This window comes from Pseudogracilibacillus sp. SE30717A, from assembly GCF_037071985.1.
Classification (GTDB): domain Bacteria; phylum Bacillota; class Bacilli; order Bacillales; family Amphibacillaceae; genus Pseudogracilibacillus.
This window is the reverse complement of record NZ_JAXHDF010000002.1, coordinates 403,700-461,370: the sequence shown is the minus strand read 5'-3', so window position 1 is coordinate 461,370 and position 57,671 is coordinate 403,700. Positions and strand designations below refer to the sequence as shown.

Sequence of the window (57,671 nt, the reverse complement as noted above, 5' to 3'; positions counted from 1 at the left end):
TATACAAATCCCGTAAACCCTAACGGAGATCGTGATTTTACTGGATATTTAAATAAAGAAATATTACAACAAAATCTTACAAAAGATACAGTTTGCTATGTATGCGGTCCAGTGCCATTTTTGAAAAACATTATCCCTATGCTTAGCGAACTTGGAATTGCCGAAAACAATATTCGCTTCGAATTTTTCGGACCAGCGATTGAACTAGAAGCAGAACCGGCTGTATAAAGAGAAACAAGGAGAATAAGAGAGAGTTTAATAGAGCGCGAAGTAGTAGAAAACTAAACTGTTAGGTGGAATGTAGGACATTCTGGCTGAAGGTTTAGTTTTTTTGTTTAAAGACTTTGATTTTTCTAGTGGGGTAGATGCTCCACCGCAAAAAAATGAGTGGGTCAATTTAATATGTAGAACAAAAATTTGTATATGGAACATCCAATCTCTATATTTGTTATGGTAAATTTGGTATATTTATGTAGTAACTTATTTTACCAATAAGTCAAAAGGAATAGAGAATTAAATTAATTTAATGATCAAATATAACTATAAAAATACCAATCTAGAATAAATATACAGTAAATTTGCATTAAAGGGGTAGTACGATGTCTTACTTTTATCAGTTTCTCGAGCCTGTTTCAAAAGAATTGGCGAGAACATTACAAGAATTAGAAGGCGCTATATATACGAGTCCTCGTTCTATGTTAACTTATAGTCGAACTTTAATTGAAGCGTTAATGGAAAAAGTCATGGTGCATGAACATATGGATAATGAACCGTACTTGACAATTAAAGAACGCATTGAAGATCTAGATCAAGCAGGATTACTCACAGAGGAAGTTAGAAATGCACTGCATGACGTTAGAAAATTTGGCAATATCGCTGCACACGATGTTCGTCAATTTCGATTCTCTGAATCATTGATTACGTGGGAAAATTTATATGTGATTGTAAAATGGTTTGTTGAAGTTTATGGGTCCTATCAGATAGAAGTTCCAGAGTATGTTGATCCTAAAATGAAAGTGGAGCATTCTTATGACTTGGAAGAAATGAATTTTAGATTTAAGAAAATTGAAGACTTGTTAAAAGAATCGATAGCGAAAGAACAGCCGAAAGAAGTGAATCAGGCACTCTCCGAAATTGCTGTTACTAATGTAGATAATAATGTTCCGGTTGAGGAAGAGATATCCCCAACATTACAGATCGATGGGGAGCCTGGACTAACGCCTGTACGTAATATTACATACAAAGAAGAAACACTCGATATCCCTTACTTTTTAAGAGATGCCTTTTTATTGCCGCAACGATTTGAAGAATCTGAACGCTTTTTGCTTCGATTGAATAAAGAACAGCAAGCAAGATTGATAAGTGAGTTGACAACTACAATTGATCATCTGCATGAGCGAATTACGCGATATAACGACTCACATTTGGAAACTTTTTTTCCGAATTAAAACTGTTTATTGATGAAGAGATCAGACGAAAAAAATTAATGCAAACACGACCTGGAGAGTTATTCTCATTCTATAATGGCGACGAAATTTTCGTGACAGAAGAATTCGGTAAAGAAGCAATCACGAAAGAAAAGTTTACTGGTGCCCCAGTATTGATCGATCAACTAAATGAAGGTGGGATTCGAACTGTTCGTGATTTACCGAAGGAATTAGTTATTATCGGAAAATATAAAGGTGTTGGAAAAGGAAGAGTCGATAACTTCTTTAAGCAATTAAAAGAGTTACAACAGAAGAAAATAAAAGAAGCAGTATAAAAAATATGCTTTAAAAGAGATATAACTTGAACTAATAGGAGTGCGTATGTTGAACTTGCAACACCAAGAGAGAAAGTGGAGGTTTTTATCAATACATAATATAGAAGAATAAATTTTAATAAAACATTAGAGCGTTTTTTGCAATGGGTGTAAATCGAGACCGAAGAATTGAGCCAACATTAAAGGCTCTTGAAGAATTCAGGGTACATTTTAAATTCAAGGCAGTAGTTGGGAGAGCTTCAAGGTATCGTCCAGCATAATTTTGTTTTGAGGATTAGAAGGTAGAGTTAAAGAAGGAAGAACCGTATCACAAGTGATGGTAAACAATAAAATGGAATTTACAGTACACAATGATCATTTAAAGCGTTTGGTACTAAGGCGTGATCTAAAAAAGAATTAATGGGTAAATGATTCTGTGAACTTGTTAGCATTTATAATATTATACATATAAGAATACCAAGATCTGATAACTATTTAGGAGGGGTCAAATAAAAATATCACCATTAGATTCTTGCATGGCATGTAGAAGGTCATTGATTCAAGCCCGATATGCTCCATCATAGTAAAACACCTACACATCAACATTTGTAGGTGTTTTTTGTTTGTCAAAATAAAGCGTAAATATTAGTTTTTTATCCGTTTGACATAAATTTGGCACAAAAATTCATTACAACCGGGGATATTGACGTTAAAAAATAGCTACTAACATAAGCGAAAAATTTTTTTTCATAACTAACTCCTCCAGTAATTTTTTTAAAACCTCTCTATAGATTAGTTCTGTATTTATTAGGCATTTTCCTTATAAAATGTTAAAATTTAGTAAATATAATTTTCACAGAGAAGTTCCTTTAGGATATAAAGAATATGAAAAGATATTTTCGAAAGGTGGAATTGTGAATCTAGATAGTTTGGCAAGGGATAGAGCTCAGTTAATATATCAAAAAAAATTAGTATATTCAGTTCTAGATGTACTGACAGAAGAAAGAGACGATACAGTCACAAAAGGAGAATTGTCTGCTCGTGACATATATATCATATTAAAAGTGAACCAAAATTTTAGTCAATCTCCTACGTTAAATCAAATTGAAGGGGCATTAGAATTTTTATCTTCATCATTCATAAGAGTAATTAAAAAAACAAAAAATGGCTATTCTGCAACAGGATCAGTTACTGAAATAAACAATATTTTAAACTTCTTGTCTAGATAAAGTAGAAAACACCGAAAATTTTCTTTTTGCTATTGTTTAGGAAGTTCGATCTTGCTTTAAGTTGGAAGAATTAGAGTAAATGATGCTTGTTTACAGGATTTTGCAAATATTACATAAATATAATTGAGTTTAGTGATAAAATAACAAATTGATTGTAATTATTAGTTATGACCATTTCGATTTAATATTTTGGGGGGGAGAAGAAAATGAGGTTTATTGTTAATAAATTATTATTAATTGGATTGTTAGGGTTAGTGCTAGGTGCTTGTTCTACAGCAACCGATACGGAAGAAAGCTCAGAGAATACAACAGAAGAGACCGTAGTAGAAACTATAGAAGCAATTGAAGAAACTGAAGAAAAAAGTATTGTAGCCGATGAAATTACAACAACTTTCTATCCAGAAGTAACTAGATTAAGACATCTTACCGAAGAAGACCTTGAGTGGTACGATATAATTATGACAAGATTAAATGCTATAGATGATTTCTCAGGTGATCGGGAGACTGTATACGAGATAGCTGAAGAATACGGAGAAGATCCTGAAGAGCTGTGGTTTAATTGGTTAGAGATTGTTGACGCAAAATGGTACGGTGATTATGGGAATTATGCTATTTTGTCAGAGGATTATCATAAATTATTTACTGAAATTATTGAAAAAAACATCGTAGGGGAAAAAATAGAACAATCTAGCAGTGGATATAATTCAGACGAGGAAAATTTAACTACCTCTGTACATCACAAGCTACACGTAGATGGAGAATCTCACGAAGTTGCTTACATAATTGAACACAGAGATGATTTTAAAATTGCTGAAATAATTGAGTTTAGAGTTAACGGGGAAAATATAGATTTATAGATGTATTATGTTTAGTTACGTTCCTTGTAACTATTTTGATGCTGTCAAAACCTCATTTAGACATCGTGCGGAGAACCGTATCATAAATAGAGGGAAAATGGATAGGTTACACTTAATTAATAAAGATTTTATACTGGATCTAATTGCAATGAAATAGGAAAATGAGGGCTGGTGAAACATCTTACTTAATTGATAGCACCCACCAAATGGTTGGCAAAAGAACTAGTAAACTTAAACAGTTAGGATTGATTGACAACACAAAGAAGTATCAGAGTAAAACATTGACCAAGATTACTAAGATAGCGATGACCCTAAACTTTAATAGATAAATTTAATAGATCTTTAGCCCATTCTAAACTTAACAATCATTAGTTTATCTTTACTTGTATAATACATTTAAATCTCAGTCTGCCGGGACCTTGTTTGTGATAATAGCTTAAAACTACTCATGTTATTAATTTGATAAAGGAATAGGTGGAAAAGATTAATTTATAATTAAAAGCATTTCTATCCTACTCATTTCAGGTAATCTTTCTAGAAAATCAGTAAGTTAACTATATTCTTTAAAACTAAATAAAATCAATTCCTGAACTGGTATGTAAGTGTAAGTAACAACTCATCCATTTAGTAAAGTATTGGATCTTGCAAATACGATTAAATTTAATCAAGTGATAAGATTTTTAAAAGAAATAGACGAAATTAATCCGCGACAGATTTCACAAAAAAAGCTTTCGCCAAAATACTTGTTTTTAATAGATGCTTATAAAGATCATCAAGATGTTATTAATAAGGCAATTGTAGAGCTAATAGAAATAAATGGAGCCCTGGAGCATCGATACAGAGATGCAATTGTCTCATCTTATGAAGGTGGCTTACGAAAGGATTTATTTTGGTGCTATGTCCTTTTCCCTTGGTTTGATGAATATATGTATCGCGAGCATATCTATATAAGAGTATTGATGAAGTGAATATTGGAGGTCTCCCTTTTTTACCTAATGCCACATCACTAGTAGAAAGGGTGGTAGAAAGACTTATCGATAAAAGCCCGCAAGAGATCCACGAAGAAGGAATTTTACCAAGAGGAACGATAGAAAAATGGAAGTCGGACTTGGAAGAAAAGGTAATTGTGGGACTTGTTGGTATAGATAAAATGTATGAAGAATGTATTCAAAAAAGTGCTATTCAATTTCGGCGCGGTGTTGAAAACAGGTTGGCAAGAAGCAAAATATGTAGCATTATATTTGAAAAAAGATGTTGGCTCTGCAAATGGAGTAACTATTTATGGGGAGATTAAAGAAATAAGCGTTTTAGAGGAGCGCGTTTTAATTTTTGTGAAACACTGGGTCAATCTACCTTCCGTAATAAAACCCGTAAACTATGGAATTGCAAACTATGCGATGACTACATATGAGTTATTAATAGAAGCTAAAGAACTTCCAGAGTTGTTTATGAAATCAGTTGACGAGACGGTTCTTTGGAGAATGCTTAGAAGGATATCCGATAAAATTAAAGTTAATTTGAACTCAGAAAACTTGGATGAATCCTCAAAAATTAATGAATATAAAATTAGAGAAATTACGATTCGCACAGATCGGGATAGGAATAAACTTATAATTTCAAAAGGCCAGTATACAAAGACTTTATCTATGAACATCTTAGAGAAAAGTCCATTGGCAGTGTTTAAAGCTTTGTTAGAAGTAATCAATTTATAATACCTAGGGTCTAAAAGTAATTTGACAGTATATTTATTTCATTTTATACTATAATTAGAAATAGGTACTCAAGCAGCGCGAACTGCTCAAGTACCAGCAACTACAGTCCGCATAAAGAGCGGCTGACCAATGTATTAATTACTAAAGAAGTAATCGCTTACCATTGATCGGAGGGGCGGTTACTTCTTTTTTTCTAAGAAAATGACGACGCTAACAATTAATGTAAGTAAAGCTACAATGGATAAACCAAATTGAGCTACTAAGCTTAATGCTTCGAAAGTCGTCATTTTACCACCTCCCTTCTGTAAGAAAGATGGCCAACCGCCCACTATACATTTGTAGTTGTTGCTACTATTCTAGCATAGTATCTGAATAGGTAGCAATAAAAATAAGAACGCATATTCGTATATTATATACCACCCTTAGAAATCTAAAGGTGGGTTTTTTTAGTTTGATATTGGTTCAGCAATTTTTAAATTGAAAGGTTTTATTTAAAGAGCGTTTCTTGTAATGATAACAGCTTCAGTTACGGATGAGAAAAATACTAATAACATTAAAAATATCAAATTAATTAGCATATATTCCATCAAGATAATACCCGTATAAATAGAAATATACATAGAATTTTAATTCTATGCTTTTTCAATGTTATAAATTACTACATTTTTGAGCGATCACGTCCGTTTGCTGAATACGCTATTAACATACTTCTAAAATTGATTTAACAAAATCAGTTTTTTCATCTGCATATTTATGCTTATCATGCTTGTTTGCTTTTGTTAACTTTATTTTGAGATCTTGATATTCAATTCTTGCATTATCATTATCTCTTAAGTAATCTCTAAATTTCAGCTGCTCAATTAGATACTTACTTCCACTTTGAAACATATGAATTTGATGAGTCCTTGGTTCTCCTTTATTATAGTAGTGTCTATCCGGGAGAATGTTTGTACCTTTATAGGAGTAGCCTAAACTCTTCAATGGTGATACACAATATTTTCCTTCCCTAAAATCGTTGATTTCAATGGCTATATCGATAATAGGCTTTGCACTTAAATTTTTTACCGCCGTACTTCCAATGTGATGAATATCAATAATATAATTAACGATTTCCTTCTCAATTTTACTTTTTTCTAATAAGAACGCTATTTCCCAATCTTTTGTCCAAGGTATTAAAAAGACCTCTCCCTTTGGTAATCCCAACATATACCAAACCTCCAAGCAGTTTATTGATGGAACTATCTTAAACAGAAGTCGCCAGCATTTTTATTCCAAATGGACCGTTTACTTAAAAACTTACTAGGTTATTTTTAACATATAAATTTCGGTACCTTCGAAGTATAAGAATTTTAATGATTTCACCACTAGTACCGAGCTCCTTAGTTTAAAAAGGAATGCTTTTTATTTTCGGTTTAATAAAATTTCAATAAAAAAGCATTGAATTAGGCTAACTATTTATTGTAAAACGATAAATAATATATTAAAATAAAATTGGAAATAAATAAGTGAGGTGTTATTGATGAAACTAGGATCAACTTTATTTTTAAAGATAGCTGTTGTTTTAATTGGAGTTCCGATTCTTGCTTTGTGCATATTTGGATTGCCACGGATAGCGATTGAGGCTTTTGAACAAACAGGAAGAGGTTCAGAGTTTACATATGTGGTATTGGGCATTTTAATTTTAATGTATGTATCGGCGATACCGTTTTATTTCGCATTATATCAAGCATTAAAACTATTAAGTTATATTGACAAGAACGAGGCTTTCTCTCAAATTTCTGTAAAAGCTTTAAAGAATATAAGAACCTGTGCCATTTTAATTAGTTTTTTTTATATGTTGGCTCTGCCACTCATCTATATCGTAGCGGAGTGGGATGACGCACCAGGTCTTATAGTAATCGGGTTAATTATTACTTTTGCTTCCATGGTGATCGCGGTCTTTGCTGCTGTTCTCAAAAAACTTTTACAAGAAGCGATTGATATTAAATCCGAAAATGATTTAACGGTCTGAGGTGAATGACATGGCAATTATAATCAATATTGATGTGATGTTGGCTAAAAGGAAAATGAGTGTGACGGAACTTTCGGATAGGGTTGGGATCACGATGGCGAATATTTCTATATTGAAAAATGGAAAAGCAAAAGCGATTCGTTTATCAACCTTAGAGGCGATTTGTGAGGCGTTAGATTGTCAGCCAGGAGATATTTTAGAATATAAAAGCGATGACGATATCCAAGAATCATAAAATAGGGAGGGGATACTCATGGATGTAACTGTTCGAAATGATTCCGAGAAAAAAACTTTGAAGGAACAAATGATTACAGCTCTAAAAGGACTTTTTCATTTTGGGTGGGAGCAGGCCCTATCCTGTTTGTTTCCTGTCGTTATTTTTGCTTCATTGGCCATTACACAAGTTATGGCGCTTCCTTTTTTGCCACGGTATGACTGGCTGCTCATCATTTTTCTTTTGATGCAGGTCTGGATGGTGCGTTCGGGACTTGAAACACGGGATGAACTAAAGGTGATTACATTGTTCCACCTTATTGGTCTTGGGCTTGAACTTTTCAAGGTACATATTGGATCATGGTCCTACCCAGGAGAAGGGTATTCCAAAATTTTTGGAGTGCCATTGTATAGCGGTTTTATGTATGCAAGTGTAGCAAGTTATCTTTGTCAGGCGTGGAGAAGGCTTAAAATTAAGCTGGTTAATTGGCCGCCTCTTTTGGCAGTTGTACCTCTTGCAGCAGCGATCTACTTGAATTTTTTCACTCATCATTACTGGGTAGACGTCCGCTTTTGGTTATCCGTTCTTGTAATTATCGTCTTTTGGAAATCGTGGGTATCTTACGAGGTGGATGGAATTCGCTACCGTATGCCACTTGCACTTTCTTTTGTTCTGATTGGATTTTTTATTTGGATAGCTGAAAATATCGCAACGTTCTTTGGAGCTTGGGAGTATCCAAATCAAACCGTTGCATGGAGTCTTGTTCATCTGGGGAAGGTGAGCTCATGGGTATTATTAGTAATCGTTAGTTTTCTTATTGTAGCAACGTTAAAGCAGATTAAGGCAAAGAAAATAGGGGCATGAGCATCATTTCAGGAGGCTAATTGTTAAGGCTTGGACAATGAATCTGTTCCACCATTTCAAAACATTTTAGAGAGGATGAACACGATCAATGAAAATTCCTTTTTTAAATCATCTACAAACGAGTGAACCCTTACCTTATCTGGAAGGTCATACACCAGAACATATCGCAATCATTATGGATGGAAACGGACGCTGGGCGAGGAATCGGGGCATGCCCAGAGTTGCTGGACATAAAGAAGGAGTATCAGTCGTATTTAAAATTGTCAAGGCGGCAGTTAAATCTGGGGTGAAGGTTCTTACACTTTATACGTTCTCCACGGAAAATTGGAAACGTCCGAAGTCTGAAATAAATTATATTTTAAGACTTCCTAAAGAGTTTTTACATGTTTATCTGCCAGACCTTATATCCAATAATGTACGTATTAAAGTAATTGGCGACATGAATGAGCTTCCGGCCTCAACACATGAGACGCTACAGTATGCAATGGATCGTACCCGTGACAATGACGGTCTTCAACTGAATATTGCACTCAACTATGGAAGCAGAAGCGAGATTTTAAATGCAATGAAAGCAATGGTAAAAGATATAAACAACACGAAATTATCACTGGAAGAATTGGATGCACTGGACGAACGGCAACTTTCAAAATATTTGTATACGGCTGATACCCGAGACCCCGACCTGCTTATTCGTACCGGCGGGGAAAAACGTCTAAGTAATTTTTTACTTTGGCAGCTTGCCTACACAGAGTTCTGGTTTACGGATGTTTTGTGGCCAGATTTCTCCGAGAATGATTTTTTAGATGCGCTAGAAGAGTATCGGCAACGCAAAAGAAGGTACGGTGGACTATAAGGCAGTTTTTCTGACCACATTCAATGGACTAAATTTCAGGAAACATGTCATTGTAAACGTCATTTCATGCTTTTAAAAATACCGCAATTTTTTCTAACCTTTTCGTTCTTTTTAAAAATTGTGGTGAAATAAATCGGTTTAAGAAATTTGTCAACTTCACATTTGCTCCGTAATAATAGGCTTGAACAATTAATTTAGAACAATAGTTTTTCTCTATCGACTCAATATTATGATTTAAAACAGTATACTCTTTTACAAGGTGTAGATGATCTGTAGCCCATTTCGCAGCTTCATTTGCACCGGTTTTTGAGCGAAGTAATGTTATTTGATCCCCTGGATGATGCCGATGCCAAAATTGTTCGGCAGTTAACGTATGACCGGAGGGTTTTCCCGGTATCGCTTCTTTCATGGTGTAATCAGAGCCGACAATGACAGTATGACCGACATAATAAGTGGATCTTCCAATCGTAGAATATAAAATATCTCCTGGAAGCATCTCAATATTGCTATAAGGATATGTTTTTCTTTTATTTAAAGACATTGATGATACTCCTTCTAAACGCTGTATAACTTGAGTATAACGATAAAATACAAGTATATAAAGTGAAACTTCTCTAAAAAAGTCCATTTTGATCCATCTAGGACTCTTTAATTTTTTCATTTGAATTTTTCCCAATTCAAATAAAACTTATAATTCTTCACAATGTCTATTGACCAGATCGGTCATTAGAGTTATACTATGGGTGACCAATGTGGTCAATCTCGATTTAACAGAAAGGAGATTTTCACCATTTATTCTAAGTTTCTTAACTTACAAACAGAAAAACAACAAGAAATTATTAATGCAGCAATAATGGAATTTGTCCAAAGTGGTTTTGATAGAGCGTCAACAAATGAAATTGTAAAAAGAGCGAACATCTCTAAAGGTTCATTGTTTAATTATTTTAATAGCAAGAAAGAACTTTATGTCTATTTAATCGAGTACAGTACGCAAATTATTGAAGGAATTGTGGAACAAATTGATTTGAACGAAACCGATATATTTAAAAGAATCGAAAATATTGGATTGAAAAAATTGCATATTCAACAAAGATTCCCGCAAGTTTTTGATTTCCTGCTCGCCGCCACAGAAGAGGAATCAGTTGAAGTAAAGGAAATTATTAAGCAAAAGGTTGATCCTATCTATGAAAAGAGTACGAAAAAAATGTACGATCAGATCGATTACTCTAAGTTCCGTGAAGGGCTTGATGTCGAGAAAGCGATTGAGATCTTGAATTGGACGATGTTCGGATTCGGGGAAAAAGGTCTAAAAGAAATAAATACGTTTGAAAATATAAGCGAATTTGGGGAGCAGTATCTAAGAGAATGGGAGAGTTATTCTAAAATTCTAAAGGACAGTTTTTACAAATAAGTAGTGTGTTTTAAAAAAAGTGTGTCGATGTTTATTCATCGATTTTTACTTAAATAAGAGATGTCTAAATCTTTAAAATAAGGGGTGTCTATGGTATGACACAAGTTGTAAAAGTGCAAGGTTTACAGAAAAGATTTGGCAAGTTTCTAGCATTAAGTGACGTAACATTCACGGTAGAGGCTGGAGAAGTTGTTGGATTTATTGGTCCTAATGGTGCTGGTAAATCTACAACCATCCGTACGTTGTTAGGAATTATCAAACGTGATGCTGGCAGTGCCGAAATTTTTGGGAAGGATGTTTGGAAAGACAGCATTGAAATTCATAAACGCATTTCTTATGTACCCGGGGATGTCACTTTGTGGGGAAATCTTACAGGCGGAGAAATTATTGATTTGTTCATTAAGTTGCATGGGGCTGGTGACAAGGAAAAACGCGATTATTTAATTAAACGCTTTGAACTTGATCCAAAGAAAAAAGCGAAAGGCTATTCAAAGGGGAATCGCCAAAAGGTTGGTTTAATTGCAGCATTATCTGTTGATTCGGATTTATATATTTTTGATGAACCAACTTCTGGTCTTGACCCTTTGATGGAACATATTTTTCAAGAAGAAGTGGAAAAAATCAAAGAATCAGGCAAATCCATTCTATTGTCCTCTCATATTTTAAGTGAAGTGGAACGGTTAGCGGATAAAGTAGTTATTATCCGCCAAGGTGAAATCGTGGAGACTGGTACCCTTGATGAATTACGGCATCTGACTCGTTCTACGGTAACCTTAGAAACAGAAGGCGATGTTGCTAAGATGGCGACTGAAAATGGGGTACATGATTTTACACAAAAAGATAATCAGGCGACATTCTCTGCTGATAACCAACAGATGAATGATATTTTATTACAAGCAACCAAATTAGGGGTCAAAAAATTTGAGGCTGTCCCGCCAACACTTGATGATTTATTCATGCGTCATTATGAAGGCTAACTCCCGAAAGGAGGATGATTTGCGATGAAGGAAAAATTTGCTCGATGGGATACATTGTTTATCCAGTATGTAAAACGTGATTGGAAAAAAATAATTATTTGGGTGCTAGGACTTGGCTTGTTTTCGGCTGGTTTTGTTCCGGCATTTAAAGAAATAGCAAAAGGGCAAGGTTTGCTTGGAATGTTTGAAACCTTACAAAATCCCGCAATGATATCGATGGTTGGCCCTACGCCAATCGAAACAGCAACTGATTATACGTTGGGAGCAATGTATGCGCATGAGATGTTACTGTTTTGTAGTTTGTTTGCGATGATCTTAGCTGTTTTACACGTGATAGGTCATACTCGTAAAGAAGAAGAGCTTGGTCTTACTGAGCTTGTCCGCTCCTTTCAAATCGGACGACAAGCAAATTCTCTTGCTTCAATAATCGAAATCGTTTTTATAAATGTATGGTTAGCACTTTTGATTGGGGTAGTAATGATAAGCTTTGGCGCTGAAACGATTTCTGCAGAGGGTGCGTTTTTATTCGGGGCATCCGTCGGAATGGCTGGTCTGATTGGTGCCGCAATAGCTCTCGTTATGGCGCAAATTATGCCAACTTCTTCTGGCGCAACGGCTTCAGCTCTTGGAATAATAGGACTGCTTTATATTGTGCGAGCGGGAACAGATGTAGCTAATGTGAACTTTTCTATGATCAATCCATTAGGATGGACCTATTTAACCTATCCTTTTACGGAAAATAATTGGCTTCCGCTTATTTTTGCTTTAATTTTCAGTAGCATCTTGGTGATAATTGCTTTTGCCCTAGAAGGGGCCCGTGATATGGGGGCTGGTTATTTGCCTACAAGAGAAGGTCGCGAAAGCGCAAAGAAATCTTTATTGTCTGTCCGTGGGTTATTTATTAAAATGAACAAAGGCACGATCATTAGTTGGATGGTAGCGTTTGTTGTCATGGGTGCTGCTTACGGTTCGATTTATGGTGATATGCAGACCTTCCTGGAAAGTAATGAAATGATGAAGCAAATGTTTTCTCACTCAGGTTTTTCCATCGAAGAATCCTTTACAGGCACGATTATGATGGTCATGATTGGCTTAGTTTCGATTTTACCAATTGCTATTGTAAATAAGCTGTTTTCTGAAGAAAATCGCTCACATTTAAGTCAGCTTTTTGCTACAAAAGTGACCCGCAGTAAGCTTTACTGGACCAGCATTGGTATAGCAATTACCGTAAGTCTAATTGGAATTTTCTTCGCAGCTGGTAGTCTTGGTGGAACGGCTGTCGCGGCGATGGGAGATCGTTCAACGATGAATGTAACAGATTTTCTTATTGCTGGTTACAATTTTTTACCAACCGTCTTATTCTTGACAGGTCTTGCAGCTTTAGCCCTCGGTTGGGCACCGAAACTGGGTAAAGTAGTTTATGTGTATCTTGCTTACTCTTTTTTACTAAATTATTTTGGTGGTATATTAGACTTACCTGAATGGTTCTTTAAAACAGCGATTCAAAGCTGGATTCCACAAATGCCTATGGAGGATTTCGATGCTTCCATTTTTATTATCCTAACAAGTATTAGTATTATGTTGATAGTAATTGGTTATCTTGGTTATCGTAGACGGGATATGATGGAAGGGGCTTAAAAGAGATTTTACCAGTGAAGTGAAATGAAACTATTATGAAAAAAGCCGTATTTTTCAATAGAAGAATACGGCTTTAAATATAAGGCTGAGTATATCTCGTTAAAGGGAAATTTAATAGTGGTAATTGAGTTACTAGTAAACTTCTTTACCATTGACTATTATTTATTATAATGATAGATATAATTATAGAGTAAACAGTAAATAGATTAGAAGGAGAGAGTTAATTGCCAACTTTAGAAGAGGTCGAAATACAAGCAGCGCCATTCAATTTACCAGAAGGAATGATAAACTATTTGCCATCCGTGTTAGAAGACGGAGAAGTTATAGAGCAAGTAGCTATGGGTTATTACAAAGAAAGTGGATTTAGTCATATATCGGGTCACTTAATGGTAACTGACCGTAGATTCATCTACTCGCTTTATGTTAAACCAGGAACAAGTTACACGGATTACTTCTATTTTTCGGAGCTAAAGTCAATTACAGTTCGTACATCAAAAAATTTAGCGGATTACAGAGATGTAATTCTTATAGATGTTGCTGATCAGAAATTTGTCATTGAAAGGATTTTAACTATCGGCAATCACGATTTCTTTACACATATTGAACCTTTGCTAGATAGTTCGAATTGAGACAATATAGAATTTTAAGGTGAAGATGTATGATACACTTTTTTAAAAATTTACAAAACGGAATTTAAAAAAGGACATAAAGTACAATTGTAAACGTTAAAGAAGTATGGTCATTTCTTTATAGAAATTTGATTTTTAGACTTATTACACCTTTTATAATCCCTTAGCGATACCCAAATGCATATGAGGGGTTATTTTTTATGTTTAGATATCGAAAAAAACTACAAAGTATATACACAAAAGCTAAATAATAATGTCGTCTAATCAGGGTAAAAATTTGGCGCAAGATACTATCACTCAGAAGTTGAACATTCTGGGTGATTCTTTTTAGTTTCTTTCCATTAAAATACGTATGGCAATTTGGAATAGAATATTGCTGCGGATTAGACTGCAAAGTTAATAAGTATGTTAGAATAGAATAAGAATTAGGAATAATCTAGAAACAAATATGAAGAGAGGGGATTGAAAATGGATGTAAGATTTCCAATAGGGAAATTACAAGTTCCTGAGAAGGTGACGTTGGAAGATGTTAAAGGGTGGCTAGAAGAAATAGAAACGTATACGGCTCGATTAAGAGAAACTGTTGACACATTAACGGATGAGGAATTAAACCGTACATACCGTGAGGGCAGTTGGACAGTTCGACAGCTTGTACATCACATTGCCGATTCTCAATTAAATATGTATCAACGTTTGAAATTAGCTTTAACAGATGAGAATCCAACTGTACCAAATTTTGATCAAGATAAGTGGGCAACTCAACCGGATACAAATCTTCCTGTAGATAGTTCGATTAAGATGTTAGAAGGTATCAATGAACGTGTCGTGTCTTTGGGTAAAAGTTTAACTGACGAGCAATTAGAAAGAATCTTTACCCATCAAAAAAATGGGGAAATTACCGTTGCGACAAAAGTTGCAAAATTAGCTTGGCACGAAGAGCATCACTTAGCACATATAAAGATCGCATTATCAAAGGCATCTTAAATATTAAACAATAATATCATTTTGTGAATCAATGAAAGTACTATCATTGCCCGTTTTCTTCAAAAAAATAGGAGATAACGGGTTTATTTATGATATATTAGTTTTAATCCTAACAGTTATTTTTACATTTTTGGTTTTCACTCCTTTGGATTATATGAAGAATTTATAACTGTTAGTTCTATGGCCTACATCCTTATTTTCTTGCTTCTATTAAAGTCTTTGTTCTAAAGAACAGGTCAAGAATCGAGTTTAGAAAAATGCGCATAAGCAAAATGTACAAATAGAAATTTTACCTAATAAGCTGATGAGCGATTTTTTAAAATAGATTTGTGTAATAAATGGACCTAGATTATTACCTTGCTTGATGGGAGAGAGATCATTTGATAATAAGAGAAATAGAGATTTCAGATGCAGAAAAACTTTCATATTTAATTCAGCAGGTGGAAGCAAGTTCTGAATATATGCTCTGGGAATCTGGAGAAAAAGAAATTAATAGTATGCAGCAAAATAAAAGGATAGACCGTATAAAGAATAGTGAGAATTCCACTATACTTGTAGCTGAAAACGATAGGAATGAGTTAGTTGGATACCTTTTTGCTATCGGTGGAAATGCTAAAAGAAACAAGCACTCAGCCTATGTTGTAGTCGGGATTTCCGAAAAATATCGGGGACAAGGAATTGGATCAAAACTATTTAATGAGTTAGATCAGTGGGCTACTAACCATGGAATCCATCGCTTGGAATTGACTGTCGTTACAAGAAATGAAGCTGGTTTGACCTTATATAAAAAAATGGGCTTCGAAATTGAGGGGACGAAAAGGCATTCTTTATTCATCAGCAATGAATTTGTAGATGAATACTATATGTCAAAATTAATAAGTCCTGTACTCTAATAATGGAACTAAACAATTAGTTGTGATTTCGACTGGCTTGAACGGAAAACCTTTCATCAACTTGTTTCTGATGAAAGGTTTTTATAATTGTATGATCTAGAGGATTTGGCATACCAAGTTATTTCCGTTAAAGATGAATTAACTTCAGAACAATTTTCAGGACTTTATTTATATACTAACCTTTACAAAAAAATGCATACCGAAAATTTGTACGCTATATTTATTATTAGTAATTTGGTAAATTATTAATTAGCTACATTTGTAGACATTATATATTTTTTCTAACGAAAAAACTTAGGAAGAAGGCTAATTGGTTAATGCATTTAAACTTGATGAAATTGTTCGAATGCTATGTTAGAGACTACATACATTTAATCTTACAAATTCAACAAGTAAATAAAAGATATAATTCTACTAAATGGATGTAAAAAGTTTAAATAAAAATTGAATTTTAGAGGTGTACAGCAAATGAATCGTGAAGCGATCAAAAAACAAGTCCTTAAAGATAATTATTTAGATATTGCCTTAACAAGATATATAGAGTTTAAGAAAACTGATACGTATGATGAAAATTATAAATTTGAAATGTTAAAGCGGACGAGAGAACTTTTCCAAGCAAATAGTCCAATAACGGAAGAAAATGTAGTGTTTATGGCGAAAGAGCTGCAAAAACTTAATCCGAATGAAGGGACGTTTGTTTATTGGGCAGCTGTGGATGATTTTGTAACATATGTAGAAGCAAAACCAGCCGAAGCAGCGCAGTTATGGAATCAACTTTATGATGAGTCGATTCCTTTAAGGGACAGAATCAATCAGTTTAGAGAAGTGAGTCAAACATTTAATGAAAAGGCAAGATTTAATGCACCATTTTTTGGATTCTTATTTGCTGCCTATGATTATGAAACGTATCCTTTATATAAGGGATCACTTTATCAACAAGTGAAAAAAGCATATACCATTGATATTAAACTGGCTTCTGTCAGTGAGAATTATGATACATATATGACCATATGTGAAGTGATACTTGACCACTTAAAGGTGGAAAACCCGGATATTACGATGTTGGATGTACAAGACTTTTTATTTTGTAGTAGTGAATATGACAAAATAAAAGTGGAAAGTGCTGTGGAATATTTATATGATTTATCAGTTAAACTGCGGAATTATAAAAAGAATGCAGCGGAATTTCTGGAAGAAATTAAACGTCTAGATAAAGATATTTTACGAGAAAGACGAGCGTTTTATCGAAATAAGATCAAGATCAATCTAATAAGATTTGAACTGTTGGACAAGGTATTAACAGAAGGGAATATTACCATTACTGATTTAGAACAAATAAAAAATGAAGTGAAAGCTGCGTACGATAAGGACATATTAAAGTCTTGGAATAATTTCACAATTTTATTCCAAATCTATTATGCTTTTAAACGAAAAAAGGTGCAAGTAGAGTTAGAAACGGTTCATCAGGCGATTCGTGATATACCGGAATTTCAAGGGATCGATTTTTATGAGGGTAGAGTATTAAAATGGGTTTGATTGGAATCAACAATTTGGAACGGATCATTGTTGGTTAGCAGTTTATGAAACTAAGTATGAGACTCATCAGAAAGCAATCCAATATTATGTAGGTATTAATGAAGGACTTATTTCTTACGGTACGTATTATGGCGCTGAACATATAAATAGTGGTAAAGCGGATCGAGAAACAGTAGCGGATATCGCGGATTTTTCCTATGATCATTTTTATGATAAATTTGTCGAACTGGCTAAGAAAGTACAACCTGAGCAAAATGATGAGGAAGGGCTTTATACAGAAGATATTTATGATGTGGAGACATGGCTTAAGTTATTAAAAAACAACGATTTATTTTATCCAAAAGACTTACAATATATTCATAAAATGTACGAACTCGGCGGAGGAGCTTCTTGTAAACAAATGGGTGATGCATTAGGAGTTAGTCCACATGCGGTAAATTTAACACTTACACATTTAGCCAGACGGATTCAGAAAGAAATGAACGCAGATTTTCCAAAGAATAAGGAAGGAAAAGATTCTTACTGGCGGGTTTTATTCAATGGAGAATATATGCAAAGTGGCCATTTTAAATGGATATTGAAGCCTAACTTATTTGAAGCTGTCTCGAAGTTACATGATGAACAAGAAGTGAAGGTAGATCCATATTCAAAAGGATTTTCTTAAAGAAGTGTTTATGGATGAACAGATGTTTGATACGATTGCAGATTTACTCGATTATAAGCGCAATATTATTTTGCAGGGGCCACCAGGGGTAGGGAAAACCTTTTTATCCAAGCGTATCGCTTATGCGCTAATGGGTGAAAAAGATGATACGCGTCTTGAAATTGTGCAATTTCACCAAAACTACGCATACGAAGATTTTGTGATGGGATATCGTCCAAATGAACAAGGACAGTTTCAACTGGAATATGGTGTATTTTATGATTTTTGTGAACGAGCTATTATGAATCCTGAACAAAATTATTATTTTATTATTGATGAGATCAATCGTGGAAACTTATCAAAAGTTTTTGGTGAGCTGTTTATGTTAATTGAAAAAGAGAAACGTGATGAGTATGTAACGATGGGGTATTCAAAGGAGAAGTTTACTGTACCGGAAAATGTATTTTTAATTGGAACGATGAATACAGCGGACAGGTCACTTGCTCAGTTGGATGTTGCACTCCGAAGAAGGTTTCATTTGTAACATTAGACCCGCAATTTAATACAAAATGGCAGAATTATTTGCAGCAAAAAGGAATTTCAGAGGAAATGATAGAAAGAATTTTACAAGCAGTACACAAAATCAATACAGATATTAGAGATGACTATCAATTGGGTAGAGGGTATGAAATTGGCCATTCCTTTTTTACGTCGATACCGAAACAGTTGGGTGAGCAGAAGTGGTTTGAAAATGTGGTTGCTTTTGAAATTAAACCGTTACTAGAAGAGTATTATTTTGATCGTCCTGAAAAAGTTACCGAATTAATTGAGGGTATGTAAGATGTCTAATAGCTTTAAGGTTCCAATTCGTAATGTCTTTTATTTACTTAGTTATGCAAATGATTTGCCGGAGATGGTTAAAAGTCTAAATCAAGTGGAAGATGACTTACTGACGTTTGATTTTTTGGTGGAACAATTTAATCGGGAAGTTCAATCTATTTTGCATAAAGGATTAGTGAGAAATTATGTTTCAAGTATTCAAGAGACGAGCAATTTAAGTGGACGATTGTTACTAAGTGAGTCGATGCCTTATATCATGAGAAGAAAGCCAATAGTTGTCTGTGAGAAAAATGAGTATTCTGAAGATGTTTTACTTAATCAAATAATGAAAGCGACGTTAGAAAGGATTCAATGGAACAATAAAGTAAATGAGAAAAATAAGCGGACGAGCTTTCACTTACGGGAAGAACTCTACCCAGTTTCGGAGTGTGTATTAACGAAAGAAATATTTTTGCGAATGAAGTTCCATCGTCACAATATGTACTATAAGCGAATGATTCATATCGCGTATTTACTATTTGAGTTGGATTTGTTATCCCATCAAAGTGGAGAGTGGAGTTTATTTAACGCTGAAATTGACGATCAGGCACTTAATACAATTTTTGAGAAGTTTTTATTCAATTTTTATCGTCTTGAACAACGAGAGTATTGGATTCAGAGTGAGCGTTTGGGATGGAATTTAAAAGGTAACAGAGCGTATCTTCCGGGAATGTTGACAGATGTTTCCTTGACTTATCGAGTTGAAGCGAAAAAAATAGTTATCGATGCAAAATATTATAAACATATGTTTCAAGTTTATCGGGATAAAACATCGTTTCACAGTGCAAATATGTATCAACTCTTTACGTATTTACAACATCAACCTATGAAATTTGAGTGTGTGAGAGGAATATTAATTTATCCGTATAATGGGGTTGAAGTAAATGAGATTTATCATTGGGACGAACGGATGACAATGGAAGTAATGACTATTGATCTTGGAGCGAAATGGGTTACGATTAAAGAAACTTTATTGCAGTTATTGTAGGCCGTTTTTGAATAATTAACAGAGATAGAAAAAACACATTTTAATTCACCTTTTCATTAGGGGGGCAGGGGTGTGACCGACTACTAGTCTTGGAGTAAATTAGGCACAAATATCTTTCATCGTAGCAAGTTGGTAAATAGACCGAAAGCCATTTAATTTGAGTGGACAAAGTTTGGCTTATAAACCGCTTATAAAATTAAAAGTAATTTCATAAGCGGTTATTTTTCATACTCATAGTGAGTATCACACCTTATTCCATTCCATTAAAGTAAAAATTCTATCATTTTTTACGGGATTGGTTGCTGTTGTGTTATACAGTGAATGTTTCCTCCGCCAAAGGAGATTTCTCTGGTGTTGATGGTTACAATCTGCCGTTCCGGATACATTTCTTTGAAAATTTCAATTGCCTTTTCATCCTGTGGATCGCTATATATTGGTAAGATTACAGCTCCGTTGCATAGATAGCAGTTAATATAAGAAGGTGAAAATTTTACTTCACTTGAACGATCGTAACTGTAATCCGTTACATCAATTTCACGGCTTTCTGATTCTGTTAGACTAATTTCCTCTGGCATTGGGACTTTATAAATTTTTAACTTCCTTCCTTTGGCATCTGTTTCCTTCTCTAGTTGATGATAAATATTCTGAAGTACCTCGTATTGCGGATGATTAGGGTCATCTGTCCATCCGATTGCTATTTCACCTGGCCTGACATAAAATGCGACAATATCCACATGACCATCTGTTTCATCGTTATTAAGACCTTCTTCAAGCCAAATGATTTTTTGGACATTTAAATAGTCTTTTAATTTATTTTCAATTTCTGATTTTGATAGATGAGGATTTCTGTTTGGATTTAATAGACATTGTTTCGTCGTTAATAGTGTGCCTTCACCATCTGTATGGATAGCTCCACCCTCCAATATAAAATCCGTCGCGTCATATCGGTCGATTTGTTCGATTTCTAACGCTTTTCTTGCGACAAGTAAATCCTGATCCCATGGGAAATATAATCCTTCGTCTAATCCGCCCCAAGCATTGAAACCCCAGTCAATACCACGAACCTCGCCATTATCATTTTTTACAAATGTAGGTCCAATATCACGCATCCAGGCATCATTTGAAGAGATTTCAACAACTCGAACATTATCATTTAAAAGTGCTCGTGCATGTTCAAATTGATCGGTGCTAACCCCTATTGTAACTGGTTCAAATTCAGCAATTGTGTTCGCCACAGCGGCATATACCTGTTGTGCAGGTTTTGCACCAGCTCTCCATGTATCTGTTCTAGTTGGCCATAACATCCAGGTGCCTTTATGGGGTTCGAATTCGCCTGGCATTCTATACCCATCTTTTTTAGGTGTACTTTTAATTGTTTTAACCATGTATATCCTCCTTTGTATCTCTGTTTAATAACTATGCAAGTTTTATGCCATGAAAAAGTCTATGAATTTTCTGAATGTTAATGTTGTAAACATGATATATTTAAGATAGAAATCAAGCACAGATATTTTCGTGAAATATCTGTGGGGATAAAAGTGATTCGAATATGAATCAGACTTCTTAACTGTTTATCACAGGTCGTATTTTTTCAATCTCCGTACATACGAGGATTGTGTTAAACCCAAGGATTGGGCTGCTTTTCTCGTTGATCCGTGTTCCTTTTTTGCCTTTTCAATCAATTGTTTCTCAATACTATCCAAATACTCAGTGAGACTTCTCCCGTTTAGTGTGTACCCCATTTCCTCTGGTTCGTGCAGTATCTGATCTGTTATATCATGGATATCAATCGTTTCTGTTTTTGCTGTTACAATAAGTCGTTCGATCATATTTTCTAGTTCTCGAACATTCCCTGGCCAATTGTATTGTTGTAAATAATGAACGACTTCTTTTGTGTAGGAAGCATTTTTATTATACTTATCTTTAAATATTTCAAAATAATGATTTGCTAGTGGAAGGATGTCTTCCTTTCTTTCTCTTAAAGATGGAATTTTAACAGAAACAACATTTAATCTGTAATATAAATCTTCCCGAAACTTCCTGTCTTTTACCATTTCTGGTAGATCTCGATTTGTAGCAGTGATGATCCGTATATCCACCGTTTTTAGTACCGTTGTACCAATAGGGATAAATGATTTATTTTGAACTAATTGCAGTATTTTAGGTTGGAGAGATAATGGTAGTTCACCAATTTCATCAAGGAAAAGTGTACCACCGTCAGCTTTTTCAGCCAACCCTATTTTTCCACTAGCACTTGCCCCAGTAAAAGCACCTTGTTTATATCCGAAAAGCTCTGATTCCAATAAAGCCTCTGGGATAGCGCCACAATTCACTTGGACAAAGGGTTTGTCACTCCGGTTGCTTTTTTTGTGCAGTTCTTCGGCAATCAAACTTTTTCCAACACCTGTTTCTCCATGTAATAATATATTTGCATCAACGGATGCTATCCTGTCAATTAAACTTAACATTTCTTCGTGTTTTTTACTTTTACCGATGACTAATGATTTTTGTCTTTCTATTTTTTTACTGTTGCGTATTTCTTGAAGTTCTTCCCAGTACTTATTTAAAAGTGTCTCTGCTTGTTCGAGTTTGAGGCTAGATCTGACTGTTTCTGTAATGTCTTTTACTTGAACAAGAATATACTCTGTATTATCTTCCTTGATTTTTACAAGGCATCCTGTGGCTAGAAATTGTCGATTTTTAGATGTTTGTACTTTTGTAACGACCTCTCTTTTTTCTAGAACAAGTTTAGTTACTGAAGGGGTAAAAAATTTATTATTTTCAAGATCTGTGACATTTCTGCCAATGATTTCGGAGCGGGGGGCACCGATTTGTACTGTGCTCATATCATTGCACCATAATGCAAGGCCATTTTTATCTGCTATAAAGATACCGTCATTTAAGTGATTAAAAACATGGTGAAAATGCTTGTTTTCGAAGAAATGCTTTTCCATCTTATCCAACTCCATCTTCTTTTATAAATGATTGTGTCATTTTCGGTTCAATTGTGTCGATTATGATTCACTTTTATTATATAGTAACTGGTTCGAAATTTAAAGAAGCGCTTTCAAACAGGGAATATAAAGAAATATTTACTTTGGCATGGAACTTGCATAAGTCATTAGTAAGGAGGGGACATATGGAATCATTACTTTTGCAGATTAACAGAGAACGATTACTTGACACACTAAATGTAAGCTCTTCTATCGGTACGACTGAAAATGGCGGTCTTAACCGTTTGGCCTTGACTGAAGAAGACAAAACAATGCGTGATATTTTTATTGATTGGTTAAAGAAAGAAGGCTTGGATGTAAGGGTTGATGATTTTGGTAATATATACGGAAGAAGAGAAGGAAAAATAAATAATGCCCCGGCAGTGGCGTTTGGTTCGCACTTAGATACACAGCCATGCGGGGGAAAATATGATGGTATTCTTGGTGTTTTGACAGGTTTAGAAGTAATTCGAGTACTAAATGAAAATAATATTGAAACGAATTATCCGCTAGAGATTGTAAATTTCACAAATGAAGAGGGTGCGCGTTTTGTACCCCCAATGCTAGGATCCGGAGCTGCAGTAGGTGTGTTTGATAAGGATTATGTCTACAGTCGGAAAGATACAGAAGGTGTCAGTTTTGAACACTCACTAAAAGAGATTGGGTATAAGGGGGAAGCTAAAAATAGAATAAGAGATATTAACTATTTTATTGAACTGCATATTGAGCAGGGGCCAATACTTGCAAATAATGAAAAGTCAATCGGCATTGTGAAAGGCATTCAAGGGGATAACTGGCTAACAGTAAAGGTGACAGGTGAAACCAACCATGCTGGTCCAACACCGATGGAAAACAGAAGAGATGCACTTGTAGCGGCAGCAAAAATGATCGATAAAGTTAACGGGATAACAAAGGAAATTCCCGGTTTGAAAACGACAGTTGGAAAAATAGCTGCGATTCCTAACATTACCAATGTTATTCCGGGTGAAGTTGAATTTTCCATCGACATTCGCCATGAAAACAATGAAACTAGAATGTATGCGATTGATAAATTGAAAGAGCAAATGAGTATAATCGCTTTAATTGGTGATGTAGAGCTGACAATTACAACAGATTGGCATTCAGATACAGTTGAATTTTCTACAGTTGTAATGGAAGCTATTTCTGAAAGTGCTGCAAAATGGGATTATTCCACAATGGAATTTTTCAGTGGTCCGGGTCATGATGCAAAATACATGGCTGAAATAGCTGACACTGGAATGATTTTTCTGCCAAGCATTGGTGGTATCAGTCATAATGAGAAAGAGCTTACTCTTGATGAAGATATTGAAAAGGGAGCAAATGTACTACTTTATACAATATGTAAATTAGCGAATTTACAGGAATAAATGCAGGAAATTGTTATTGGAATAGTAATCAATAGATAAGGAGAGATTTCAATGGTACAAAAAACAGAGTCATTAATGAATGAATTAAGAACACTAGATAAAAAACATATTCTTCACCCGTCCACAAATCCGAAAGTACAGGCGGAAACAGGTCCGAAACTTATTTTCAAAGATGGAAATGGTATTTATTTGAATGATATGACTGGGAAAACATATATTGATGGCGTTTCCATGCTGTGGAATGTAAACCTAGGTCATGGAAATAAAGAAATAGCGGAAGCCTCCTATGAGCAAATGAAAAAAGCTGCTTATACGACAACATTTTATGGATATGCAAATGAAGCTATGGTGAGACTTGCTGAAAAGATTACCGCTTTAACTCCGGGAGATTTGAATACGATCTTCTTTACCTCGGGTGGTTCGGAATCAAATGATACCGCTTTTAAACTATCAAGATTTTATTGGGAATTAAAAGGATTTAAAGAGAAAAAGAAAATCATTTCTTTAAGAAGAGGATACCATGGTGTGACTGTTGCGGCACAAAGGGCAACAGGAATTGATGTGTACCGTAACTTTTCTGGTTCATCAGATCCGGATATCGTAAATGCTGAACCGCATTTGACGGAATGTGAACTAGGTGATAGAAGTCATCCGGAATACGAAAATTCCATCCGAGCTATTATTGAAAAAGAAGGAAAGGAAAAAATTTCTGCCGTTATTATGGAGCCAATTCAAGGTGCTGGCGGTGTCCACATACCACCTGAAGGCTATTTAAAAGCAGTAAGAAAACTTTGTGATGAGAATGACATTCACTTCATTGCCGATGAAGTTATATGTGGCTTTGGTAGAACTGGAAAAATGTTCGGAGTGGATCATTGGGAGGTTGTGCCAGATTTCATGTCTACTGCAAAGGGAATTACAAGTGGATATGCCCAACTTGGCGGAGTAATCATGCGTGAAGAAATAAGAGATACGATTACACAATTTGACGGGATGCTAGCACATGGATTTACATACAGTGGTCATCCAACTGCTTGTGCTGTCGGTCTGAAAAACTTAGAAATATTGGAACGTGATGGGTTAGTAGAACATGCTCATTTAATGGGAGAAGAACTTAAAAAAGGCATGGATTACTTGGAGAAAAAATATAATTTCGTGACAAAGACAAGAGGTAAAGGTTTACTTGCTGGTTTTGATTTGATGAAGGACCGAGAGGCTGGCGTTCCATTTACAGATTTCCCTGCTGCAATCACGCTTATTGATGAGTGCTATGAAAGGAATCTTTTAATCAGAGCATTTGACTTTGAACCTGGAATGAACATTGTAGCCATCGCACCACCACTTATTGTTACAAAAGAGGAAATCGAAAAGATCATTGCAATTGTTGATGATAGTCTAGCAGCGGTAGCAAAGAAAATATAAGAAGTTAGTTTATCGTTTGGAAGTTGTGATAAGAAAATAGCTAGATTAGTCAGGGAGGATTACTATGAGTGCTAAAGTGTTATTACATCCGAAGGTTACGGATTTTTTACAAGAACCAAAAAAGCTTTTTATTAATGGTCAGTGGCAGGAATCAGCGGACGGTAGAACATTTGAAACGACAAACCCGGCAACAGGAGAAGTCCTCGCTACTATTTTTGAAGCAGGTCCTAAGGATGTTGATCTTGCGGTTGAAGCTGCATCAAAGGCTTTTGAAGAAGGAAGCTGGACAGAAATGAGTGCCTCAGAAAGATCTCGGATCATGCATAAATTAGCGGATTTGATGGAACGAGATTTTGAAGTGCTTGCCCAATTGGACACACTTGATAATGGCAAGCCCATTTCTGAAATGCGAAGTGCCGATTTACCGAATGCAATTGAACAGCTACGGTATTTTGCGGGTTGGACGACAAAAATGACAGGGCAGACAGTACCAATTTCTCCAAATTCATTCAATTATACGGTGCATGAGCCTGTTGGGGTTGTAGGTCAAATTATACCATGGAACTTCCCAATCATGATGGCATTATGGAAAATTGCACCAGCTCTTGCAACAGGTTGTACGATTATTTTGAAACCTGCCGAACAGACCCCATTATCTGCGGTATACCTAGCTAAACTTGTTGAAGAGGCTGGATTCCCTAAAGGGGTTGTCAATATTATTAATGGCTTTGGAAAAGTTGCCGGAGATGCGCTTGTCAAACATCCTAAGGTAAATAAAATTGCTTTTACCGGATCAACACCGGTCGGACAATCGATTATGAAAGAAGCGGCTAATACGATGAAACGGGTAACACTTGAGTTAGGCGGTAAATCACCAAATATCATTTTGCCTGATGCAGATTTGGATAAAGCTATTCCCGGCGTATTCAATGGCATAATGGCTAATCAGGGGGAAGTTTGTTGTGCTGGTTCACGAGTGTTTGTACATGAATCGATGTATGAAATGGTTGTTGACAGATTAGTAGAATTTGCAAACAACGTAAAATTGGGCGACGGACTTGATGAAGAAACTAAGATGGGACCGCTAGTTTCAGAAAGACAGCAAACCATTGTCACATCATATGTTAAAAAAGGTGTGGAAGAAGGAGCAAATCTTCTCTGCGGCGGGAAAGAGTTAGATAAAGGCTATTATGTCACACCAGCTGTTTTTGTTGACGTTGAAGACGACATGACAATTGCCAAAGAAGAAATTTTTGGACCAGTAGTTGTAGTTATGCCTTATAAAACTATCGATGAAGTGGTGGAGCGGGCAAACAATAGCCAATTCGGATTAGGGGCTGGAATTTGGACAGAGAATCTTAAAGATGCGCATACGGTATCTAGAAAGTTAAAGGCAGGATCAGTTTGGGTTAACACGTATAATGTTACAGACCCAGCTGTCCCATTTGGTGGATATAAACAGTCTGGTTTCGGCCGTGAAATGGGCTCTTATGCATTAGAAAATTATACAGAAGTTAAAAATATTTGGATTAATTTGGAGTAAATACTGTTGCCTGGCTATCTCGGGATTGCTAGGCAACCTTTAAGAAGAGCATATTAATGAGAGCGGATTCATTTAACAATAACTTCATTGTAATTAAGAAAAAAGAGAGTATACATCTATAGCGAGAGAGCTAAAAATTGTTTTAATTTAAAGGATAAAAATAAAATTGGGGGAGTGTTTTTATGAATCAAACAAACCAAATTCAAAGAAAACTGAAGTTGATTCATGTCGTTGCAATCGGACTGGCGTATATGGCGCCAATGGCAGTTTTTGATACATTCGGAATAGCGGCTGACATATCGGCAGGGTTCGTTCCGGCAGCTTATGTCGTAGTCTTTACAGCAATATTTTTCACTGCATTAAGCTACGGGAAATTAGTAAAACAGTACCCGAATGCAGGCTCTGTTTATACGTATACTAGGAATATTTTAAATCCATATGTAGGTGTTATTGTAGGTTGGGTCTCATTTTTAGCATATTTAGCATTGCCGATGATCAATGCGCTTTTGGCTAAAATATATCTCTCCTCAGGATTTCCCCAAGTTCCGGGCTGGGCATGGATAGTTGGTTTGATAGTCGTAATTAGTGCGCTAAACTATTTTGGGGTAAAAATTGCCGCATCCGTCAATCTATTTCTCGTTTTTTTCCAGGTGTTAGTTGTGATTATTTTTGCAATACTCACTGTCCGGTCTATCGTATTGGGCCCAGAGCATTTTATCTCTATCGGTGAGATGATTCCTTCTGGTGGTGAGTTTTCAGGGGTTTTTGGTGCAGCTGCAATCCTAGCACTTTCCTTTATTGGATTTGATGCAATTACAACACTTTCAGAAGATACAGTCAATCCTAGAAAAACAATTCCCCAAGCCATTATTCTAGTAGCATCCTTAGGTGGTGTTGCTTTCTTTATCGTAACTTATTTTATGCAATCACTTTTCCCAGATGTAACAATTTTTAATGATATTGAAGGGGCTTCTCCAGAAATAGCCGTAATAATAGGCGGAAACTTATTTCTTTCCTTCTTCCTTGGAGGTGCGTTGTTTTCCGTTTTTGCATCCGGTCTAGCTGCTCAGGTAAGCGCATCAAGGCTATTGTATGCTATGGGTCGTGATGGTGTATTGCCAAAACGTTTCTTTGGCTATTTACATCCAAAATACAATTCACCAGTACCTAACATAATGCTAGTAGGAGTTCTTGCACTTTCCGCAATGTTTTTAAATTTGGAACAGGCCTCATCACTAGTTAATGTAGGTGCCTTTACTGCATTTTCATTTGTTAACGTTTGTGTGATCTTACAATACTTTAGACATAGGGGGGAGCGAACGGTTAGATTTACGATTGGAAATTTGATATTGCCACTAATTGGCTTCTTATTTGTTGTATATTTGTGGCTTAATCTTGATGTGTTTGCAATTACAATTGGAGTTATTTGGACATTGTTAGGTGTTGTTTATTTAGCTGTTACGACAAATTTCTTTAAAAAGGAACCACCGCAAATCGAGTTTGAACAACTTGAAGCGTAATCGAGTGTAAAAACGGAAACATTCATCGTAAAATAGATGGTCAGACATGTAAATTAAGATAATTATGCGAGCGTTTACATGTGTCTGGATGACAGAGTGGTATAGTTAGAGGGGACGATTTTTACATTCATGGTGATCGGTGAAATGTAGTCGTGGTTTGCTGAATGGTAGGGAATAGTCCTGAATCATTGTATGATTAGTTAAAGACTTGATGATAGTGCTGAATTTTTCCCGAATTTTGCTAAATAAAACATATAATTCGCCGTAAAAGTAAATTATTTAGTGAACTGCTCCCTGGCAAATTGACAGAGGAAATATTAATATGCTTAAAAGGCTTTAGCTCTATATGCGATGGGGCTAAGGCCGTTTAATTTTTTGTAATCGTTCGTATTCCAAAATATTGTTTTCATCTATACCTTTTATAAGTTCTAAAAGTATCATATTTATTCAAATAATACTTTTTTATCGTCTCTCTAAGAACTTCATCATTCAATTTTTTCTTCTAGAGAAGGTGTTTGTTCTAATTGAAAGGAAAAGAGCGATTCATTTTAGTCTTGAATAAACTCCTAAAATTTTGTCTTTGTCGAAACATATCTAGAAGATTTGTCCACTTTCTTGCATAGCATGATAAAAAGGGAAATTTCATGTTTGGAGGTGTTCATGCCTTGCAAGTGTTCAATTGGATTCGTTATGCAGTCGGATATGTTTTTATCGTCTCAGGTGTGGTGAAATTATTAGTCCCAGAGTTTAAACAAACTTTTTTAAGCTTAGGTTTTCCCAACCCTAATACAACTCTGTTTCTTTTGGCAATGATTGAAATTATTTGTGGTGTTCTAATGGTAGCGAGAATGTATGTAAAGCAAGCAACAATCCCACTCATTATCATTATGATTGGTGCACTCGCGGTCGCAAAACTCCCATATTTATTAAATGAGGGCATTTTGTCATTCGTATTTGAATCGCGACTGGATATAGTGATGCTCATTTTGTTAGTGTTAGTTTGGAGGGATAAAGAAAAGCAACTTTTGTAATCGCAAACAGCTGATCATTAGCCCATGGAATTATAGGAGAAAAAAATATATTCATGAGTAATTTTCCATAAATTTTCCTATCCTTCTGGACGGGTTATCCTTTTATTTTTTGGAAAAGTTCAGAGATATCTTCTTTAAAAAGTATTTTCGGTACAGGGTAAAGCGGATTGCTTTCTTCCAATGCCCTTTGTACCATTAGTGGAATATCACGATCGATAATACCATTCACTTTGTTTGGAATTTCCATTTTTTCATTTAGATCTCGTATTGCCTGGATAAATTTTTGTGCTTTTTGTTCAGATGAATCTGTTTCATTGCTGATTTTAATTACATCAGCAAGTTCAGCCAATGGCTCGTGAACAGTTGATCCGTAATAGTCAAGGACATAGGGAAGGATAATTGCATTAGCGAGCCCATGAGGAACATTGTAAAATCCCCCTAAAGTATGAGCGATGGCATGTACGTACCCAACATAGGCACGTGTAAAGGCCATTCCAGCCAAGTAGGCGGCTTTTTGCATCTTTTTACGTGCAGTTATATTTGTTCCGTTTTTATATACCTTATATAGATTTTCAAAGATGATCTTCGTCGCTTCTAAACTCCACTGTTTGGTCATTTTTGTATTGCTTCTACCGATATACGCCTCTATTGCGTGTGTCAGTGCATCCATTCCAGTGGCAGCGGTAAGATGTGGAGGAAGTTTTACTGTAAGGGAAGGATCAAGCACTGCATACTGTGGAATAAGTGAGGTATCCATTAGTGGATATTTTTCAAATGTATTTGTGTCAGAACAGACTGCAGCTAATGTTGCTTCCGCTCCTGTACCTGAAGTAGTTGGCACTGCGAATAATGGTGGCAGCTTCTTTACTATTTTTAATACGCCTTTCATTTGGGGAACGCTTTTATTCGGTCTGACAATCCTTGCACCTGCAATTTTTGCGCAGTCTATTGATGAACCCCCACCAAAAGCTACAATACCTTGGCAATTATGTTCTTTATAAAATTTCACAGCTTCTTCAACATTTTCAATCGGTGTATTTGGTACGGTTTTGTCGTACACAACAAATTTAATGCCTTCATCTTCAAGGCCTTTAAGAAAACCATCCATTAATCCGATTGCTACTATGTCCTTGTCAGTAATGACTAAAACGCTTTCAATTTTCTGTTCATTTATGATTTTTGGAAGTTTAGATAAACTGTTTTCTCCTTCCAATAATTTCGGCTCACGCCAAGGCAGAGCATAAGAAGCTACTTTCATGATATTTTGATAACTTCTACAATACATCGTATACATTTTTTCTCCTCCCCAAGCTTTTAAGTTAACAAAAACAAGTGCATAAAGACGCAGTAAACAAAATGTAATTTCAATTACTATACAAAACATTTTTAATAGCGTCAATCTCTTTTAATGGTTATATGTTATGCGCCGGCAATTATCTGATCGTAACAGTGATTGATTAAAGTATTTTCTACATAATTATTACTAATTCAGCAAACATCCGAGTGAAAGTGCAAGTAAAGTATAATTTTTTTAGTGATAGGTAAAAATACGTGGTAAATGTGCCGTATTTGGAGGTTAAAATAATGAATGAAAAGTCTAAGATAAGTTCCGCAGAAATTGGAGCGCTATGGATGACGTATCATAAAAAAACAATGATTTTACGAATGTTAGAGTATTTTATCGAAAAAGCCGATGATAGAAAAGCAAGAAATCTTATGTCAAGCTTGTGGGAAGAACTTTATCCAAAAGTAATTGAAATAGAAACGATCTTTGAAAATGAAGGGGCTGTTGTTCCAGAAGGGTTTACCAAGAAAGATGTTAATTTAGAAGCTCCTAAGTTATGGGAAAATGATTTTGATATTTTGTTTAGCAGGATTTTAAAGGAAATTAGTACAGGTATGTACGCACTTCATATAACAATTGCTTATAGAGAAGATATTGTAGAGTTTTATAAGCAACTAACGAATATAACAGAGTCTTATTATAATTTGTTTACACAATATCTGCTAGAAAAGGCGGCTCTTCCTCGCCCTCCATTTGTTAATATGCCAAAGACTATTGATTATATAACCGACAAAAGCTACATGAAAGGCACCAATATTTTTGGAAATAAACGATTATTAAACACAGTTGAATTTGGTGTCATCTACCGACAAATTGAATCGAATAGTATAGGAGTCCAATTAATGAAAGGATTTTCCCAATGTTCCAAAGATGAGCAAGTGCGAAAATATTTTGATAAAGGGATGCAACTGTCGAATGAATTTTTAAAAGCAAGTAGTGATATTCTGTTGCAAAATAATATTAAACCTACTTCATCCCCGGGAGCAACAGTTACAAATTCAACAACAGCGCCATTTTCGGATAAGTTAATGATGTTTTGCAATTATCTTCTCGGTGGATTTAGTCTTGGGGGACAAGGTTTTAGTGCGGCTTTCATATGGAGAAACGACTTAAAGGCTCAAATAGTAGTAGAGGGGAAAGATATATTTGAATATATACAAGAAGGGGTTGAACTTATGATGAAGAAGGGTTGGTTAGAAGAACCTCCAAAAATGGATCTTTAATTAGAAGTTGCTAACTTTATACATTTTATTGGTAATAATCAAATGGTTAAATGAACGAGTTGTAACATTAAGAAGGAGTGAATGAAAGTGGGTGCAATTGAGCGAAGCGGATATCTTTTTGAACCAGAGCATAGTGTCATTGCACAAAATGGAGCGATTCATGTTTATAAAGAGGGAGAATTTATCGAAGAAATCAAATTTTCTTTTTCTGGGAAATATCCGGAACTTGGCCAAATTGAAGAGCTAGTGGATACATATTGTGAAGAAAATGGGATTTGTTAATTATGGGAATGGACAAGTGCTTTTTAACAAGAATCACACTCTAATTAATTTTATAAGTTAATTTATCAATATCTTAAAAGATTAGACTCGGAATTTCGAGTCTTTTTTCGTATGAAAGTTAAATTAACTAAAGAGTTGCCAAGAAGAAATAGTTTCTTCAAAAAAAGAAACAAATAACTAGCTTGAAATGTTACGGCTGTAAGGTTTAAATTCCCCCCTTTGATATCATCAAATTTTTATGTTTTCTTCACGTAATTCTTTATATAAAGAGATCATGATAAAAAATAAAATAAGTGTAAACGGAAATGCAGAAGATATGACTGCTGATTGCAGTGCATGTAAACCTCCAGCCCAGAGAAGAACCGTAGCCGCCGCTGCCTGAACCATTCCCCAAATTGCTTTTATTTGTTTTGGGGGATTAAGCATTCCATTGGTCGTTTGCATGCCCATGACGTACGTTGCGGAATCGGCAGATGTTATGAAAAATGTTCCGATTAGGATGATGGATAAAATACTTGTGATAGTTTGGAACGGCATTTGATTAAGGACTGCAAATAAAGCAATTTCAGCATTGATTCCTTGATCTGTTGCCTGCCAAATCTCCCCAGTACCGAACATTTCCAAATGGATCCCGGTACCGCCTAAAACGGTAAACCATAATGCACAAAATACTGTAGGAACTGCAAGTACTCCAATGACAAATTCTCGAATGGTGCGTCCTTTGGAAATCCGGGCGATAAATGAGCCAACAAAAGGGGACCATGCAACCCACCAAGCCCAATAAAATATTGTCCAATCGTGAATCCATTTGCTTCCTTTCATACTGAGAGGAGCGAGGCTAAAAATTATTTTTGGAAGAAATTCCGCATATCTTATCAATGAAGAAGTAAATTGATGGAGCAATAAGGATGTTGAGCCAAGAACTAAGAGAAATAGCACTAACAATATGGCAAGAATAATGTTTATATTGCTTATCCATTTCATTCCCTTTCCTATTCCTGAAAGAACGGAAATCATGAACAAGATCGTTATTCCCGAAATAATAATAATCTGCATGTTTAATCCATTCGGAAAATCATTATTCAAGTAATGTATTCCGCCAATTATTTGAATAGCGCCGAAGCCGAGGGATGTAGCAACTCCAAATACAGTCGCAAATACTGCAACTGTATCGATGATTATTCCTATTGGACCCTTTACATAGTCTCCTAGTAAAGGATAAAAGCTGGCACTAATTACACCAGGCAAATTTTTTCTGAACGTAAAATATGCTAGCGCTAAAGCAACAAGTGCATAAATTGCCCACGGATGCAGCCCCCAATGAAAAAAAGTTAAAGATAAGGCATTTTTTGCTGCTTCTAGAGATTGTGCTTCACCAATTGGCGGATCGTAATAATGGGAAAGAGGCTCGGCAACTCCCCAAAATACGAGGCCAATTCCCATTCCCGCACTAAATAACATTGCAAACCAACTAAATGTACTGTATTCTGGTTCGTCGTCATCTTTACCAAGTTTAATATGACCATATTTTGAAAGGGCAAGAGAGATAACAAATAAAATAATAATGCCGCCTGTAAAATGATGGAGCCAACCAAACTTAACTTGTAAGGAGGTTTGTATACTTGTAGAAACACTTTCCAGATGACTAGGGGTAAGGGCACCCCAAAGGATAAAAATGATAGACAGAAAGAATGAAATATAAAACACGGGAGTAAGATTTTTCATTGAATCCCCTTTCTACATAACCTCTTTTATACAGATACTATGAAACTCGTCCTATGTTTACCTCACTTTTCTTAAATTTTATTTCGAATTATTTTTTTGGTATAGGTAAAACGAGAAGTCTGTGTTACTTGAAAATCAATTTCAACATTTAATGCTTACTAACCCAAAGTGTTGGTAACTTCTCCTAAACATGTTTTATAACTTACAGACATGATATCCGCATGGTAAAATGAACTAGGCGAGGTGAATTAACATGAAAACAGGTATAGCGAATGTGCCGCTTCATGGTGGGTATTGTCCGCCGTGGTTATTTAAAAAAATGCGTGATCTTGGTGCATCCATCATTGAAGTGATTGTAATGGAATATGGAACAACAGAAGTTTTGCGAAGACTGTCGGATCCAGTATGGTTTCAGTCTTTTGGCAGTGTGTTAGGATTTGATTGGCATTCATCTGGACTGACGACAGTTGTCTGTGGGGCACTTAAAGAAGGTCTTCGGGAAGCTCAAGGTGAGTTAGGTTTATTTCTTGTTGGCGGGAAAGGTAAAGCTTCAAGGAAAACTCCTTTTGAAATTATCGAAACTGGGGACAAATATGGCTTATCCAATGATTTATCCGCCTTGCAGCAGACGAGCCGTACGGTGGCAAAAGTGGACTCAGCAGCCGTGCAAGATGGGTATCAGCTATACCACCATTTTCTTGTGTTTGATCGAGACGGTAATTGGGCGGTTATCCAACAAGGAATGAATAGCAAAAATCGTTATGCCCGCAGATACCATTGGTTAAATGAAGATTTGACGGATTTTACAAGAGATCCGCATAAAGCAGTGTGTGGGACAACGGAAAAGCAGGTGCTAAATTTAGTGTCTGATAAAAATGAGGCGACAAGGCTTGCTTCAGTGGAAATTTGCCATGAAAAGCCAGAAGAAATTGGGAAAGTATATCATGCAATTGTGGAACATAATAGAAAGACGAAACAGGAACCTGAGCAACTAAGTCTTTTTGATGAACCTAAAGAGGTTCGTTTATCGAGCGAACAAGTCCGTTCGATTATTACGATGCCTCCCGAGCATCCTATTCCTTCTCCACGCTATTTGGATAAGAAATTATATGAGATTTATGATCATCCACCAGAAACATATCAACAATTATTAGAACGTAAAGGTGTTGGGCCGAGCACATTACGAGCACTAGCAATGGTAGCAGAAATAACACATGGAGCACAACCAACCTTTCATGACCCAGTCCGCTACGCATTTGCCCATGGTGGAAAGGATAACTTCCCGTTTCCAGTAGAACGTGATGATGTTGATCATTCCCTTTCAGTTTTAAGAACAGCGATTGAAAAGGGGAAAATAGGAGAGAAGGATAAGTTAGAATCTCTTAGAAGATTGGCAAACCAACGCGAAAGGATCATTCGTAATAATCGTTAAATGAAATTGTGAGAAAAAGCTAATTTGATATGTACTATACGTATGAGGCTATCTGTTCAAGTTGCATTATCGCTTGCTTTCACAGTGGTTTTCAGTTTGTCGGACAAGACCACTTAAAATAAAAAGAGATACGAGAATAATCTCTCGTATCTCTTGTATCTTTTTAGTTCCACAATCGCACCCGTTTAAGAGGATTAAAACGAATACAGTTCTATTATTTTATCTATGGATATTTTACTCGGATCACTCATGTCAACAAAATAAGGCAACTGCCATTTTTGAGTTTTCAAAGCTTGCTTACTAGTCGGTTTATCCCAGCTAGAATAAACTCTTATTGCCATTTTCCCCTTTGTTGAACTGGACCTAAGAATATCCTGTTTGAAAAGAACTTTTTTTGGAAAAATAAATTGTCCAAACTCACCATCATCTGTAAAAGTAGTTATAACTAATAAATCAGGTGCTTCCTCATATGTAAAGGGTTGGTTTTTATTATTTTCATCTTTTTCCCAAAAGGCAACAAACTGCCCTACTTTGGTGGGGGTTATATTTGCAACTCTGAAACGAACTGTTCTCGAAGATAATCGAAATGTACCAGCACCATACTTAGAATTTTGTCTTTCTTCTTGAATCGATTTTACAGTTAAATCATTTGGCTCGTAAATCATTTTATTTACATAATTTAATGCTGTATAAAAATCATTCATTATTCCACCCCACAAAATTTCCAACAATCTGGCCCGTTTATTGAATAACTTTATTCTTCTACACCTATGCGTTCTTTGTATTTTTCAACTATTAACTATTTACAATCTAAGTTACCCAATCTTCATATACGTTTTTTCACTTATAGTTCGTCATTCTGTTTGGTCTAAATACTATTTGTCCCAGCCTCATAATTAATTTTAAAACTTATTTACGTAAGATTGAATAGACGTAGGCAAGAGCTGATAGAATTTTCCTTTATATTTTAAATCAAGAAGACCTGCGATCATAAGCAGGATGGCGATAAATAGAATTGGTTTTTTTGAAGTCATTGTCTAAGCTCCTTTATGTTGTGAGTTACAATTAAATCTTATCATGAGCATGTTCAGTCTGTCCCGTTCAAGTATATTTTCGTTTCTATCGGAATTTTACCAGCGAACGTAAAAAAACATTCCGATTCATTCACCTGAATACATTTCCCTCCAACTTTTAACGTTCTCTTGATGTAATGTTTTCGGAGTATATTATAACTGTTTTTTTCTATTGATATTTCCTCCCATATACAAAATCGCTTTCGAAATTATGATTTCCTTCCGAAAAGGTGTGAGTTTTTTTCAAAAAGGGTAGTAAGAGAAAATAGTTACAAACTAAATTTTCGGTGTGTGTAAATAAAGGAGGTCAGGAAGCCCCTCTAGATTTTAGTAATAGGGCGTTCTTTCTCCTAGTCTGGAGGAAACAGTATGATTAAACTAAATAAAGAAAATAGGGAAAAGTATACTAAAATTATTTTATGTGCTTTACAAGAGGATGATTTAGAAGAATTCCGCAAACATTATTTAGAGCTTCATCCGACAGATCAAGTAGATATCTTTATAACATTGAATAAAGAGGAGCGGGAACAAGTTTATTCATTTCTAGATCCCAAAGAATTTGCTGTCATTTTTTCAGGACTGTATGTAATGCACGAGCAAGTTTGTTTTGAGGAGCTGTCTGAGGATTATGCTTCTGAGATGATGAATCATATGTTCACAGATGATGTCGTTAAATTCCTGAAAACAGTCAAGGAAGATGAAGCGAAAAAGATCGTAGAGAGAATGGATGAGGAAAAGGCACAGAAAATAATAGCTATCTTAGAGTATGATTTGGAAACTGCGGGTGCGGTGATGACAGATGAATTTATCACTGCTTTTAGAGAAGAGACTGCAGAGGATGTACTCAATAAAATTAGAAAAAAGGGACAAGACGCAGAAATTGTATACTATACGTATGTGATTGATGACAAAGGATGTTTAGCTGGAGTTGTTTCATTAAAAAAATTAATTGCGTCAGAATCAAATGAACAGGTTGAAAATATTATGCACAAGCATCCTGTATCCATCTTAGTAGATATGGGACAAGAAGAGGTTGGTAAAGTAGTTAAGAAATACGATCTGTTGGCGGTTCCTGTTGTCACCGAGAAAAATCAATTGATGGGCGTTATAACGGTAGATGATGTCATGGATTTAATCGAACTTCAAACGACTAAAAATTTTGGAGAATTCTCGACAGTAAAAGATGCAAATGAAACGAATTTAACTGCCTTTCAAGCAGCGAAAAAGCGGGCACCTTGGATTATCTTTCTTATGTTTGCAGGAATGGTGACGAGCGGAGTAATCGGTCAATTTGAAGACACATTAGAGTCAGTCGTCATATTGGCTGCCTTTATGCCGATGTTGATGGATTCAGGAGGAAATGTTGGAACACAATCCCTAGCTGTATCTGTAAGAGGGCTAGCACTAGGTACAATTGAGATGAAAGATCTTTGGCGGATGATTAGAAGGGAATTTTCAACTGGTTTTTTAATCGGACTTACTTGCATGATCCTCATTTCCATGTTAATTTTAATCTTATATGGAAACTTTATACTAGGAATCGTTGTGGGATTATCGATTCTCATAACGTTAAGTATTTCTGCGGTCATTGGGTTAGTTTTTCCGCTCATCCTTAATAAATTAAAATTTGACCCCGCCATTGCTTCGGGTCCATTTATAACGACTATAAACGATGTTGTCGGATTATTGATTTACTTTTCCATCGCTACGACGTTTATGAAATACTTGTAATTTTCCTTTTGGAGTGGATGGTACTTAATGCTGTGTTGATTTGATGCTACTATTGGTTGTTTCACTATTTTTGCTCTTGAAACTTTTTAATATTTAGCAAATGGGCAGCCAATATTGTTAAATAAGAGTTGACAATTGTATAAGTATCGTAGTATTGTTTAAGTAATTATAAAAGGAAGGGTGACCCAACTAGATGAAGTACTAATCCTATTGATGAAAATACAATTTAAGATATTGTTAGCAGTGGATTTCTGCTTGAATTTTGCGATGTCTTTAATTGTCTTTTTCAGAATAGGATTGGCTTTCTATGGTTGGACCAAAGGGGGGGATCTCTCTCTTTTGGCGTACACCTATTTATTAATGCCTCCTATTCTGAATGAAAATAGGAGGCATTTTTTGTCTCCTGATACATTTTTGAAGGGAGATTTTTCTATGCTTTTATTGGAAGCACACGATATAAAACAATATGTTAAGGATCGTCTATTATTAGATATCGAACAAATTCAAGTTCATCAACATGATCGTATTGGAGTAGTTGGTCGAAATGGAAGTGGAAAAACTACATTGCTTAACATTTTAGCTAAAAAGACTTTGCCGAAAGAAGGGGTAATTACTCAACATACTCAAAATGAGCTTCTTCCTCAATTAAAACGAACGGATACGACTAAAAGTGGTGGAGAGGTTACACAAGAATATATTCAACAAATGTTGCTAAAAGAAGAAAGGCTATTACTTTTAGATGAGCCGACGACCAATTTGGATAGAGAGCATATTGAATGGTTAGAAAAAAAGTTAAGCAAATGGCAAGGAGCACTCATCATCGTTTCACATGATCGAGAATTTTTAGATGCCCTTTGTTCAACTATATGGGAAATTAATGAGGGGAAGGTAACAGAATATAAAGGAAACTACAGTGATTATGCTGCTTTGAAAGATGTAGAAAACCGTCAGCAAAAGATTGCATATGAAAAATTTGAGAAGGAGAAAAAACAGCTTGAGCAAGCTATAAGGTTAAAAGAAGAGAAAGCAAAAAGAGCTTCTAAAAAACCAAAAAATTTAAGTAGCTCTGAAGCTAGAATAAAAGGAGTCAAGACCTATTATGCGAATATAGAAAAGAAGCTACAAAAGACAGCAAAAGCACTTGAAACGAGAATGAATAATCTGGAACAGGTAGAAAAAGAAAGAGAACTTCCACCGATTAAAATGGATTTAATAAATGAAGGGACATTTAAAGGTCGAATTATTATTAGAGCGGAAGATATATCGGGTAAGGTAGCTGAACGTGTACTTTGGAAAAAAGTAAGCTTTCAAATTCGTGGTGGAGATAAAGTAGCGATAATTGGTCCGAATGGAAGTGGGAAAACGACACTTGTAAATAAGATTATTCATCAAGAAACTGGAATTAAAGTCTCCCCTGCTGTAAAAATAGGCTACTTTAGCCAAAATTTAAATATATTGGATGTTGAGAAGTCGATTTTAGAAAATGTTCAATCGTCATCAACTCAGAGTGAAACAACGATTCGGACCGTGTTAGCAAGAATGCATTTTTTTAACGAGGATGTATATAAGCCTGTAGATGTTTTGAGTGGTGGCGAGAGAGTAAAAGTTGCACTAGCAAAGCTTTTCTTGAGTGAGATTAATACGTTAATCTTAGATGAGCCAACAAACTTTCTAGATTTACATGCTGTTGAATCTCTAGAACTTCTTCTAAAAGAGTATGAAGGAAGTGTCATTTTTGTTTCACATGATCGAAAATTCATTGAAAAGATTGCAACTCGAATAATAGAAATCCGTAATCAAAAAATAAATGTTTTTGAAGGGACTTATGATCAGTTTAAAAAGTATCAACCAAAAAAGAAGCGAAATAGCAAAAAAGATGATTATTTATTACTTGAAACAAAAATATCAGACGTACTCAGTCGGTTAAGCATAACACCCTCCGAGGAATTAGAAATGGAATTTCAAAAACTTTTAAAAGAAAAAAAGGAATTAGAAAAGTAATTGTTTAATGGTAAAATGTAAGTAACCTAATCGAGGCATACTTTTTTCAAAAAAAGCTAACTTTTGGTGGATTGGTAGTTAAGATTATAAAATATAAACTAAATTATAAGAAAAGAGGAAAGTTACATGCCAAGCAATAATGATGAAAATATTAAAAAAGAGTTGTCTGCAGATCAACAAGAAGAGTTAATTCACATTTTGAAAAGTCGGTTTGAAAAGAATATGACTCGACATCCCCAAGTAGAATGGGATAAAGTGCAAGCCAAATTAGAGGCGAGTCCTGAAAAGTTATGGTCTCTCCATGAAATGGAAAATACAGGCGGAGAACCTGATATCATCGATTATGATGAAAAAACAGATGAATACATTTTCTTTGATTGTGCTGCGGAGAGTCCCAAAGGTCGTAGAAGTGTTTGTTATGATCGTGAAGCTCTGGAATCAAGGAAAAAACATAAGCCAGAAAATAATGCGATCGATATGGCGACTGCAATGGGTATTGAGATTTTAACAGAAGAACAATATCGAACATTGCAAGAAAGAGGAAATTTCGATAAGAAAACTTCCAGTTGGATACAAACGCCCTCAGCTATACGAAAACTTGACGGTGCACTTTTTTGCGATTATCGCTACGAGAATGTATTCGTGTATCACAATGGTGCCTCCTCTTACTACAGTTCTCGAGGATTCCGCGGCTCATTAAAGGTGTAAGTTTTATTAGAAAGAGCTTTTGTGTTCTTATACAAACAGTAGCCTGGTGAGCCTCAATATCGGCTGACGACATGATAGAGTTAAAAGAGAACCTGCAAATTAGTTAAGGTGAGCTCGTGAATTAAGATATTTCGTCCATTCTTTCACTGAAAACTGAAATGAGAAAAAGGGAGACAACGTAATGTCTCCCTTTGTGTTAAAAGTTATTTATTTCCCGATCTCTACAAATATCATACGTCTGATGCCAAGGTTTTAGCTGTTCAAATATGGAACTCGCCGTAAATACATCTTGATCGGCAAATCTGTTCCCGATAATTTGCATGCCGACAGGTAAATTATCAATTAATCCCGCAGGAATGGATGCTGCAGGGTGTCCGGTAAAATTGGTAAAGTATGTCATGCACCAGCCGATTAGGGGGTTGACTTCGATTCCGTTAATGTGAGTAGGTCCCTTCGTCTTTCCATTTGCTTCATTTTCTACTGGAAGAGATGCAACCGTTGGTGTAATGATCAAGTCGTAATTATTCAATACATTTTGAATCGCATCGAATATGTCCGTGCGCATCGTTTGGTCTCTAATGATGTCTGTCATTTTAATTTTATAGGCATGCTCTAACCAATAAATAAATTCTGGCGGAAAATCGTCTCGATAATCGTTTAATAAGTCAATTTCTTGTTGTTTAAATCCTTCAAATGCTCCTATACTGCCTTGCATAATCATTCTGCACCATAAGTTACTGAGTTCCATTTGATCGTGTTTAATACCAAACGTTACTTTTTCCACATGAGCACCGGCTTCTTCAAACAGTTTTATCGCATTTCCGACTACTTCTTGAATTCGTGGATCGACGGGATAGACATCGAAGTCAGGGCTATATGCGATTTTCCAGCCTGTCATCGGTTTATGTAATGCTGTCATAAAATCAATTTGCTGATTAGTGCTCAGCGGATCACTCGAATTATAACCAGTTAAAGCCGTCATACCGATTGCTGCATCTTCAACTGTTCTCGTAATGGGTCCTTCATATACAAATGGACTTGTACCACCAAATGCATTCGGTCTCATCACCATCGGCACTATCCCGAACGAAGGTTGATAGCCAAATAATCCACTCCAAGAGGACGGGATTCGGATTGAACCACCACCATCTGTTCCTTCTGCAATCGGAACGAGCCCATCTGCGACTGCAGCGGCACTTCCCCCTGATGAACCACCACTGTTTTTGCTAAGATCGAAGGGATTTCGGGTTGGCCCAAACAATGGGTTATCACATGTTCCTCTAAAACCCATGATTGGACTGTTCGTTTTTCCGACAATAATAGCTCCCGCTTGTTCCATCTTTTCTGCATAGACACAATAAAAGTCTGTCTTATGGTCCTTCAAAGCGGGAATGCCTCCGTAAGTAGCAGGCCATCCTGGTTTAAAATCGAATAAATCTTTTATGGCTGTAGGAATTCCGTGAAGAGGACCTAGATATTTGCCCTCCATTATTTGTTTTTCTGCTATTCTTGCTCTTTCTCTTGCTTCATCAAATGCTAAATGAATAAATGCGTTCGTGTCCTTATTTCGTTTTTCAATTCGGCTAATAACACTTTCCATTAATTCTACTGGGGAGAGTTCTCTTTTTTTGATTAGATTTGACAGATCTTTAACACTAGAATAAGCAAAACGATCCATAGAGACGACTCCTTTCCTATTCTGTTTAGTCGTTATTATAGCATAATGGAAAACGTTTACAAAAAGGTGAGGGCTATAAAATGACTACTGTGAATAGGTTGACATGATGAATAGACTTGTTTAATATGTATAAGTAATTTAATTTAAATAATTTATTTTAAACAAAATAAACTAAGGCTTTAGGAAAGGGGGAGTAGATGATGAGTCAAGCGGATAAATTGAGTGAATCCAGGGATGTATTAGAAAGTGCCTTAGCACAATCAATGACTGTCTATGGGGTAACTCCTTCAGTTGGCAGAATTTACAGTGTACTTTATTTTTCAAAAGAACCTTTGACATTAAAAGAGATTCAAGACCATGTAGCGATGAGTAAAGCAAGTGTTAGTAATGGTGTTCGGGAATTAATGGAGACGGAAATGGTCACGAAGATTTGGAAGAAAGGTGAGCGACAAGATCATTATATTGCTGAAAAGGACTTCTTTAGAAATTTCATCGTTTATTTTGTCAAAATGTTGCGGCAGGAAAACAATTTAATTATGAAAGCAGTGGAACACTCTGAACCTCTGTTGAAAGAGATGGCGAGTGAATTAGAAGATGCTGCGACTAAAAAAGAGGTAGAGGAAGATCTGAAGTTATTGGAACATGCAAAAAGTTACTTAGATTGGACGATGCGGATGGCTAATGCCATGGACTCGGGAGATATATTTAAATATTTTCCTAAGGCATCGTCAAAGGAGACATCGGAATGAAGGTAGAAGAGACAGCATTAGTTCTTATTGATTTACAAAAAGAAAGCAATTTTGGTTTGCAGAATTTAGATGATGTTCTTGCAAAAACAAAGGATGTGATCAAGGCGTGTCGTGAGGTAGACATTCCAATTATTTATACAAGGCAAATAAACAGACATGATCAAATTGGCCTGTCAAAAGGAGAACCATTATGTGAAGACGGGACACCGTTTTACTATAGTACGTCAAAAGAGAATCACGAGATTATCGATGAAGTAGCACCAGATGAAAATGATATAGTAATTGATAAATATCGTTGGAGTGCTTTTCATGAGACAAGCCTTGATTTAATTTTACGTAGTATAGGTGTGAAACATATCATTATTGGTGGAGTAGTAAGCGACGGTTGTGTAATGACGACTGTGTTTGACGCGTATTTTAGAGACTATCAAGTCCATTTAGTGAAAGATATGTGTACGACGTCAAATGAAGGAGCTCATATGTCATCTTTAATGATTATGGCAAACTGGGTGTACAACTTAGAAGTATATAATGCGGAACATCTAATTAATAGGTTACACGGTAAAAAGTACAGTCATTGGAAATTTCAAAAAGCGGATGCTTTACAGTTCACTCCAGAGAACATGCGAAATATATTTGAAAACTTACATCCTAAGGAGGACTTGTAAACAATGAAAAAATTAATAGGAATAATTGCACTTATCGCACTATTAACCGTTGCGGCTTGCAGCAATGATAAAGCAGATGGAAATACGGAAGTTGATTCAAATGAGGAAGAAGGAAAAGGGACCATTACATTTGGTCAAACGGGTTGGTCAAGTACAGAAGCACCAACCCAGATTGCAAAATTAATTCTTGAAGAAGCAGGGTATGATGTCGAAATATCTTTATTGGATCAACCTGTTATCTTTGAAGGATTAAAGGAAAAAGAAGTTGATTTCTTTATGGATGCTTGGCTTCCATATACAGAAGAAGCACTATGGGCAGAATATGAAGAGGATCTTATAAAAGTGGCAGAAAGTTATACAGATGCTCCACTAGGTTGGGTAGTTCCAACATATGTGGAAGAAGATTCAATTGAAGATATTAAAAAGAATCCAGAAAAATTTGAAGGAACAGTTTATACAATTGATGCAGGGGCAGGGATTGTAAAAATTTCAGAACAAGTGTTAGAGGACTATGATTTAGACATGTATGAGCTTGCTTATTCTAGTGAAGGGGCAATGCTTGGTGAATTGGATGCAAGAATCAATAAGAAAGAACCGGTAATTATAACTGGATGGCGTCCACATTCCATGTTCACTCAGTATGATTTGAAGTTTTTAGAAGAACCAAATGAAAACTTTAAATTTGATAATATTTATGTAATCTCTTATAAAGGAATTGAAGAAACTTACCCTGAAGCATATGAAATTTTATCTAAATGGAGTATTGAAGTAGACGACTTAGAACAGATGATGTATGAATATGAAGTGAACGGAATACCTTTTGAGGATCTGGCGGAAGAGTGGATCGAAGAAAATCGAGATCAAGTAGATGAAATGCTAGGAAAATAATAAAGAATTCCTATGTCTTTGAAGTTAACTCCGAAACAAGTAGAATATTACGTGAAAATATATTGTCATAGACTAAAGACTTAGTTGTTAAAAAGTATATTTCAAACTATCCTGAGCATAACACCAATTAAGGATTTGGTGTTATGCTTTTTACATTTAATTAAATGAGGTAGATGAATGGGTAAAAGAACATGGTAAAGCTCAAATAAAAGCCCATAATAATCAAGCTATGGACTCAAAAACAATGAGTTATGTTGAACAAGCTTATAGATTGGGATTCGTTGATGTATAGGGTCATTTATATCAAGCGAAAACATATAAGTATTTTATTTCTTATGAGAGAGGTTGGTAAACAAAATAATAGATATGAAACACTACGATATTCCAAGTTAGCGAAAGAAATAACGGGGACTTCTGTTGAATGAAAGACTTCGGAGAGACTACGTAGCACGTCGATTCCTACTTTACAGCCGATAAAACTGCACAATCGCCGATAAATCAATTTACTTCGCCGTTAAAATTGCTCCACAGCCTATATCTACCTCCAAACCGCTATTATCTAATGATAACTCGCCGATAAACACTCGTATGTATTATATGGTTTATGGAAGACAAACTAGGAGGAAGTTAAAACACCAGACAAACAGAATAGTATCGCACGAAAATTTTACATACTATTACTTTTTTATTTGGTAAAATTACCATAATTCATCTATTATAAGAGACAATAGTAGATAAAATATTTGAAGATAGATATTGCTCTCTTTACTCAGTCAATTGAAGGAGGATGAAATGTCCTATGTTTTTAATGGAAGCAAAACGGATTGCCGTTGTTATATTAGGTTCTTTTTTAGTAGCAATTTCATTGAATTTTTTTCTAATTAACGCAAATGTATATGCGAGTGGGTTTAGTGGTGCTGCGCAACTTTTATCGAGTGTGTTTAAAGATTTCTTTTCATTTAATATTAGTACGGGGATATTGCTTTTGATTCTCAATATTCCTGTTCTCCTTATAGGGTGGTTTAAAATCGGGAAAGGATTTACCATTTATAGCATCCTTTCCGTCGCATTCTCAACCTTATTTCTAGAACTATTACCAGTTACTTCATTATCAGAGGATATTATTTTAAATGCGGTTGCTGGAGGAGTTATTGGTGGAATAGGTGTTGGTATCTCTTTAAAGCGCGGTGCTTCCACAGGTGGAATGGATATTGTAGCGATGATATTATCAAGGCTTCAGGATAAACCAATTGGTATATATTTCTTACTATTAAATGCGATTATCATTTTCGTAGCAGGGATTTTATATGAACCGGAACATGCTTTATATACGATGTTGACTTTATATGTGACGACTGTTGTCATTGATGCCATTCATACACGCCACGAAAAAGTAACGGTATTGATTGTGACAGGGAAAGCAGAAGAATTACAACAAGAAATACATAAAAAAATGATTCGTGGAATTACTATTATTCCAGTAAAAGGGGCTTATTCAAAAGAGGATAAAAATTTGCTGTATCTTGTCATTACTCGCTATGAATTATATGACTTAGAAAGAATTATTAAAGACATAGATCCGCATGCGTTTACAAATATAATCCAAACAGCCGGCATTTTCGGTTTCTTTAGAAAAGAAGGAGAAACCGTCAATGATATACAGCAAACAAAATGATACGTTCGAAAGAATTTTCTCATGCTCGCGAATAAATATATTGATCTAGGATGAAACGATTTTTACGATGAAATCGGTGGGGGAATAAAAGGTGAATACTTCGCAGTCTTATACATTTTTTCATTATCATTCAATAGAAGAATATATGGAATGGCTTCAGTCCATCTTAATGTCGATTCATGATGGCGTATTAGTGATAGATAAAGAAGGAATCGTACGGTTGATTAATCCAGAGTATACGAGAATTACTGGAGTGGCTCCTGAAAAAATCATCGGCAAACGTTTAAAAGATGTACGACCTCAGGCACAGCTCGTAGACGTCTTGAATGATGGGAAGGAACGGGTCGGCATTTATCGTAAGGAAGGGAATGTGGAATATGTGGTAGACATGGCGCCTATTCTAAATCAGAAGGAAATCATTGGTGCTGTATCTGTTTGTAAAGGATTGACCGAAGTACATAAATTGGTCCGACAATTAAAAGAGGATCGAGATCAGTTACAGAATCAGATAGGTTCCATCCACCAGGCAAAATACACATTTGACGAAATCATTGGCGCTGACGGGGGACTTACCGAAGTGATTCGGATTGGAAAGAAGGCAGCTGTATCGGAACTACCGATCTTAATTTCAGGAGAGAGCGGAACGGGTAAAGAGCTCTTTGCCCAATCGATACATAATGAAAGCAAAAGAGCAAATGGACCATTTATCCCTGTGAATTGTGCAACGATTCCGGCGTCATTAATTGAAAGTGAATTGTTTGGATATGAAGAAGGAAGTTTTACCAATTCTAAAAAGGGTGGAAAGGTTGGCTTATTTGAAATGGCCAATGGCGGAACGATTTTTCTTGATGAAATTGGCGAACTTTCGCAAGAGTTACAGGCGAAATTTTTAAGAGTGCTAGAAGAACAAACCATTCGAAAAATTGGTGGCACAGTAGAGAAGAGTATTAATGTACGTGTGCTTGCTGCTACCAACCGGGATTTAAGTCAATTAATCCAAAAAGGAATGTTTCGTGAAGATCTGTATTATCGGCTAAATGTGCTAAAGATAGCTATTCCACCTTTGCGTGACAGAAGGGAAGATATTCCTAAGATCATTCATTCGATATTGGAAAAACATTCTCGCGGTAAGGAGTCCTATTCAATTAGTGAAGAAACACTTTGTAAACTGCAAACGTTAAAGTGGCCAGGTAATGTACGTGAATTAATTAATACGATTAAATATGCAGTCTGTATGACGGATACTAGACAAATTACGGAAAAGCATTTACCAGAAATTATAAGTGAAAATAAGACAATGAATGAGTCAAACGTAAATTTTACCCTTAAAGAAGTCACGGAGAGGGCAGAATATGAACAATTGAAATTGATATTAAAAGAATATGGAAATAGTTTAGAGGAAAAAAAGGAAATAGCAAGCAGATTAGGTGTGTCTGTTGCGACGTTATATAATAAATTGAATAAGTATGATCTATCATTCTAAAAATCTAGAAATATATTTATAAATTTTTAGAATTAAACAACGGAAAAGCCTTCAATACAGGCTTTTTTTGTTGGCATAAAACTTGCAACAGTAGTAGATAGGGAAATAAAAATATAAAGGAGGATGAAAATGTTAGCGCTTTATGGCTTTTTAGTGATCGTCATTTTATTGTATTTAGTATTAACTAAGAAAACATCCATTCATTTTTCACTTGTAGTTGTCCCAATTGTATTTGCGGTAGTAGCGGGCTTTAGCTTTAGTGAACTAGGTGAATTTATGGGCGATGGGTTATCTGGGATAGCCCAGACTGGAATTATGTTAACGTTTGCTACCCTTTTCTTCGGTATTATGTTTGATACAGGTATGTTTGATCCATTAATTAAAGGGGTTATTCGCTTTTCCCAAGGGGATCCTGTAAAAATAGCGATCGGAACAGCGATTATTGCAATGGCATCTCATTTGGATGGTTCAGGTTCAAGTACTTTTTTAATTACAGTTGCAGCGATGTTACCCGTATATCGTGCTCTTCAAATGAGTCCACTCACACTAGCTGTTATCGCTGCACTAAGTGCAGGGACGATGAATATGGTTCCATGGGGGGGACCGACTATCCGGGCTGCTACGGCACTTGATATAAGTATAGTAGATCTATATACACCTATGATCCCTGTGCAAATTGTCGGATTGATTTGTGTTCTTGCTGCGAGTTTTTGGCTTGGACGACAGGAAAGAAAGAAGGTTGGTGTAGTCACTGAAATCTCAGCAACGATGCTTGCACCGACAAAAGATACTACGACCGAGGAAAGTATTAAGCGACCGAAAATGATTATTCCAAACATAATTTTAACTATTTTAGTCATTGTTGCACTCGTTATGGAACTCTTCCCATTGGCTATTCCGTTCGTCATTGGGGTACCATTAGCTCTTATTCTTAATTATCGGGATGTAAAGATGCAGCAGGAGAGAATTGAAGCTCATTCAAAAGCGACAATTTATACTGCTTCGATCATTTTTAGTGCAGGTATATTTACTGGAATTTTATCAGGATCAGGAATGATTGAAGCGATGGCAAGTGCATTAGCAAGCTCGGTCCCTTCATCAGGCGGACAGTCTTTACCCTATATATTAGCTTTTTTAGGAATGCCACTTAGTCTTGTATTTGATCCAGATTCATTCTATTTCGGTGTGTTGCCAGTATTGAGCGCTACCGCTGGCGAGTTTGGAGTGGATGCAGTAGCCATGGGGCGCGCTGCTATCATTGGTCAAATGACCGTTGGATTTCCTGTAAGCCCATTAACTGGAGCGACATTTTTACTCATTGGTCTTGCTGGAGTAGAACTAGGAGACCTTCAGAAAAAAGCTATTCCGCTAGCGTTTGGAATTTCTACCGTCATGGCAATAGTTGCGATTATATTAGGACTTTTAAGTTAAGTAGAAATAAATGGGGATGATATTATGTTGAAAATAGGAGTAGGCGCCGGATTTTCAGGTGATCGAATGGAAGCAGCAGAAATATTATTAAACAAAGTTGATTTAGACTACATCGTTTTTGAATGTTTAGCCGAACGTACTATCGCATTAGCTCAACAAAGAAAATTAAAAAATAAAGATACAGGATATGATGTGCTTTTAGAAAAACGGATCAGGAGCATTTTACCAGTTCTCATTCAAAAAAAAGTTCGGCTCATTACAAATATGGGAGCTGCAAATCCGATAGCAGGAGGAAAGAAAATACTAGAGGTCGCGAAAGAATTAAATATTCCTTGTAAAATTGCGGTTGTAACTGGTGATAGTGTACTAGACAAAGTGGATGAGAGTTGGATCACACTAGAAACAGGCAATCCATTAAGCGAATATAAACCGCTACTTTCCGCGAATGCATATGTCGGCATCGAAGCATTACTGCCGGCGCTTGATTCCAATGCGGATATAATTATTACTGGACGAGTGGCCGACCCATCCCTTTTTTTAGCGCCGCAAGTATATCATTATGGTTGGTCATTAAGTGACTATAGAAAGCTCGGACAAGGGACAGTAATCGGGCATTTGTTGGAATGTGGCGGACAAGTCAGTGGTGGATATTTTGCAGACTCAATGAGAAAAAAAGTTCCTAATCTTGCACAGATAGGCTTTCCTTATGCTGAAATTGGTGCAAACGGGGATGCGATCATAAGTAAAGCCGAAGGGACTGGAGGAATCATTGACCTTAGAACGGTGAAAGAACAACTGTTATATGAAGTTCATGATCCGAATCAATATATTACGCCAGATGTCATTGCTAATTTTACTTCAGTTCAATTGACACAAGTAGGTGAAAATAAAGTATCCATAATTGGTGGAAACGGAAAAGAAAGACCAGAATCTCTTAAAGTTTCTGTAGGGTATCAAGCCGGTTATTTGGGGGAAGGTGAAATATCTTATGCAGGTACCGATGCGTTAGGTCGTGCAGAACTAGCAAAGGATATATTGCATGAACGATTAGAGAACCAGCTAGAAGACATACGGATTGACTTAATAGGAATGAATGCGATTCATCGAAAGAATTTTTCGGATGTCCCTCCTTACGAAGTGCGTGTAAGAGCAACTGGTCGTCATCGAGAAAAAGAATGTGCCGCATTAATTGGTGAAGAAGTGGAAGCTTTGTATTTAAATGGTCCCGCTGGAGGAGGCGGTGCAAGAAAAAACTGTACTCAATCAATAGGTATCATTTCTACTTTGATTTCACGTGAAAAAGTCGAACCACAAGTAGAATTTATGGAGTGGAAATAGTGCATATGATTGAACTATTAAAATTATCAATTAGTGAGGTTTCACAATTAATAAAGAAACGTAAAATTTCTCCAGTAGAAATAGTTGAAGCATGTCTTAGCCAAGTTGAGAAAACTGACGCCAAATTATTCGCATATATCACTTTATTTGAAGAAGAAAGCTTGCAAACTGCGAAAAAAATGGAAGAGAAGTTTAGTTGTGACAATCAACTAGGTGATTTGTTTGGTATTCCAATTACTTTAAAAGATAATATTAGTGTGAAAAATACAAAGACTACAGCTGGGAGTCGGATTTTATCTGATTGGCGACCTAATAAAGATGCTCTTATTGTTAAACGCTTAAAAGCAGCAGGAGCAATTATATTAGGGAAAACTAATCTACACGAATTTGCCTGGGGAGCAACTAGTGAAAATGATATATATGGAACAGTTAAAAATCCTTGGGATCAAACTAGGATTGCTGGGGGTTCAAGTGGAGGTTCAGCTGCAGCTGTTTCAGCTATGACGTGTTATGGATCAATAGGAACGGATACAGGAGGATCGATCCGTTTGCCTGCTTCTCTTTGCGGATTAGTAGGATTACGTCCAACATATGAGTTTATTAATAATGATGGGATCGTTCCTTTAGCATTCAGTATGGATACGTCTGGTCCTATAACAAGAACTGTAAAAGATTGTGAAATGATATTTAAAGTGATGGCTTTTGGAGAAAAGACTAGAAACAATTTATTTTATCAGCATGAAACAATGGGGAACTCTTTAGATAATGTGCGGATTGGAATTATTGAAAATTATTTTGGTTACGCCGGGACTAATGTTCTCCAACAGATGGATGAAACAATTTATACATTTAAAAAGCTTGGAGCAAAAATTAGTAAGGTAAAAAGTAAAAATATACACTATCTAAAGCGAGTTAAAGAAATTATACAATTTTACGAGGCAAGCAGCTTTCATAAACAATGGATAGATATTCATGAAAATGATTACGGGCCTGATGTAAGAGACCGATTGCTAAAAGGACTGAAAATCTCAACAATTGATTATATTGAAGCAAAACAAAAAAGAATATTAATAAAAGAAGAGATAGAAAAAATATTTAAAGAAGTGGATATTATCATCTGTCCAACGGTACCTTTTACAGCCCCGAAAATCGGTAAGAAAGAAACAGCTAATGAAAATGGGACTATCGTGGAAATGACAAGTACTATAAGCTATTTTACATCTCTAGCGAGTATAACTGGTATGCCAGCATTAACATTGCCTTGTGGGTTTGATGAAAACCAACTACCAATAGGTGTTCAATTAATTGGGAGACCTCATAGCGAAATGTCATTATTAAAGATCGGTGAGATTTTTCAAAGAAATACAGACTTTCATTTGAAATACCCACAAATTATTAACTAATTGGAGTGATTTAAATGAAATTATATGAAATTGCCCATAGCCGTGCCGGGGATAAGGGAAATATATTAAACTTGTCATTAATCCCTTTTGATGGAGCGGATTATGAGCTGTTATATGATAAAGTAACTGCATCTAAGGTTAAGCATCATTTAAAAGGGATCGTGGAAGGGAAAGTTGTGCGGTATGAGCTGCCAAATATTAAAGCATTTAATTTTGTCTGTTATGATAGTCTGCTTGGAGGAGTGACCACTTCACTTGCTTTAGATGCACATGGAAAGAGCTTAAGCAGTGCTCTATTAGAAATTGAGATAGATTGAATTTTTGATGGAGTGGCATATTTTAAAATGTTACCGTGAAATAATCTATAACGTATGTTGAAGAGCTTCCCGTAAATTGAACTAAAAATCTTCGTATGCACTCCTGAAGTTGTATTTAACAATCTTCTGGAGTGTGTTTTATATTGTTTATAGTTGAAGTACTTTTTTATTTGCTCTGATTTCTTTTTAGGATTGTAGAATAAACTATCATTACGCTAAATGTCTACTTGAATTTGCTAAAGGGAGACAGATGAAAAGGAGAGTAAAGACCAGTCACATAGCTTGTTACCCTTACGTTGAGGAATTGCTAACTAAAATGGTGTGTGATAAGCTTTTAATTATTGGTAAAAGTTTTTATCTTTAAATGAATTATTTGAATGAAAGGAGACGAGATAGGAGATGGAGGAAATCATCAATAAATTGTCCCCTTTTTTACGTGAAGTTTGGGAACATCTGCATGATCATCCAGAATTAAGTTTTGAAGAATATGAAACGACCTCTTATATCGAATCGTTATTAAAAAAATACCCGTGTTCAATTAAAACATTTAATGATTCAACCGGTCTCGTTGTAGATATTGGAAGCGGAAGTCCTGTTGTTGCTTTACGAGCAGACATTGATGCTTTATGGCAGGAAGTTGACGGAGAATTTAAAGCAAACCATTCTTGTGGGCATGATGCGCATATGACAATTGCGATCGGTGTTTTTTTGACTTTACTTGAGGGAGGCTTGCCTGAGAAGGGGACATTTCGATTTATTTTCCAGCCTGGAGAAGAAAAAGGGAAAGGAGCACTTAGCCTTGTGGAAAAAGGAATCGTTGACGATGTAGATTTCTTATATGGAATGCACCTTCGTCCGAGTGAAGAACTAAGAAATGGGCAGTTTGCTCCGGCAATTCGGCATGGAGCAGCAAAATTTATCAAAGGAAAAATAATTGGTGATGATGCGCATGGGGCTCGCCCTCATTTGAACGCAAACGCGATTCAAGTTGGCATGGAATTGTATCAGCATATAAGTAATATCCAGGTTGATCCAAGAACTTCTCATTCCGCCAAACTGACGGCATTTCATGCGGGTAGCAAAAGTGCTAATATTATTCCCGGTAATGCAACTTTTTCGATTGATCTGCGAGCGCAATCAAATGAAGTCATTAAACTACTTTCGAATAAAATTAAACAGATAACTGCTATGTTAGCTTCTTATCATGAAGTGAACATTGAACTTGAAGTCAGCTCATCTGTTGCTGCAGCTGTTCTTGATAGCGATGCTGTACACTTGATGGAAAATGGAATTATAAAAAGTGTTGGAAAAGAAAATTTAGCACCAATAATTACGACGACTGGTGGGGACGATTTTCATTTTTATACGATTAAACGGCCGGATTTGAAAGCGACGATGCTCGCTATCGGTTGCGATCTTAAACCTGGATTGCATCATCCGCATATGACGTTCAATCACGACAGTATTCCAAAAGCGGTTGAAATTTTAGCAAAAGTGTTAATTGACACGGCTAAAGGCATGGTGGAAAAGAGGTAAAATAAGGTGAAAGGTAATCATATAGAAATTCGTGTTCTTTCAACTATGGAAGAACTGGCCGAGGTGCAAAAAGTAGAAATTGCAGTATGGAATATGGAGCCGGTTCCGTTACATCAAACGTTTACAGCGTTACAAAATGGTGGCATTTTATTAGGGGCGTTTGATGGGGAAAAGTTGATTGGCTTCCTGTATAGCTTTGCGGGCTTTAATGAAGGTACCGCTTATCTTTGTTCACATATGCTTGGTATTTTGCCTGAATATCAGACAAGTGGAATCGGGGAAAAGATGAAAATAAAACAAGCTGAACTTGCTCGGAAATTGGGATATAGAATGATCACATGGACGTTTGATCCACTCGAAAGTCGCAATGCTTATTTAAATTTGCACAAACTTCGGGCAACGGGTGCGATCTATGATGCGAACCATTATGGGATTATGAACGATGGTCTCAATCAAGGGCTGCCTTCTGATCGAATTCAGATTAAATGGTTTATAAATGAAGAAAAGCGTAACTCAACTCATCATTTTGACAATCAAAAATTGCTGTTAGATGCTGATGGAAGTTCTGTTCCCGTGTTGACAGAATTTTTTAAACGAGCAGAATGGAACAGTGCAGAAGTTTTATTCGTTGCGATTCCCAAGAATTTTCAAGAATTGAAACAAATGAATCTTGAACTCGCAAAAAAGTGGCGGATGGAGACACGATTCGTGTTTCAAGAGTTATTCGAAGAAGGTTTTCAAGCAACTGATTTACTTTTGGATAACGATCGTTCGTTAAGCTATTATGTTTTTACAAGATAAATGGAGGTTTTTAATAGTGACTATACCGATTAAACAAATAAGACTGCGCAAGTTGAATATGCGATTAAAACACCCATTCACTACTAGTTTTGGTACGATGCAGGATAGACATTTTTTCATTACAGAAGTGCTTGATGACAGGGGGAATCGAGGGTTTGGTGAGTCAGTAGCCTTCATCAGTCCCTGGTATAGTGAAGAAACGGTTGAAACAAATTTACATGTAATGAAGGATTTTTTAATTCCCATTTTACAAGAAAATGAAATTAAGCATCCGAATGATGTTTCTGCTCTTTTTGAACCAATTAAACGTAATCTAATGGCGAAATCTGCATTAGAGGGAGCTATTTGGGATCTGTATGCAAAACGAAACAAGATGACACTAGCAAATGCATTGGGCGGGGAGAAAAAAGTAATTGATGTTGGAGTGAGTATCGGGATCCAACCGACTGTAAAACAACTGCTTGAAACGATTGAAGAAAATGTAGATGCAGGGTATAAGCGAATTAAAATTAAAATCAAACCAGGTTGGGATGTAGATGTTCTCAGAGAAGTTCGCAGCCATTTTCCAAACACGCCGATTATGGCAGATGCAAATTCAGCGTACACGTTGGCAGATTTAGACCATTTAAAACAACTGGATGATTTAAATCTAATGATGATTGAGCAACCTCTTGCACATGATGATATTATTGACCATGCAACATTACAGGCGAATATGGATACACCTATTTGCCTTGACGAAAGCATTCATTCATTTGAAGATACGAGAAAAGCAATCCAACTTGGCAGTTGTAAAATTATTAATATAAAAATAGGTCGAGTTGGAGGGTTGACTGAAGCAATACGTATCCATGATTATTGTCAAAAGCAGGGGATCGATGTATGGTGCGGCGGTATGCTTGAAGCGGGAGTAGGCCGTGCACATAATATAGCTTTAACGACGTTGAGTGGCTTTACGATGCCTGGAGATACAGCCGGTTCATCAAACTATTGGGAAAAAGATATTATTTCTCCAGAAGTAATTGTTCACGATGGTGTGATCACTGTTCCAGATAAACCTGGAATCGGGTACGATATTGACGAGGAAGCCCTTCATGAATTTACTGTAGATGAAAAAGTGTTTCAGTTTTAATGAAATTGTTTAGTATTGAAGGGGATTTTGTTTAAAAGGAATGATTTTCGGAAGAATGGATGTGGTAAAATATGATTAGTTTTGCCTTCATTTTTCTAAAATATAAAGAGGTATGTTCCTAATTGTTAATTCAAATTTGAATATATTGCAGCTGTTTACCTATATTAATTTCAGTCAAAATCATATGTGCTTCATTTTATATTGATATGCTTAACCAGTCATGTTTTCAGATTGCTTGTAATAGACATCAATAATAAGATATTTTGTACATTGAAATAGGGACTGATTTGGTGAAACGGCTGTTTTATATTTCATACTTACTTTGTTTAATCTACCTTGTGTGGCTTTTACCGAGCGATACTAAGCTGCATGCTACATTTAATTTAATTCCATTGAAGACAATTAGGTTATACTTTACTGCATTTCTACATGATTATGCTCCAATATATGTTGTTACGAGCAATCTTATAGGTAACATAGTACTTTTTATTCCAATCGGGATCCTCTTATTTAATCATTTCCGGCATATGGGAATATTATCCATCTTATTTTTCTCGATTTACATCCCTGTCTATATTGAAGTAGGTCAATATTTACTCCATTTAGCCGGATATGGGACAAGGTCAATTGATATTGACGATGTTTTATTAAACTTCATTGGCATATGGATCGGTTATTCTGCAACTTTTTTATTGTACAAAAAAATGCATTGATGCAACTAAAAGACCGTGATTGTATTCCTCATATCGAATGAACATCTTACTCTTAACATATATTTTGGAACAGTGAAATCAACCTTGCTGGATTAAAGGAAATTTGTAATAATAACATTAATTATTTATAAAAATAAAGTGACTCAATCTAAGTCTATAACCGTTATTTAGTTGAACTGGAGGGGATATAAAATGAAAGCAATTACAAAAAAACGCTTGAAAGCTTTTGCTATCGATCTAATGATCTCATCTGCCGTGACAGCGGGGGTGGAGTATGTCTTACGAAAGAAAATAAAAAATGAAGCCTTTCATGCTCTCGTTACGCCAACAATTGTCATGTGGACGTTAGAATATGCTCAGCTTAAAAATTCCGGACAAACAAT

Annotated in this window: 58 protein-coding genes (2 of these 58 running past the window's edge); 48 read left to right on the top strand and 10 right to left on the bottom strand. The window is 35.8% G+C overall.

Features of this window, described 5'->3' with window-relative positions; genetic code table 11:
* The 8 genes from hmpA to SPD48_RS05065 form a co-directional block, all read left to right on the top strand.
* Positions 1-228, top strand: partial view of an NO-inducible flavohemoprotein gene (gene hmpA / locus SPD48_RS05100; RefSeq protein ID WP_336256979.1) — the 3' portion only. Its footprint begins 990 nt before the window's first position; only the last 228 of its 1,218 coding nucleotides appear in the window; its start codon lies beyond the left edge, outside the window; its stop codon occupies positions 226-228.
* Between the two features lie 371 nt (positions 229-599).
* Positions 600-1,448, top strand: a complete 849-nt coding sequence (locus SPD48_RS05095) for a DUF4145 domain-containing protein (protein WP_336256978.1) — start codon at positions 600-602, stop codon at positions 1,446-1,448.
* 38 nt (positions 1,449-1,486) lie between these two features.
* A complete protein-coding gene (locus tag SPD48_RS05090; RefSeq protein WP_336256977.1) occupies positions 1,487-1,762 on the top strand; it encodes a hypothetical protein in 276 nt (91 codons plus the stop codon).
* A gap of 893 nt (positions 1,763-2,655) precedes the next feature.
* Complete coding sequence (locus SPD48_RS05085) at positions 2,656-2,970, top strand: hypothetical protein (protein WP_336256976.1); 315 nt, start codon at positions 2,656-2,658, stop codon at positions 2,968-2,970.
* A gap of 206 nt (positions 2,971-3,176) precedes the next feature.
* The gene (locus SPD48_RS05080; protein ID WP_336256975.1) at positions 3,177-3,827 is read left to right on the top strand and encodes a hypothetical protein; all 651 of its coding nucleotides are present in this window, start codon (positions 3,177-3,179) and stop codon (positions 3,825-3,827) included.
* Between the two features lie 635 nt (positions 3,828-4,462).
* Positions 4,463-4,795 carry a nuclease domain-containing protein gene (locus SPD48_RS05075; RefSeq protein WP_336256974.1) on the top strand — a complete coding sequence of 111 codons (333 nt, stop codon included), beginning with the start codon at positions 4,463-4,465 and terminating at the stop codon, positions 4,793-4,795.
* Positions 4,792-5,121 (top strand): hypothetical protein, encoded by a 330-nt coding sequence (locus tag SPD48_RS05070; RefSeq protein WP_336256973.1) that lies wholly within the window; start codon positions 4,792-4,794, stop codon positions 5,119-5,121. The genes SPD48_RS05075 and SPD48_RS05070 overlap by 4 nt, the downstream gene beginning before the upstream one ends.
* The gene (locus SPD48_RS05065) at positions 5,069-5,539 is read left to right on the top strand and encodes a hypothetical protein (RefSeq protein ID WP_336256972.1); all 471 of its coding nucleotides are present in this window, start codon (positions 5,069-5,071) and stop codon (positions 5,537-5,539) included. Before SPD48_RS05070 ends, SPD48_RS05065 begins: the two co-directional genes overlap by 53 nt.
* Before the next feature lie 179 nt (positions 5,540-5,718).
* Here the strand turns inward: SPD48_RS05065 and SPD48_RS05060 are convergent, their stop codons facing one another.
* Together SPD48_RS05060 and SPD48_RS05055 are read right to left on the bottom strand one after the other, a co-directional pair.
* Entirely contained in the window at positions 5,719-5,826 is a 108-nt protein-coding gene (locus tag SPD48_RS05060) for a putative holin-like toxin (RefSeq protein WP_336256971.1), read from the bottom strand.
* Between the two features lie 412 nt (positions 5,827-6,238).
* Positions 6,239-6,745 (bottom strand): GrpB family protein, encoded by a 507-nt coding sequence (locus tag SPD48_RS05055; protein WP_336256970.1) that lies wholly within the window; start codon positions 6,743-6,745, stop codon positions 6,239-6,241.
* A 313-nt stretch (positions 6,746-7,058) separates the two neighbouring features.
* On the opposite strand from SPD48_RS05055, the gene SPD48_RS05050 reads away from it, so the two are divergent.
* From SPD48_RS05050 to SPD48_RS05035, 4 genes are all read left to right on the top strand, one after another.
* Positions 7,059-7,550: a DUF2975 domain-containing protein gene (locus tag SPD48_RS05050; RefSeq protein ID WP_336256969.1), complete on the top strand. Its 492-nt coding sequence runs from the start codon at positions 7,059-7,061 to the stop codon at positions 7,548-7,550.
* Between the two features lie 10 nt (positions 7,551-7,560).
* Positions 7,561-7,785 carry a helix-turn-helix domain-containing protein gene (locus SPD48_RS05045; protein ID WP_336256968.1) on the top strand — a complete coding sequence of 75 codons (225 nt, stop codon included), beginning with the start codon at positions 7,561-7,563 and terminating at the stop codon, positions 7,783-7,785.
* Between the two features lie 72 nt (positions 7,786-7,857).
* Complete coding sequence (locus tag SPD48_RS05040) at positions 7,858-8,628, top strand: DUF817 domain-containing protein (protein ID WP_442962110.1); 771 nt, start codon at positions 7,858-7,860, stop codon at positions 8,626-8,628.
* 88 nt (positions 8,629-8,716) lie between these two features.
* Entirely contained in the window at positions 8,717-9,481 is a 765-nt protein-coding gene (locus tag SPD48_RS05035) for an isoprenyl transferase (RefSeq protein ID WP_336256966.1), read from the top strand.
* 64 nt (positions 9,482-9,545) lie between these two features.
* On the opposite strand, the gene SPD48_RS05030 is transcribed toward SPD48_RS05035, so the two are convergent.
* Positions 9,546-10,022: a hypothetical protein gene (locus SPD48_RS05030; RefSeq protein WP_336256965.1), complete on the bottom strand. Its 477-nt coding sequence runs from the start codon at positions 10,020-10,022 to the stop codon at positions 9,546-9,548.
* Positions 10,023-10,220: 198 nt separating this feature from the next.
* Here SPD48_RS05030 and SPD48_RS05025 point away from each other — a divergent pair, with 198 nt between their 5' ends.
* The 11 genes from SPD48_RS05025 (at position 10,221) to SPD48_RS04975 (ending at position 20,059) form a co-directional block, all read left to right on the top strand.
* Complete coding sequence (locus SPD48_RS05025) at positions 10,221-10,892, top strand: TetR/AcrR family transcriptional regulator (protein ID WP_336256964.1); 672 nt, start codon at positions 10,221-10,223, stop codon at positions 10,890-10,892.
* 95 nt (positions 10,893-10,987) lie between these two features.
* Entirely contained in the window at positions 10,988-11,869 is an 882-nt protein-coding gene (locus SPD48_RS05020) for an ABC transporter ATP-binding protein (protein WP_336256963.1), read from the top strand.
* Positions 11,870-11,893: 24 nt separating this feature from the next.
* Positions 11,894-13,507 carry an ABC transporter permease gene (locus SPD48_RS05015; protein WP_336256962.1) on the top strand — a complete coding sequence of 538 codons (1,614 nt, stop codon included), beginning with the start codon at positions 11,894-11,896 and terminating at the stop codon, positions 13,505-13,507.
* A 224-nt stretch (positions 13,508-13,731) separates the two neighbouring features.
* Positions 13,732-14,136 carry a hypothetical protein gene (locus SPD48_RS05010; RefSeq protein ID WP_336256961.1) on the top strand — a complete coding sequence of 135 codons (405 nt, stop codon included), beginning with the start codon at positions 13,732-13,734 and terminating at the stop codon, positions 14,134-14,136.
* 468 nt (positions 14,137-14,604) lie between these two features.
* On the top strand, positions 14,605-15,120 hold the full coding sequence (locus SPD48_RS05005; RefSeq protein WP_336256960.1) for a YfiT family bacillithiol transferase: 516 nt from the start codon (positions 14,605-14,607) through the stop codon (positions 15,118-15,120).
* 380 nt (positions 15,121-15,500) lie between these two features.
* Complete coding sequence (locus SPD48_RS05000) at positions 15,501-16,013, top strand: GNAT family N-acetyltransferase (RefSeq protein WP_336256959.1); 513 nt, start codon at positions 15,501-15,503, stop codon at positions 16,011-16,013.
* 468 nt (positions 16,014-16,481) lie between these two features.
* Entirely contained in the window at positions 16,482-17,549 is a 1,068-nt protein-coding gene (locus SPD48_RS04995) for a hypothetical protein (RefSeq protein ID WP_336256958.1), read from the top strand.
* A 292-nt stretch (positions 17,550-17,841) separates the two neighbouring features.
* Positions 17,842-18,213: a hypothetical protein gene (locus SPD48_RS04990; RefSeq protein ID WP_336256957.1), complete on the top strand. Its 372-nt coding sequence runs from the start codon at positions 17,842-17,844 to the stop codon at positions 18,211-18,213.
* A gap of 10 nt (positions 18,214-18,223) precedes the next feature.
* Positions 18,224-18,736: an McrB family protein gene (locus SPD48_RS04985; protein ID WP_336256956.1), complete on the top strand. Its 513-nt coding sequence runs from the start codon at positions 18,224-18,226 to the stop codon at positions 18,734-18,736.
* A gap of 65 nt (positions 18,737-18,801) precedes the next feature.
* On the top strand, positions 18,802-19,032 hold the full coding sequence (locus SPD48_RS04980; protein ID WP_336256955.1) for a hypothetical protein: 231 nt from the start codon (positions 18,802-18,804) through the stop codon (positions 19,030-19,032).
* A 1-nt stretch (position 19,033) separates the two neighbouring features.
* Complete coding sequence (locus tag SPD48_RS04975; protein ID WP_336256954.1) at positions 19,034-20,059, top strand: 5-methylcytosine restriction system specificity protein McrC; 1,026 nt, start codon at positions 19,034-19,036, stop codon at positions 20,057-20,059.
* Positions 20,060-20,346: 287 nt separating this feature from the next.
* On the opposite strand, the gene aguA is transcribed toward SPD48_RS04975, so the two are convergent.
* Together aguA and SPD48_RS04965 are read right to left on the bottom strand one after the other, a co-directional pair.
* Positions 20,347-21,444 carry an agmatine deiminase gene (aguA, locus tag SPD48_RS04970; RefSeq protein ID WP_336256953.1) on the bottom strand — a complete coding sequence of 366 codons (1,098 nt, stop codon included), beginning with the start codon at positions 21,442-21,444 and terminating at the stop codon, positions 20,347-20,349.
* Positions 21,445-21,633: 189 nt separating this feature from the next.
* Positions 21,634-23,013, bottom strand: coding sequence for a sigma-54 interaction domain-containing protein (locus SPD48_RS04965; protein ID WP_336256952.1), 1,380 nt, complete (start codon positions 23,011-23,013; stop codon positions 21,634-21,636).
* A gap of 185 nt (positions 23,014-23,198) precedes the next feature.
* Here SPD48_RS04965 and SPD48_RS04960 point away from each other — a divergent pair, with 185 nt between their 5' ends.
* The 5 genes from SPD48_RS04960 (at position 23,199) to SPD48_RS04940 (ending at position 29,956) form a co-directional block, all read left to right on the top strand.
* The gene (locus SPD48_RS04960) at positions 23,199-24,440 is read left to right on the top strand and encodes a M20 family metallo-hydrolase (RefSeq protein WP_336256951.1); all 1,242 of its coding nucleotides are present in this window, start codon (positions 23,199-23,201) and stop codon (positions 24,438-24,440) included.
* Between the two features lie 51 nt (positions 24,441-24,491).
* Positions 24,492-25,862 (top strand): aminotransferase family protein, encoded by a 1,371-nt coding sequence (locus tag SPD48_RS04955; RefSeq protein ID WP_336256950.1) that lies wholly within the window; start codon positions 24,492-24,494, stop codon positions 25,860-25,862.
* 64 nt (positions 25,863-25,926) lie between these two features.
* Positions 25,927-27,405: an aldehyde dehydrogenase family protein gene (locus SPD48_RS04950; protein WP_336256949.1), complete on the top strand. Its 1,479-nt coding sequence runs from the start codon at positions 25,927-25,929 to the stop codon at positions 27,403-27,405.
* A gap of 182 nt (positions 27,406-27,587) precedes the next feature.
* Positions 27,588-28,925, top strand: coding sequence for an APC family permease (locus SPD48_RS04945; protein WP_336256948.1), 1,338 nt, complete (start codon positions 27,588-27,590; stop codon positions 28,923-28,925).
* Positions 28,926-29,569: 644 nt separating this feature from the next.
* The gene (locus SPD48_RS04940; protein WP_336256947.1) at positions 29,570-29,956 is read left to right on the top strand and encodes a DoxX family protein; all 387 of its coding nucleotides are present in this window, start codon (positions 29,570-29,572) and stop codon (positions 29,954-29,956) included.
* A 94-nt stretch (positions 29,957-30,050) separates the two neighbouring features.
* Here the strand turns inward: SPD48_RS04940 and SPD48_RS04935 are convergent, their stop codons facing one another.
* The gene (locus tag SPD48_RS04935) at positions 30,051-31,250 is read right to left on the bottom strand and encodes an iron-containing alcohol dehydrogenase (protein ID WP_336256946.1); all 1,200 of its coding nucleotides are present in this window, start codon (positions 31,248-31,250) and stop codon (positions 30,051-30,053) included.
* 290 nt (positions 31,251-31,540) lie between these two features.
* Here SPD48_RS04935 and SPD48_RS04930 point away from each other — a divergent pair, with 290 nt between their 5' ends.
* Together SPD48_RS04930 and SPD48_RS04925 are read left to right on the top strand one after the other, a co-directional pair.
* On the top strand, positions 31,541-32,524 hold the full coding sequence (locus SPD48_RS04930) for a DUF3231 family protein (RefSeq protein WP_336256945.1): 984 nt from the start codon (positions 31,541-31,543) through the stop codon (positions 32,522-32,524).
* Between the two features lie 87 nt (positions 32,525-32,611).
* Entirely contained in the window at positions 32,612-32,806 is a 195-nt protein-coding gene (locus SPD48_RS04925; protein WP_336257020.1) for a YbxH family protein, read from the top strand.
* A gap of 228 nt (positions 32,807-33,034) precedes the next feature.
* Here SPD48_RS04925 and SPD48_RS04920 read toward each other — a convergent pair whose 3' ends face one another.
* Positions 33,035-34,531, bottom strand: a complete 1,497-nt coding sequence (locus tag SPD48_RS04920; RefSeq protein ID WP_336256944.1) for a BCCT family transporter — start codon at positions 34,529-34,531, stop codon at positions 33,035-33,037.
* Between the two features lie 253 nt (positions 34,532-34,784).
* Here SPD48_RS04920 and SPD48_RS04915 point away from each other — a divergent pair, with 253 nt between their 5' ends.
* Positions 34,785-35,963, top strand: a complete 1,179-nt coding sequence (locus SPD48_RS04915) for a DUF763 domain-containing protein (RefSeq protein ID WP_336256943.1) — start codon at positions 34,785-34,787, stop codon at positions 35,961-35,963.
* A gap of 194 nt (positions 35,964-36,157) precedes the next feature.
* On the opposite strand, the gene SPD48_RS04910 is transcribed toward SPD48_RS04915, so the two are convergent.
* Both SPD48_RS04910 and SPD48_RS04905 read right to left on the bottom strand, forming a co-directional pair.
* Complete coding sequence (locus tag SPD48_RS04910; protein WP_336256942.1) at positions 36,158-36,667, bottom strand: MepB family protein; 510 nt, start codon at positions 36,665-36,667, stop codon at positions 36,158-36,160.
* 198 nt (positions 36,668-36,865) lie between these two features.
* Positions 36,866-36,997, bottom strand: a complete 132-nt coding sequence (locus SPD48_RS04905; protein WP_336256941.1) for a hypothetical protein — start codon at positions 36,995-36,997, stop codon at positions 36,866-36,868.
* Between the two features lie 408 nt (positions 36,998-37,405).
* Here SPD48_RS04905 and mgtE point away from each other — a divergent pair, with 408 nt between their 5' ends.
* From mgtE to SPD48_RS04890, 3 genes are all read left to right on the top strand, one after another.
* On the top strand, positions 37,406-38,767 hold the full coding sequence (mgtE, locus tag SPD48_RS04900; RefSeq protein ID WP_336256940.1) for a magnesium transporter: 1,362 nt from the start codon (positions 37,406-37,408) through the stop codon (positions 38,765-38,767).
* A 432-nt stretch (positions 38,768-39,199) separates the two neighbouring features.
* Positions 39,200-40,768: a Vga family ABC-F type ribosomal protection protein gene (locus SPD48_RS04895; RefSeq protein ID WP_336257019.1), complete on the top strand. Its 1,569-nt coding sequence runs from the start codon at positions 39,200-39,202 to the stop codon at positions 40,766-40,768.
* A gap of 126 nt (positions 40,769-40,894) precedes the next feature.
* Positions 40,895-41,476 carry a DUF4256 domain-containing protein gene (locus tag SPD48_RS04890; RefSeq protein WP_336256939.1) on the top strand — a complete coding sequence of 194 codons (582 nt, stop codon included), beginning with the start codon at positions 40,895-40,897 and terminating at the stop codon, positions 41,474-41,476.
* A 196-nt stretch (positions 41,477-41,672) separates the two neighbouring features.
* Here the strand turns inward: SPD48_RS04890 and SPD48_RS04885 are convergent, their stop codons facing one another.
* Positions 41,673-43,154 carry an amidase gene (locus tag SPD48_RS04885; protein ID WP_336256938.1) on the bottom strand — a complete coding sequence of 494 codons (1,482 nt, stop codon included), beginning with the start codon at positions 43,152-43,154 and terminating at the stop codon, positions 41,673-41,675.
* Positions 43,155-43,354: 200 nt separating this feature from the next.
* Between SPD48_RS04885 and SPD48_RS04880 the strand changes: the two genes are divergently transcribed.
* From SPD48_RS04880 to SPD48_RS04815, 14 genes are all read left to right on the top strand, one after another.
* Positions 43,355-43,903: a GbsR/MarR family transcriptional regulator gene (locus SPD48_RS04880; protein ID WP_336256937.1), complete on the top strand. Its 549-nt coding sequence runs from the start codon at positions 43,355-43,357 to the stop codon at positions 43,901-43,903.
* Positions 43,900-44,571 carry a cysteine hydrolase family protein gene (locus SPD48_RS04875; RefSeq protein WP_336256936.1) on the top strand — a complete coding sequence of 224 codons (672 nt, stop codon included), beginning with the start codon at positions 43,900-43,902 and terminating at the stop codon, positions 44,569-44,571. The genes SPD48_RS04880 and SPD48_RS04875 overlap by 4 nt, the downstream gene beginning before the upstream one ends.
* Positions 44,572-44,574: 3 nt before the next feature.
* Positions 44,575-45,459, top strand: a complete 885-nt coding sequence (locus tag SPD48_RS04870; RefSeq protein ID WP_336256935.1) for a glycine betaine ABC transporter substrate-binding protein — start codon at positions 44,575-44,577, stop codon at positions 45,457-45,459.
* Positions 45,460-46,258: 799 nt separating this feature from the next.
* Positions 46,259-47,134: a YitT family protein gene (locus SPD48_RS04865; protein WP_336257018.1), complete on the top strand. Its 876-nt coding sequence runs from the start codon at positions 46,259-46,261 to the stop codon at positions 47,132-47,134.
* A gap of 91 nt (positions 47,135-47,225) precedes the next feature.
* On the top strand, positions 47,226-48,617 hold the full coding sequence (locus SPD48_RS04860; RefSeq protein WP_336256934.1) for a sigma-54 interaction domain-containing protein: 1,392 nt from the start codon (positions 47,226-47,228) through the stop codon (positions 48,615-48,617).
* 129 nt (positions 48,618-48,746) lie between these two features.
* Entirely contained in the window at positions 48,747-50,048 is a 1,302-nt protein-coding gene (locus SPD48_RS04855; protein WP_336256933.1) for a CitMHS family transporter, read from the top strand.
* 24 nt (positions 50,049-50,072) lie between these two features.
* The gene (locus SPD48_RS04850) at positions 50,073-51,386 is read left to right on the top strand and encodes an acyclic terpene utilization AtuA family protein (RefSeq protein ID WP_336256932.1); all 1,314 of its coding nucleotides are present in this window, start codon (positions 50,073-50,075) and stop codon (positions 51,384-51,386) included.
* A gap of 5 nt (positions 51,387-51,391) precedes the next feature.
* Entirely contained in the window at positions 51,392-52,789 is a 1,398-nt protein-coding gene (locus tag SPD48_RS04845) for an amidase (RefSeq protein WP_336257017.1), read from the top strand.
* A gap of 14 nt (positions 52,790-52,803) precedes the next feature.
* Complete coding sequence (locus tag SPD48_RS04840) at positions 52,804-53,106, top strand: AtuA-related protein (protein ID WP_336256931.1); 303 nt, start codon at positions 52,804-52,806, stop codon at positions 53,104-53,106.
* A gap of 399 nt (positions 53,107-53,505) precedes the next feature.
* Positions 53,506-54,642: a M20 peptidase aminoacylase family protein gene (locus tag SPD48_RS04835; protein WP_336256930.1), complete on the top strand. Its 1,137-nt coding sequence runs from the start codon at positions 53,506-53,508 to the stop codon at positions 54,640-54,642.
* Between the two features lie 6 nt (positions 54,643-54,648).
* Positions 54,649-55,443 (top strand): GNAT family N-acetyltransferase, encoded by a 795-nt coding sequence (locus SPD48_RS04830; protein WP_336256929.1) that lies wholly within the window; start codon positions 54,649-54,651, stop codon positions 55,441-55,443.
* A complete protein-coding gene (gene menC, locus SPD48_RS04825) occupies positions 55,427-56,575 on the top strand; it encodes an o-succinylbenzoate synthase (protein WP_442962106.1) in 1,149 nt (382 codons plus the stop codon). The genes SPD48_RS04830 and menC overlap by 17 nt, the downstream gene beginning before the upstream one ends.
* 290 nt (positions 56,576-56,865) lie before the next feature.
* Positions 56,866-57,288 (top strand): VanZ family protein, encoded by a 423-nt coding sequence (locus tag SPD48_RS04820; RefSeq protein ID WP_336256928.1) that lies wholly within the window; start codon positions 56,866-56,868, stop codon positions 57,286-57,288.
* Between the two features lie 192 nt (positions 57,289-57,480).
* On the top strand, positions 57,481-57,671 hold the beginning of the coding sequence (locus SPD48_RS04815) for an RDD family protein (protein ID WP_336256927.1). It continues 211 nt past the right edge of the window; the window shows 191 of its 402 coding nt (coding positions 1-191); it begins with the start codon at positions 57,481-57,483; the stop codon falls past the right edge of the window.

Coding starts and splice junctions, on each gene's coding strand:
- menC (WP_442962106.1), top strand. CDS start 55,427: ATGTTTTTACAAGATAAATGGAGGTTTTTAATAGTGACTATACCGATT.
- SPD48_RS04965 (WP_336256952.1), bottom strand. CDS start 23,013: ATGGAAAAGCATTTCTTCGAAAACAAGCATTTTCACCATGTTTTTAAT.
- SPD48_RS04875 (WP_336256936.1), top strand. CDS start 43,900: ATGAAGGTAGAAGAGACAGCATTAGTTCTTATTGATTTACAAAAAGAA.
- SPD48_RS04850 (WP_336256932.1), top strand. CDS start 50,073: ATGTTGAAAATAGGAGTAGGCGCCGGATTTTCAGGTGATCGAATGGAA.
- mgtE (WP_336256940.1), top strand. CDS start 37,406: ATGATTAAACTAAATAAAGAAAATAGGGAAAAGTATACTAAAATTATT.
- SPD48_RS04955 (WP_336256950.1), top strand. CDS start 24,492: ATGGTACAAAAAACAGAGTCATTAATGAATGAATTAAGAACACTAGAT.
- SPD48_RS05020 (WP_336256963.1), top strand. CDS start 10,988: ATGACACAAGTTGTAAAAGTGCAAGGTTTACAGAAAAGATTTGGCAAG.
- SPD48_RS04910 (WP_336256942.1), bottom strand. CDS start 36,667: ATGAATGATTTTTATACAGCATTAAATTATGTAAATAAAATGATTTAC.
- SPD48_RS05090 (WP_336256977.1), top strand. CDS start 1,487: ATGCAAACACGACCTGGAGAGTTATTCTCATTCTATAATGGCGACGAA.
- SPD48_RS05055 (WP_336256970.1), bottom strand. CDS start 6,745: ATGTTGGGATTACCAAAGGGAGAGGTCTTTTTAATACCTTGGACAAAA.
- SPD48_RS04855 (WP_336256933.1), top strand. CDS start 48,747: ATGTTAGCGCTTTATGGCTTTTTAGTGATCGTCATTTTATTGTATTTA.
- SPD48_RS04835 (WP_336256930.1), top strand. CDS start 53,506: ATGGAGGAAATCATCAATAAATTGTCCCCTTTTTTACGTGAAGTTTGG.
- SPD48_RS05045 (WP_336256968.1), top strand. CDS start 7,561: ATGGCAATTATAATCAATATTGATGTGATGTTGGCTAAAAGGAAAATG.
- SPD48_RS04880 (WP_336256937.1), top strand. CDS start 43,355: ATGAGTCAAGCGGATAAATTGAGTGAATCCAGGGATGTATTAGAAAGT.
- SPD48_RS05050 (WP_336256969.1), top strand. CDS start 7,059: ATGAAACTAGGATCAACTTTATTTTTAAAGATAGCTGTTGTTTTAATT.
- SPD48_RS04975 (WP_336256954.1), top strand. CDS start 19,034: ATGTCTAATAGCTTTAAGGTTCCAATTCGTAATGTCTTTTATTTACTT.
- SPD48_RS04865 (WP_336257018.1), top strand. CDS start 46,259: ATGTTTTTAATGGAAGCAAAACGGATTGCCGTTGTTATATTAGGTTCT.
- SPD48_RS04845 (WP_336257017.1), top strand. CDS start 51,392: ATGATTGAACTATTAAAATTATCAATTAGTGAGGTTTCACAATTAATA.
- SPD48_RS04905 (WP_336256941.1), bottom strand. CDS start 36,997: ATGACTTCAAAAAAACCAATTCTATTTATCGCCATCCTGCTTATGATC.
- SPD48_RS05095 (WP_336256978.1), top strand. CDS start 600: ATGTCTTACTTTTATCAGTTTCTCGAGCCTGTTTCAAAAGAATTGGCG.
- SPD48_RS04870 (WP_336256935.1), top strand. CDS start 44,575: ATGAAAAAATTAATAGGAATAATTGCACTTATCGCACTATTAACCGTT.
- SPD48_RS04995 (WP_336256958.1), top strand. CDS start 16,482: ATGAATCGTGAAGCGATCAAAAAACAAGTCCTTAAAGATAATTATTTA.
- SPD48_RS04920 (WP_336256944.1), bottom strand. CDS start 34,531: ATGAAAAATCTTACTCCCGTGTTTTATATTTCATTCTTTCTGTCTATC.
- SPD48_RS04945 (WP_336256948.1), top strand. CDS start 27,588: ATGAATCAAACAAACCAAATTCAAAGAAAACTGAAGTTGATTCATGTC.
- SPD48_RS04840 (WP_336256931.1), top strand. CDS start 52,804: ATGAAATTATATGAAATTGCCCATAGCCGTGCCGGGGATAAGGGAAAT.
- SPD48_RS05060 (WP_336256971.1), bottom strand. CDS start 5,826: ATGACGACTTTCGAAGCATTAAGCTTAGTAGCTCAATTTGGTTTATCC.
- SPD48_RS05035 (WP_336256966.1), top strand. CDS start 8,717: ATGAAAATTCCTTTTTTAAATCATCTACAAACGAGTGAACCCTTACCT.
- SPD48_RS05030 (WP_336256965.1), bottom strand. CDS start 10,022: ATGTCTTTAAATAAAAGAAAAACATATCCTTATAGCAATATTGAGATG.
- SPD48_RS05025 (WP_336256964.1), top strand. CDS start 10,221: ATGGGTGACCAATGTGGTCAATCTCGATTTAACAGAAAGGAGATTTTC.
- SPD48_RS04985 (WP_336256956.1), top strand. CDS start 18,224: ATGGATGAACAGATGTTTGATACGATTGCAGATTTACTCGATTATAAG.
- SPD48_RS04930 (WP_336256945.1), top strand. CDS start 31,541: ATGAATGAAAAGTCTAAGATAAGTTCCGCAGAAATTGGAGCGCTATGG.
- SPD48_RS04960 (WP_336256951.1), top strand. CDS start 23,199: ATGGAATCATTACTTTTGCAGATTAACAGAGAACGATTACTTGACACA.
- SPD48_RS05005 (WP_336256960.1), top strand. CDS start 14,605: ATGGATGTAAGATTTCCAATAGGGAAATTACAAGTTCCTGAGAAGGTG.
- SPD48_RS04885 (WP_336256938.1), bottom strand. CDS start 43,154: ATGGATCGTTTTGCTTATTCTAGTGTTAAAGATCTGTCAAATCTAATC.
- SPD48_RS04915 (WP_336256943.1), top strand. CDS start 34,785: ATGAAAACAGGTATAGCGAATGTGCCGCTTCATGGTGGGTATTGTCCG.
- SPD48_RS05080 (WP_336256975.1), top strand. CDS start 3,177: ATGAGGTTTATTGTTAATAAATTATTATTAATTGGATTGTTAGGGTTA.
- SPD48_RS04980 (WP_336256955.1), top strand. CDS start 18,802: ATGATAGAAAGAATTTTACAAGCAGTACACAAAATCAATACAGATATT.
- SPD48_RS05015 (WP_336256962.1), top strand. CDS start 11,894: ATGAAGGAAAAATTTGCTCGATGGGATACATTGTTTATCCAGTATGTA.
- SPD48_RS04895 (WP_336257019.1), top strand. CDS start 39,200: ATGCTTTTATTGGAAGCACACGATATAAAACAATATGTTAAGGATCGT.
- SPD48_RS04940 (WP_336256947.1), top strand. CDS start 29,570: ATGTTTGGAGGTGTTCATGCCTTGCAAGTGTTCAATTGGATTCGTTAT.
- SPD48_RS04950 (WP_336256949.1), top strand. CDS start 25,927: ATGAGTGCTAAAGTGTTATTACATCCGAAGGTTACGGATTTTTTACAA.
- SPD48_RS04890 (WP_336256939.1), top strand. CDS start 40,895: ATGCCAAGCAATAATGATGAAAATATTAAAAAAGAGTTGTCTGCAGAT.
- SPD48_RS04935 (WP_336256946.1), bottom strand. CDS start 31,250: ATGTATACGATGTATTGTAGAAGTTATCAAAATATCATGAAAGTAGCT.
- aguA (WP_336256953.1), bottom strand. CDS start 21,444: ATGGTTAAAACAATTAAAAGTACACCTAAAAAAGATGGGTATAGAATG.